The organism is Mesorhizobium sp. M6A.T.Cr.TU.014.01.1.1 (genome assembly GCF_004022765.1).
GTDB lineage: Bacteria > Pseudomonadota > Alphaproteobacteria > Rhizobiales > Rhizobiaceae > Mesorhizobium > Mesorhizobium mediterraneum.
Map to the genome: position 1 here is coordinate 1 of NZ_RZPG01000032.1, position 53,116 is coordinate 53,116.

A 53,116-nucleotide genomic window follows, 5' to 3' on the forward strand; every position below is an offset into this window, starting at 1 on the left:
GGGCGGGCGGGGGTGGGTGTGCCCGGATCGTAGGAAATCCTACGCGCGCCGGCTGCGTCGCGTCTACCAACCGGCGGTTGGAAGGGTTAACTCGGTTAGCTTGCTTTACCCGGGCCTACCGCCCCAGCGCTTGTTTCGAAGCCGACAAAAGTTCTTCCTCGTCCACCACTCCGGCCATGTAATTGGCAATAATTCGGGACGCGAGCGATTCGCGCTGTTGTTCCGATTGGCCGTCAATCTTCAAACGATTGAACACGCGGCCAAGTAGCGCCAGCTCGGAAGGGTTGAAAACACCCGAATCCTCTGCTCTTCCATGAAGCGGCATGACAAACCCCCTTCGCCCAGAGATTTTGTTCGTGCAACATTATTATACACTAAGAAACCGCGCCCCGTTGCAGAATCGCAGACGCGAGAGATGAGCCCTCGCGGAAGATCTACGACCGGTGAGGGCGACCTCACATCAGATCTTCAGCAACCCCGTCGAATTTCTTGAGGCCTTCGCTTGGCGGCTTCTGCTTGTGAAGTCCCTGTTCAGTTGCAGCCGCCTCGAAGGCGGCGAACGCAGCTTGGTGACTGCAATGTCCGGCCAGGCATTCCTCTATCATTCGGATTGCTTCAAGTCGGGACGGCTTGTCCATGGATGGCCAGGGTTGCTGAAGAGCCTTGGCAGCGTCGGCTATCGACGCGACCATCATCGGCCTGCGATTCAGGTAGATTGTAATCGGAATGAACGCCGTCATTTTTGTCGCTCACCAGGATTGAAGGCGGTTAAACGCGAAGAGATGGCGGTGGTTGCATCATCGTGAATTCAGAGCGCCGATGCCCGATGCCATCGAGGCTGAACACGCCTAGCTCGGTGCCAACACGCAGGGGCTGGTCGTCCGAAGAGCCTTGGTCGTTTCGGTTCCATGAACGAAGAAGCCCGCGCCCCACGGAGGGGAAGGACGCGGGCTGATCGGAGGGGACAATCCGATCTCGCAGCATTTCTATGCGCACAGGAAATATTGCTGCAGGAGGCGAACGTCTTGCCCGTGCCAGTGTTCCATACGGAGACAAAAAAGCCCGCCGCGCCTTTCGCCAAGGCGGTCGATGAAGGCCTGGATATCAATCCCTATTGGGCCGCACCTAAATTCCAGATGTCCCGATGCAGGCGCCATGTCCCGTCGTCGCCCTTTTTCCAGACGACGATGTACTTGCCCGCTACGGTGGAGAGGGCGCCGTCTTTGCTCGGCACATCAAGCGTAAATGCGCCAACTTCGTAGGCGAGGTTCGCGCTCTCTTCCACTTCCAGCGCCTTCAGGGTGAGATTCTTCATCCCGCCTTTGATCGCGCCCTGCCAGAATTCTTCCACGCCCTTGCGGCCATCGACGCGCTTGCCGTCGGGCGGCAGCACGGCAGCATCCTCGGTATACATTTGACCCACCGCCGCCGCGTTTCCGCTGTTGAAGGCGTCCGTGAATTTCGTCAGCGCCGCTTCGATGTCCTCGCGAGCCGACTGGGCGGCCACAGACAGTGCTGACGAAAGAAGCAGCACAGCAGCAAATGCAAATGACTTAACCAGTCTCATCTCGTCCTCCCTTTGCGTGATATCCACCGGATGAATAGTGCCCATCCCGAGTGCGCCGCCGCGCCCGCGCAATGGCCAGATCATGACTTACATTAGACTTGTCTGATATGATGGCGCAAGCGCCAGACGTTCTCGACAACAGGCCAGAAAGCGACTGCCGTGGAACCTTTCAAAGCCAAATGCCTTGGATCACGTCGCGCGTGCCGTAGACAGCGCCGACCTCTTGCCGGATTTCAATCGATACGACCGGCCGAGATTGGCGATCTCCTGATCGCGTGCACGGTTGCGCTCGCTCCTGCGCGTGACTGTGCCGCGCGCAGATCAGCAATAGCAGCGTGGGTTCGATGCCGTCATTGGAGCGGAACCCATGAGGAAGAAAATCTGTGAACGGCCCTGTAAACGGATCGGAATGCCATTCTCCCGAAGTCGGGAATATGGCACTATGTCTTTGAAAATACTGGCGATCCCGACAGGATTCGAACCTGTGACCATCGGCTTAGAAGGCCGGTGCTCTATCCAGCTGAGCTACGGGACCGCTGGGCCGACGCCAAGGCCGGCTGAATTATGCGATGGGCGTTTGCCGGTCAATGCGTCCAGGGCGTCCTGCGGTCATAGCGGAAATTCTCCGCATAGGAAATCTGGCGGCGCTTGGTTTCCTTCGGCTCCTCGACACGGAAGGCCAGCCCCTCTTTCTCGGCATAGGCCACCGCCTCTTCCCTCGTGTCGAAGGTGAGCCTGATCTGGCTGCGCATGTCGCCCGACGTGGTGTAGCCCATCAGCGGATCGATTTTCTTGCGCATCTCGGGATCGAATTCCAGCACCCAGTGGCCGGTCTTGGCCTTGCCGGACTGCATCGCGGTTTTGGCTGGGCTGAAAATGCGCGCGGACATGGTCACCTCGTTGCTACGTGCAAGCGGCACCTGCCGCTGTATTCCCGTCATTACTTCGCAATGCAGCCGGCGGCAAGGCCGATGGTTTTTGCGCTCCTGTCGCGGACCTGAACCAAGCAGAATGAGGACTACGCAATCTGCTGTGACGGCGTCGGCTGCAAGGCAGCTTGCCAAGCCCGTTGCACCGTCTTGGCGCGTTCAGCCGCACGGGGGCATGCCGCGACCGAACTAAGCCATTGCTATATTTGACAGCTGACGCTATTATCGGTCAAACGAATGAATTCGAGGGAAAAAGTTGGCATGGTCGATGTCGGTGTGTGGTTGCGCGATCGGATAAGCCGACGTTCCGTCCTTACAGGAAGTCTTGCTGCCGTGGGCGGCACGGCGATTGCTGCCCGCAGCGCGCTCGGTCAGTCCGCCCAGCATAGCGGTCATGACATAGCGGCGGTGGCCGCCACCGATCCGGCACCTCATCATATGAATGCTCATGGCGCGATGGTCACCGTCGGGGAGGTGGACAACGCCGCCAACGGTTTTGATCCGATCCCGATGCTGACGGACTGGGAGCGAGGGACGGTCTCAGTTCTGCCCGATGGGCGCACGTTCAGGACGTTCGAGGTGACGGCCGTGGACAAGACGATCGAGATCGCACCGGGCGTGTTCTTCCCGGCATGGACGTATAACGGCCGCGTGCCCGGTCCGGCGCTGCGCGCCAAGGAAGGCGAGCGCATTCGCATCGTCTTCAAGAACAACGGCTCGCATCCGCACTCGATGCATTTCCACGGCATCCATGCCGCCCGCATGGATGGAATTCCCGGCGCCGGGCTGGTCGATCCGGGTGGCGAGTTCGTCTACGAATTCGACGCCAAGCCCTTTGGCTGCCATCTGTATCATTGCCACGCCTTGCCGCTGAAGAGGCACATCCACAAGGGCATGTATGGGGCCTTTGTCATCGACCCGGACCCGGATCGCCATCCCGACCATGCCGAGATCGCCCGGTCGCGGCTTCTCGACACGCCCGAGAATGCCGGCTGGCAAGAGCTGGTGATGGTCATGAACGGATTCGACACCAATTTCGACGAGGAGAACGAATTCTACGCCGCCAACACCATCGCCCACGCCTATGCGAAGACGCCGATCCGCATCGTGCGAGGCAAGCCGGTGCGCATCTATCTGGTCAATGTGGTGGAATTCGATCCCATCAACTCGTTTCATCTGCATGGAAATTTCTTCGACTATTTCGATCAGGGCACGACGCTGACGCCGACCTTGAAAACGGTCGACCTCATCATCCAGTGCCAGGCCCAGCGCGGCATCCTGGAATTCACCTTCGCCGAGCACGAACCGGGCCTCTACATGTTCCACGCGCATCAAAGCGAGTTCACGGAGCTCGGCTGGATGGGCATGTTCGACGTCGTCGAGGCGCTGGCATGAACAAGGTCGTCACCATCGATTCACCGGCAAGGCCGCGCAGCCGTTGGTTGTGGATCGGCCTGCCCCTTGCCGCGCTCGCCATTGCGGTGGCGTGGATCATCGCCGTCAATCCGCTGCAAGGATTGTCAAACGGCGCGCCCGCCGTCGAGAAACTGACTTTCGAGCGTGTCGTCCTCGATACATCAGGCCTTCATCTTCTGGTCAGGGCCGGCGGCTCCGAGCCGATGACCATCGCCCAGGTCCAGGTCGACGGCGCCTACTGGCAATTCACCCAGGACCCGCCGGGCACCATCGCGCGTGCTTCCACGGCGTGGATCAATCTGCCTTTCCCGTGGGTTCTGGGTGAAACGCACACGGTCAATCTGGTAACCAACTCAGGCGTCACCTTCGAACATTTGATCGAAGTTGCCGTGCCGACGCCTACCGCCACTGCGGGACAGCTCAAGCTGCAGGGACTGGTCGGCATCATCGTCGGCGTGCTGCCTGTCGCCATTGGCCTCATGTTCTATCCGGCGCTGCGCGGTGTCGGACAGAGCGGCATGAACTTCCTGTTGGCGCTGACCATCGGGTTGCTCGCCTTTCTGCTGGTCGACACGATCGAAGAATCCTTCGAGCTTGTCGGAACCGCAGCCGCTGTGTTCCAGGGGCCGGTCATGGTGGTGCTGGCGGGTCTGGCTAGCTTTCTCGTCCTGATGGCGATCGGGCGGCGGCGCGGCACGCCGACAGGGCTGGCGTTGGCCACCTATATCGCGCTCGGCATCGGCCTTCACAATCTCGGCGAAGGCCTTGCCATCGGCGCTGCCTTCGTGGCCGGCTCGGCAAGCCTCGGAACCTTCCTGGTGCTCGGCTTCGCCCTGCATAATATTACCGAAGGCATCGGCATCGCCGCTCCGATGCTGAAGGAGCGGCCGCCGCTGTGGACGTTCGCCGGCCTGACCTTGCTCGCCGGTGGGCCTGCGGTTATCGGCATGTGGCTCGGCAGCCTGGCCTATGCGCCGCAATGGTCGGCGCTGGCGCTTGCCATCGGCGCCGGCGCGATCCTGCAGGTCATCGTCGAGGTCGGCGCCTATCTGATGCGCCGCAACCAGAAGGGCATCGATGCCTTCTTCACGCCACCGGTCATGGGCGGCCTGGCGGCCGGCGTCGCCTTCATGTACGCGACGGCCGCTTTCATAAAGGTCTGACCGGACAGGAGCCTGGGTCCTGAGGCAGCGCTGCTGTAAAGCCGTAGCGCGCGACTTGGCTGGCTGCAATTCCGGCCCCGATCGCCGCACGGGCCTGCCGTTTGTTCCGTTTTCGTCTTTTAGGGGTTGCGCAGCCAAGCCCGGAACCCTATAGCCCGCAAGGACTCGGAGTGTAGCGCAGCCTGGTAGCGCATCTGGTTTGGGACCAGAGGGTCGGGAGTTCGAATCTCTCCACTCCGACCATTCATTCACAGCAAATCATCGGCCATGCTGCCGGCGCACCTGCGCCGGGCAGCATCTGCGACTGGCGAAGCACGGAAGCGACCGACGGGCAGCCCGGGTTTTCGAGCGTGCCCGCCCTGAGCTCCGAAGCGTCAGCCCTGGATGAACGCCAGGAGATCCGGATTGATGATCTCCGGGTGGGTGGTGCACATTCCGTGCGGCAGGCCCTTGTAGACCTTGAGCGTGCCGTGCTTCACCAGCTTGGCTGCAAGCAGAGCGGAGTCGGCAATCGGCACGATCTGGTCGTCATCGCCGTGCATGATCAGGACAGGCACGTCGATCTTCCTAAGGTCCTCGGTGAAGTCGGTTTCGGAAAAAGCCTCGATACAGTCGTAATGGGCCTTGGCTCCGCCCATCATGCCCTGGCGCCACCAATTGTCGACAGCTCCTTGCGAGACCTTGGCGCCCTCGCGATTAAAGCCGTAGAACGGGCCGGCCGGCACGTCCCTGTAGAACTGGGCGCGGTTGGCCACGAGCGCGGCACGGAAGCCGTCGAATACCTCGATCGGCAGGCCGCCGGGGTTATTGTCGGTCTTGACCATGATCGGCGGCACCGCGCCGATCAGCACCGCCTTGGCGACGCGTCCTTCGCCACCGTAGCGGGCAACGTAACGCGCCACCTCGCCGCCGCCGGTCGAGTGACCGATATGGACGGCGTTCTTGAGATCAAGATGGGCAACCAGGGCCGCGACATCGGCGGCATAGGTGTCCATCTCGTTGCCGGTCGCCGTCTGTGTCGAGCGGCCATGTCCGCGCCGGTCATGCGCGATCACGCGATAGCCCTTGTCGAGGAAGAACAGCATCTGGTTGTCCCAGTCATCGGCGCTGAGCGGCCAGCCGTGATGGAACACGATTGGTTGGCCTGTGCCCCAATCCTTGTAGAAAATCTCGGTGCCGTCCTTGGTGGTGAATGTGCTCATCGTCGTACTCCTTGATGTGGTTGGCCGAATTGGTTGGGCGAAGGTCCGTTCCTCCTGTGGACAAGCTACTGCAATGGGGTCATGGTGAGAATTGGCAAAACAGACATTGGACATGGCAAAACTGACAGATGGTTGCGGCGCGTGATCCGGTCGAAATCGGCCTCGTTGTGTATCCCGGCGTTCAGGAAGCGGCTGTTCTTGGCCTGACCGATCTCTTCCAGCTGGCCAACCGGCTGGCCGCCGAACGGTCGCCGGACGCGCAGAGGCTTCGTGTCAGCCATTGGCAGTGGCAGGAGGCGAGCCAAACGGTCATCCGCACCTTCGACAGCGAGCCCGGCCCCGGCAATGGACCTGCCATGGTCATCTTGCCTCCGACCCTAGGCGATCCGATCGCTCGCGGGGCGGCCGCGCCCTACGCCGACTGGCTCAGGGCCCGCCATGCGGCAGGCGCGACGCTCGGCTCGGTCTGCGCCGGCGCCTTCGTGCTTGCCGAGGCCGGCCTGCTGTCTGGCCGTGCTGCGACGACGCATTGGGCCTATCGCGACGCGCTGGCGATGCGCTTTCCCGACATCGCACTGGATGCCGACAAGCTGGTCATCGATGATGGCGACATCATCACCGCCGGCGGTTACATGGCTTGGACCGATCTCGGCCTAAAACTCGTCGACCGGGTGCTCGGGCCGACCGTCATGATGGACACTGCCCGTTTCATGCTGGTGGATCCGCCGGGACGAGAGCAGCGCTTCTACAGCCCCTTTGCTCCCAGGCTGAACCATGGCGACGAGGCCATCCTCAAAGTGCAGCACTGGCTCCAGGCGAGAGGCGCGCGCGATGTGACGCTTGCCACTATGGCGGAGCATGCGGCCTTGGAGGAGCGGACTTTTTTGCGCCGCTTTCGCAACGCCACCGGCCTCAAGCCGACCGAGTATTGCCAGCACCTGCGCGTCGGCAAGGCGCGTGAGATGCTGGAAGCGACGATCCGATCAATCGACCAGATCGCCTGGGATGTCGGCTATGACGATCCCGGCTCCTTCCGCAAAGTGTTCGCCAGGATAACCGGCCTGGTGCCGGGCGATTACCGCAGGCGTTTTGGCGTGGAACGAGCGGCGCTTGTGGCCGGCGAGCGCTGAGCGGTGGCCCAGCCGTGCTTGCCCCGCGTCGACTGCCGCTGGAAGATGCGTGTGTTTGATGAGGTCTATGATGCCACGACCAACCGCACGATGATGCAGAGGAAGCCCAAGCCGCTGTGGCTGTTGCGGTGGCCGCGCCAGGCGATCGGGCTGAAGCGGAAGTGCGAGGTGAGCCAATGACTGACCGATCAATCACGAGTTGCGACGAATACGGCAGCATATATTTCGTCGAAAGCAGTGCAATGGCCAGCCTTTGTGCTGAATGCGCGTTTCATCTCTATGGGTACCCCGCCTGCGAACATCAGTTCAAAAACGGCCGATGCACAGCCTGCGGGTGGGACGGCTCTCGGTCAAAATATATCGCCGGCATTATTTCAAGGGAAAGCTCATAGGTGGGAGCGTCGACCCTGTCGCCTTGTCGCGCGCATGTGGCGCAGACAACCCATGCTTAGAGAGCGCTTTCGATATCGGTCCTCGAAAAATCGTCGCCGATATAAAGCAGGCGGCAGGCATGTTCCTTGGCCACCTCATAGGCGAAGCAGTCACCGAAATTGAGCGCGGCCGGGTGAACGCCCTTACCCCACTTTGCGTAGGCTTCGGCGATGCGACGCGCAGAGGCCGGCGTTACTGCCGCAATTTCGAAACCAAGCCCGTCGATCAGGCCGGACAGCTCTTCGCCGACATTGCGCCGCGCCGCGACGATCAGCGCTTCGGCCACGGTGCCGGCGGAAATCAGAATGTCGTCTTCAGCCTCGAGCGCCGCGATGCAGACATCAGCCTCCGGCTCGTCAAGAACGATCGCCATCAGCGCCGAGGTATCGACCACGATCATTCAGGCAGGCCATCATCACCGTAGAGGAAATCCTGGCTTCGCGCGGCGGATGGCCCGGCCTTCGCCCTCGCGGCGCCGGATGCGCGCATCGCCTCCAGCAGTGCCCGACGGCTTTTCCTGTCCGGCACTGCCTTGACGGGAACCAGGCGCACGGCCGCATGACCGTGACGGGTCAGAATGATTTCGTCGCCTGCCTCGGCACGACGCACCAATTCGGTCAGCTGTCCCTTGGCGTCTGTAACGGATACCTGCATCGCCACTCCTCTATGGGCCATCCTCTGGTCCATATTTGCAGTGAAAATAGACCATTCAACGGTCCATTACAACAGCCAAAGGCAAGCTCGCCGGGAGGAGAACCCCAACCGCCCCGTCTCCCGGCGAGCCTACAACCTGATTTGATACGCAATCAGGACCGGGGTTAGCCGGCAAGGCTGACGTTGCAAGATGGATGCCAGTACTGGTTTCCCGAAATGGGACACCGGCTAGCCTGTCGTATCAGATCTCGAACTCGCCCTGCCCCTCATCCATGGCGCTGACGGTTTCGGCGGCGAGCGCCCTCGTGATCGGCGTCTTGCGCTCCAGTGCCGTGCGATCGAGCCGCTCCACCACCCGCATCGCGGTGGCCAGCGAGCGTTCGATGCGGCGCACCAGATATTGCACGACATGTGGCTCGACCTCGACCTGGCGGTCGGCGAACAGTTTGGTGATGACGCCGGCCAGCAAGAGATCGTCGGGCTCGTGGATCTCGACCGTCGCCGCCGCTTTCAGCCGCGAAGCGAGGTCCGGAAGCCTAACGCCCCAGGCGGACGGAAAGCGCCGCGCGGTCAAGAGCAAGGTCGAGCCGGCCCCGCGCACCGCATTGATCAGATGGAACAGCCCCTCTTCATCGACCGCGCCGGCATCGACGTCGTCGATCAGGGCAGGCCGCGCGCCGAGGCCCGCCATGCAGTCGCCGATGCGCCTGACATCGACTGTCACGGCCCCGGCGCGGGCGCGCCAGATCGAGGCCAGGTGGGTTTTTCCAGAGCCCGCCGGACCGGCGAGCACGACCACCGGCGACGGCCAGTCCGGCCAGCGATCGACCAGCGCCACCGCTTGGCTGTTGGTGCCGGAGACGACGAGCTCGTCGCGCGAGTAACCGGTGCCGTGGCCGAGATCGAGCGGCAACTGGCGCGGCGGATCGATCTTGTTGTCCGGCATCTGGCTCAACTGCGCGGCCCACCGCTCCCGCGGCGACGCGCCGGCAGCGGCGGTACAGGTTCGGTGCTGTGGCCCTTGTAGAGCGGCGATTCCAGATAACGGGCGATGGCAAAACGCACCAGAACGGCAACGGCGGCCGAGGCCGGCACGGCGATCAGCAGGCCGACGAAGCCGAACAGCGCGCCGAAGGCAAACAGCGAAAACATCAGCCACACCGGATGCAGGCCGACGCTTTTTCCCACCAGCCTCGGCTGCAGGATGTTGCCCTCGATGAACTGGCCGACGAAGAACACGCCGGCCACCGCCGCGATCATGGTCCAGTCGGGCCAGAACTGAACGAAGGCAACGCCGACGGCCAGGACCAACCCGGTCAGCGAGCCGACATAGGGGATGAAGGAGATCAGCCCGGCGAACAGGCCGATCAGGATGCCGAAATTCAGGCCGGTCAACGTCAGGCCGGTGGCGTACATGGCGCCCAGCACCAGGCACAGCGTGCCCTGGCCGCGCACAAAACCGGCGGTAGCGGTGTTGATGTCGTTGGCGATGGCCCTGACGGTCTTGACATAGTCGCGCGGCACCCAGCTGTCGACGATCGCCACCATGCGGTCCCAGTCGAGCAGCATGTAGAAGGCAACGACTGGTGTCACCACGAACAGGCTGACCACCGACACTAGCGCCACGCCGGAGCTCCAGATCGATGTGAACACCGTGGTCAGGAGGCCGAAGCCGGAGGTCAGCAGCGAATTCAAGCCTTCGCGCAGGCCATTGGCGTCGACGCCGAATTTCTCTTCCAGCCATCTCGGATCGAAGCTGGTGATCAGGGTCTGCAGCCGGGTCAGGTATTCCGGCAGCTTGCTGGCGAAATCGGCCATCTGCGAGGCCAGCACCGGAACGAGGATGACGAAAGCCAGCACCAGAACGACGATGAAGGCGAACAGGATGACAACCGTCGCCATCAGCCGCGACAGGCCGAGCCGCTGCAGCCGGTCGGCGACCGGGTCGAGAAAGTAGGCGAGGACCATGCCGGCGACGAACGGCAAAAGGATGCCGCTAAAGACATAGAGGAAGACCGCGAGGATGATGGCGCTGATTAGCCAGAAGCGGATTTGGCGGCGAAACACGCCAGACGCGGCGGCATCGGCGGCCGCAGCCTCGGCTGCCGCGTCGATGTCCTGGTCAGGTGTCCGGTGTGGAGCCTTCGCCATAGCCGCTCATATGCCTCAGCCAAGCCACGAGATAGGCCGCGGCCGAAGCCACGGTCAAGACCCCGGACAGCAATATGAGCACCGGCCTGAGCGGATCGAGGTCGAGGGCGAGAGCCAGTTCGCCCAGCACCACCGCCGCCAGCACGATCTGGATGGCGGTGTTGGCCTTGGACACGAACAGCGGCTTCATCTCGACCGGGTGGGCCATGACGGTGGACAAAAGCACGGCGCAGACGATCAGCGCATCGCGCGACACCATGGTGACGACCAGCCACAGCGGCAATTCACCGATGAAGCCCAGCACCACGAACACCGAAACCAGCAGCAATTTGTCGGCCATCGGATCGAGATAGGCGCCAAGTTGCGAAAACTGGTTGAAATGGCGGGCGATGAAGCCGTCGACACCGTCGGAAATGCCGGCGATGAGGAAGCCGGCGAAAGCCCAGTCCCAGTGCGCCTGCAGCATGGCCAGCACCACGCCCGGCACCAGCACGAAACGCATGATCGTGATCATGTTGGGGATGGTCAAACGCATGTCCCGTCGTTTCTGTTTTAATGATACAATGATGGAGATGGGACGCTACGGCAAGTGGCGACGCTCTCTCCTCGCTCACCTGCTCCACCCCAGACCGAAAAAACGAACCTGGCGAATGACGATGGCACAGAGATTTACAATCGCCCTGCGTGTCACACTTTGCTATTTGGCCGGAGTAACAGAAAGCTTCCTAGGTTTCGCATCTTTTACAACTCCACACCGCGACGCGTCGATGCATGACCTTTTGATCAGTTTCGTTCTTGCCTTGGTGGTCGGCCTTCTGGCGTCTTGGCCTCTCTGGCTGGTGGCTGCCGCCGTGGCGTTCGTTTTCGGGCGGTCAGTCGCCGTAAACCCGGGTGTCTGGACTGTGGCGGCAAGTTTGATCGCCGCCGGTTTCTCCTACGGGGTCCTCCCGAGCGACGAGGTCAGGTCCTTAGCGACCGTCGGCGCCCTCGCCGCTGCGCTGGCGGGCGTTTCTTTCTACTGCTGGAGCGTAGGGAGCCCGGTTCGGCCGATCTCCAATTGAACATCGCCATCGCTCGCTTGCCTTGCGAGGCAAAAGCGTTCATGCGAAGAGCCCTCAAGCAAGTGGAAACAGAGATGAGCAGGCGCCAGAAATGAGCAAGCGCAAGAACGGGCTCACTTATGCCGAGGCGGGTGTCGACATCGATGCCGGCAATCTCATGGTCGAGAAGATCAAGCCGCTGGTGCGCGCGACGCGCCGGCCGGGCGCCGATGGCGAGATCGGCGGCTTCGGCGGCCTGTTCGACCTCAAGGCCGCCGGCTTCACGGACCCGGTGCTGGTCGCCGCCAATGACGGCGTCGGCACCAAGCTGAAGATCGCCATCGATGCGGGCAAGCACGACACGATCGGCATCGATCTCGTCGCCATGTGCGTCAACGACATCGTCGTGCAAGGCGCCGAGCCATTGTTCTTCCTCGACTATTTCGCCACCGGCAAGCTCGACCCCGACCAGGGTGCTTCGATTGTCGGCGGCATCGCCGAGGGCTGCCGACAGGCCGGATGCGCGCTGATCGGCGGCGAGACGGCGGAAATGCCCGGCATGTATCACGGCAAGGACTACGACCTTGCCGGCTTTGCTGTGGGCGCGGCCGAACGTGGCCAGCTACTGCCGACAGACGACATCGTCGAGGGCGACGTGCTGTTGGGACTGGCCTCGTCAGGCCTGCATTCGAACGGCTTTTCGCTGGTCCGCCGCATCGTCGCGACAAGCGGCCTTGCGTGGTCCGGTCCGGCGCCCTTCAATGATGAAGCCACGCTGGCCGAGGCGCTGCTCGAGCCGACACGCATCTACGTCAAGTCGATCCTCAAGGCGATCCGCGGCACGCATGGCATCAAGGCGCTGGCGCACATCACCGGCGGCGGCTTTCCTGAAAACATCCCGCGCGTCCTGCCGAAGGATTTTTCGGCCGAGCTCGACCTCGACGCCATCGAGGTGCCACCGGTATTCTCATGGCTGGCGAAAACCGGTGGCGTGGCGCCCGAAGAGATGATGCGCACCTTCAACTGCGGCGTCGGCATGATCCTCGCCGTCGCCTCAGGCCAGGCCGCACAGGTCGCTGCCGTGCTGCAGGAGGCCGGCGAGACTGTGGCGCCGATCGGCCGCATCGTGCCGCGCCGCAACGCCGGCGTCATCTATCGGGGCTCGATCGGCCTATGAGCACGCGCAAACGCACCGTGGTGCTGATTTCGGGACGCGGCTCCAACATGACGGCGCTGATCGCCGCGGCCAGCAACCCGGACTATCCGGCCGAGATCGTCGGCGTCATTTCCGACCGGGCCAATGCCGCCGGTCTAGGCATCGCCGCGGCGCGCGGCATCCCTACCAAGGTGATTTCGCGGGCCGACCATACCAGCAAGGAAGCGCATGACGGAGCGATCGACGCGGCACTTGTCTCGTTCGGCGCCGAGATCGTGACGCTGGCCGGTTACATGCGCATCCTCGGCGCGCGCTTCGTCGAGAAGTGGCTGGGACGGATGATCAACATCCACCCTGCCCTGTTGCCTGCTTTCAAGGGGCTGGATACGCATGCGCGAGCTATCCGCGCGGGCATTCGCATCCATGGTTGCACGGTGCATTTCGTCACGCTCGATATGGATGACGGCCCGATCATCGCCCAGGCTGCCGTGCCGGTGATGGTCGGCGACAATGAGGATACGCTTGCCGCCCGCGTGCTGAAGGCCGAGCACCGGCTTTATCCGCTGGCGCTCGGGCTGGTCGCCGAAGGCAAGGCGCGGATGGAAGGCGGCCGTACCGTGCTTGCCCATTTCGCCGACGATGCCGACAACAGCACCTCGATGGTGATGGCGCCCGATCCGCTGCGCGAGGAGACCGATCTCGAGCATCTGGCGCGCATCACGCCATGAGAGCCATCCTTGAAGGTGGTGGCAAATATTGCTACCATCTTCACAAGGAGACAGTTTGATGGCGCCAGTCGAAAAAGTCAGCGTGGCGCTTTCCCCCGAACTGCTGGACATGGTCAAGGGCGCAGTGGCCAGCGGGCAATACGGTTCGGCAAGCGAAGTAATCCGCGAAGCGCTCCGCGAATGGCGCCTTCGCCAGCCCTTGCGCGAGGCGGAAGCGGAGCGGCTGCGGAAAGCCTGGACGGAAGGGCTGGAGAGCGGCCCGTTCGCGCCTTTCGACATCGAGGACATCAAGCTGAAGGCGCACAGCCGGTTCAGCGACGCTGCCAAAAAAACACAGCGGAATGGCTGACATCCTCATTGTCCGCAGCCCGGCCGCCGAAAACGATCTGATCGAAATCTGGTTTGGCATTGCGACGGACATCCCGCTTGCCGCGGATCGCTTTCTGGACGCCATAGCGGCGCGCATCTTGCAATTGGCCAGCTTCCCTGAGTCCGGCCCCAAGAGACCGGACATCGGCGCCGAGGTGAGAGCGCTGACGATCGGCAATTATCTCGTGCTTTATCGCTTGGCAGAACAACGCGTCGAGGTCGTTCGCGTCGTGCATGGCGCGCGCGACGTCTCGGCGCTATTTTGAAAGATCATGGCAACTGCAATTGGCAGCAGCTGGCGGACATCACGCCCTGAGCAGAGGCTGGCATGGCGACAATGAAACAACTCCTTCTTCTGCGTCATGCCAAGTCGAGTTGGGACGATCCTGACCTCATCGACTTCGACCGGCCGCTTTCCGGGCGCGGGCTGAAGGCGGCCCCGCTGATCGGGCGCGAACTGGCCAGGCAGGGCTGGCTGCCCGATGTGGCGCTGGTATCTCCAGCGCTGCGCAGCCGCGACACATGGCGGCTGGTCTCGGCGGAATTGCCGGCGAAAACGCCGGCCAAATTTGTTCAGGCGCTCTACGAGGCCAGTGCGGCAGACGTTCTCGCCAAGGTACGGCAGGCAAATGCTGTAACAAGCACCCTTCTGGTGATTGGCCACAATCCCGGTCTGGAGGAATTCGCGCGCCGGCTTGCCGGCGCCGGATCGGATGCCGCGGCACTCAAAAGGCTTGAAGAAAAATTTCCGACGGCGGCGCTTGCCCGCTTCGTTTTTGACGGCGACTGGGCACGGCTGGCCCTCGACGAGGCGCGGCTGACACACTGCGTTTGGCCGAAGGATCTGCGCTAAACGGGCGGTGCTGCCGGCTATGACTTAATATGCAAAAGCAAGAGCGGCGGGCCAAACCCGCCGCTCTTTGAGTTCCGGAGCTTGAGGACTTAGCGGCGGCCCCAGTTGCCCCGGCCAGATTGAGGCGCGACGGACTGATCCGAGCCGGACTGGCGCGTCGCATCGGTGTTGACGGCATTATGCTCGGTCGGGAGCAGCTTGCGGATCGAACCCGTGAGCGTGTTGTCGACATTTCCAACAGGCTCATTGCCAACCGGCGCAGCCGGCTGGTTGACGCCGTCCGAACCATAGTGGTCGCTGCCGGCAAAGGCGCTGCCTGTAGCAATGAGGACGGCAGCGGCGGTAAGAGCAATCTTGGTCATTTTTTCAGGTACTCCAGTATTTCCATGTTTTCAGTGTTGTTGTCCGTCTAGTGGCGTGCCTTGGGAGGATTTCGCGTCGTTCGGACCATCCCGAAGTGGGTTGGCCATGCGGCGGTTTCCAATCACAAAGATTTTTCAGCTACGCCTGAATCGGGTGCTTGAAATCTGCCAAAAGGCTTCCTTCGCCACAATCTTTTGCATTCTTTTCAATTTGTTATGCGAATTTGCCTGCCGCGAGGCGCAGGCATTTGCTGAGCCGACGTTCACCCGGTCCTGCACGATGCGTCAACAGAAACGAACCGATCGGTTCGATTCCTCCACTGATGCGCAAATGAAATTTCGCAGAGCTACCGGCTTTGCGTTGCCGCCTTAGACGTGCACGTCACCAAAGGAGAGTTCGCCATCGTCGCCAGCAGCCAGGAAGGCAGTGACTAGCAGGCCGGCATAGAGGGCGGCGACCAGCACGACGATGACCAGGCCGGGAATGGGCCCCAGGGCAGCGCCGGTGACGGCCTCGCACACCGAACCGACGAAGCCGATGCGGACACCCTCGGTTAGAAGACTGGGTGTCGACAGTTTGAGGATCCAGGCCATCAGCAGGATCAGCAGCATGTGGATGTAGTTTCGACGCAGACGACGCGCCAACGCCGCTCGTTGCGAAATGAGGAATTTTGGAGCGCGCAGGCTTTCGCCGACGATCAATAGCCAATCGGACGCAAAGTCCGGCTGCGGCGAGAATATCTGCGCGAAATAGTGCCGTTCGAACTGGCGCACGCGGGCCCGGTAAACGTCGAAGAAGCGATATCGCCGCGCTTCTATCCACAGCAGCAACAGGACAAGCAGCATGGCAAAAAGCAGCACGCCGTGATGCGCGCTAGCCGTCGAAAGCGAGACGGACAGCATCGCCGCGACGACCGTTATCGCCCAATTGCTCGTCCGGTCCAGGCGGTCGCGCCACCCCGTCATGCGTAGAATTTCGGCGCGATGAAAGTGTGACATCGTGGTTACGAGTTCGCCGGGCGAAAGCGTTCTTCCAATGGGGTCCGGCGCTGCCGACACATCTGCCATCTCCATGCCTCCGACCGCCACGCAAAAACGGCTGGAGGGATATATCGTTCCGACGCTTCAATTGGCCGAGCGCAGCCAGACCTTGTTGTCGTGAAAAGCCGCACCGCCATAGGGCGCTGGCGCGTCGGCGCCGGTTAGCACGTTGATGCCCTCGCCCCGCTCATGGGCGCTGTTCGGCCATATGCCCTCGGCCACTACGACGCCGCGCTTGAGGCCATCGAACAATCTTGCGTGCAGCACGACTTCGCCGCGCGCATTGCCGATCTCGACGCGATCGCCGTTGGCCAGCCCATAAGCTGCCGCATCGTCCGGATGCAAAAGCAGTTCCGGCCGGCCCTCCTTGGCCTTCGACACCGGCGTCTCCGAAAACGTCGAGTTGAGGAAATTGCGCGCCGGCGAGGTGGTCAGCCGGAACGGATGCGCCGCATCCGCCACCTCGATCAGGTCGATATGGTCGGGAAATTCCGGCAGGCTTGCCACCGGCCCGAACAGGCCCATGCTTTTCGGCGGCCGGTTGGGCGCCGCCTGACCGGTCCAGTCGGCGCGGAAGCGGAATTTTCCGTCCGCGTGGCCGAAGCCGTTGATGAAATGCGCCGCCTCGAAATCCGGCTGCAAATCGACCCATTTTTCGTCCCTGAGGCTCGAAAAACTGCCCAGGCCCCGCTTGCCCAGGATGATGTCGATATGCTGTTGCTCGGTCATGCCGAAGCCAGGCTTTTCGCCAACGCCCAGCCTTTTACCGAGCTCCTCGATGACGAAATGGTTGGTGCGCGGCCCTTCCGGCGGGTCGATCAGCTTCGGACCGAGCGTGATATGCTGGTTACCGCCGCCCTTGTAGACGTCATCATGCTCGAGGAACATCGTCGCCGGCAGCACGACATCGGCAAGTTTTGCGGTGTCAGTCATGAATTGCTCGTGCACGCAGGAAAATAGGTCGTCGCGCAGAAAACCCTGCTTCACCAGCCGCTGCTCCGGCGCGACATTGACCGGATTGGTGTTCTGGATCAGCAGCGCCGTCACCGGCGGGCCGCCATAGAGCGCATCCTCAGCGCCGGTCAGCACGGGGCCGATGCGCGAATGGTCGAGATGGCGGATCGCGGGATCGCGCATCCGCGTGCCTTCCAGCAGTTCCTGGTTCAGCTTGAAGATGCCCGAATTGGAATGGAACGCGCCGCCGCCCTCATACTGCCAGCAGCCGGTGACCGCGGCGATCGAGGCCGCGGCATGCATGTTGACCGAGCCGTTGCGCTGGCGCGAGAAGCCGTAGCCGAGGCGGAAATAGGTTTTCTTCGTCGTGCCGACGAGATGGGCGAATGCCTCGATCTCGTCGACGGAAAGCCCGGTGATACCAGCCGCCCATTGCGGCGTCCTCGTCTGAAGATGCGCTTCCAGACCGTGCGGGTCGTCGGTGTATTTTTCCAAATAGGCGCGGTCGGCCATGCCGTCACGAAACAGCACATGCATCACTGCGCAGGCCAGTGCGCCGTCGGTGCCGGGCTTCAGCACCAGGCCGAGATCGGCCTGTTTCATCGTCGCGTTCTCGTAGACGTCGATGACGACGATTTTCGCGCCGCGTTCCTTGCGCGCCTTGATCGCGTGGGTCATGACGTTGACCTGGGTGACCACTGCATTGGTGCCCCAGATCACCACGCAGTCGGACTTGGCCATCTCGCGCGGGTCGGGACCGCGCAACGCGCCGGCGCCCATCATCCAGCCGGTCCAGGCCAGGTTGGTGCAGATCGAACCGAAGAAGCCGGAATATTTCTTGGCGTGCCTGAGCCGCTCGATGCCGTCGCGCTGCACCAACCCCATCGTGCCGGCATAGTAATAGGGCCAGACCGTCTCCGAGCCGTATTTTGCCTCGGCCGCGATGAACTTTTCGGCGACGAGGTCGAGTGCCGCCTCCCAGCTCGCTTCCTTCCAAAGGCCCTCACCCTTGGCGCCGGCGCGGATCAGCGGCTTCAGCAGGCGGTCGGGGTGATGGACGCGGTCGGCATAGCGGGCGACCTTGGCGCAGATGACGCCTGATGTGTAGCTGTTGGCCTTGGCGCCATGGACGCGACCAATGCGCCTGCTGTCGAGCAGCTCGACCTCGAGCGCGCAGGTCGACGGGCAATCATGCGGACAGGCCGAATGGCCGATTCTGAGCTTGGCGTGTTGATTCATAGGGCCAAACTAGCCGTATATGGCAGCGGCGTGTAGGGCCAGATGGCGCTACTCCGCCGTGCCTTCCTCGTATTCCGCCGACATCGACAGCCATTTTTCTTCGTGGGCGGCCAACGTCTGGGCAAGCTGCGAGCGCTCCTTGGCCAGCTGTGTCGCCGTCGACGGGTCTTTTTCATAGACCGCCGGATTGGCGAGCTCGTCCTCGATCAAGTCGATGCGCTTGCGGATGCGGTCCATCAGCGCTTCTGTGGCGCGGATCTCCTTGGCCAGCGGCTCGAAGGCCGCGCGGCGTGCCGCCGCGTCGCGGCGACGGTCGGCCTTCGAGGCTTTTTCGGCCTCGCGCTTGCCGCGGCGGTCGCCGGACACGCCGGTGACCAGCGTCTTGTAGTCCTCGAGATCGCCGTCATAGGGATTGACCGCGCCGTCCTTGACCAGCCACAGCCGGTCGGCCGTCGCCTCGAGCAGATGGCGGTCGTGCGAAATCAGGATGACGGCGCCGGGAAATTCGTTCAGCGCATGGATCAGCGATTCACGGCTGTCGATATCAAGATGGTTGGTCGGTTCGTCGAGGATGAACAGGTTTGGTCCTTCGAAGGCCGACAAGCCCATCAAGAGCCGCGCCTTCTCGCCGCCGGACAGGTCCTTGGCGGCGGTGTTCATCTTCTCGGTGGTCAGGCCGAACTGGGCGACACGGCCGCGCACCTTCGATTCCGGTGCTTCCGGCATCAGCCGGCGGACATGCTCATAGGCGTTTTCGTTCGGTCGGAGGTCGTCGAGCTGATGCTGGGCAAAGATCGCCACTTTCAGGCCGGGCGCCACCGTCATGGCGCCGCTCTCCTGCTTCAGCCGGCCCGACAGCAATTTGGCAAAGGTCGACTTGCCGTTGCCGTTGGCGCCGAGCAGCGCGATGCGGTCGTCGGCATCGATGCGCAGCGTCATCTTCTTCAGGATCGGCTCACCCTCGACATAGCCGACATTCACATTGTTCAGCGCAATGATCGGCGAGGCCACGGTCTTCACCGGCTCGGGGAAGGAGAACGGCCGCACGTTGTCGTTCACAATCGCGGCGATCGGCTTCATCTTCTCCAGCGCCTTGATACGCGACTGCGCTTGTCTCGCCTTAGAGGCCTTGGCCCGGAAGCGCTCGACGAAGGACTCCATGTGCTTGCGCGCGGCTTCCTGCTTGACCCTGCCCTTCTCCTGGAGCTCGCGCTGCTCGGTGTATTGGCGCTCGAACTGGTCGTAACCGCCGCGCCAGAAGGTCAGCTTCTTCTGGTCGAGATGGACGATCGAGTTGACGGCGCGGTTAAGCAGGTCGCGGTCGTGCGAGATCAGAAGCACGGTGTGCGGATATTTCGACACGTAGTTTTCCAGCCACAGCGTGCCTTCGAGGTCGAGATAGTTGGTCGGCTCGTCGAGCAGCAGCAGATCGGGCTCGGCAAACAGCACTGCCGCCAGCGCCACCCGCATGCGCCAGCCGCCGGAGAAGGACGAGGCCGGCCGCCGCTGGGCGTCGTCATCAAAGCCGAGGCCGGCGAGGATGGTGGCGGCGCGCGACTCGGCCGAATGCGCGTCGATGTCGGCCAGCCGCATGTGGATGTCGGCGATGCGGTGCGGATCGGTCGCCGTCTTTTCTTCTTCGAGCAATGCGGAGCGTTCAAGGTCGGCCTTGAGCACGATCTCGATCAGCGGCTCCTCGGTGCCGGGCGCTTCCTGCGCCACCTGGCCGATGCGCGTGTTCTTCGGCAGGCTGATCGAGCCGGTCTCGGAGGCGAGATCGCCGGTGATCGCCTTGAACAAGGTGGTCTTGCCGGTGCCGTTACGGCCGACAAGCCCTGCCTTGCTGCCGGCCGGCAAGGTCAGCGAGGCATGATCGAGAAGCAGGCGTCCGGCCATACGGAGCGAAAGGTCGTTAATGATCAGCATGGCCGCGCTTTTGCACGGGACGTCGGCGCTTCGCAAGACCTTGAGCGCCGGTTGGTTGCATAAGGCATGAAAATGGCCGGCGGCGGCAGGTTGCCTGATGCCGCGGGAGGGGAAGACGATCGATCCAATCGCCGGCCTCGCCGGATCAGAGGGCCGACTCTGAATTGGGCCGGGAACCTGCAGCGACGGCGCGTCGCCTGGCGAGCATCGACTACTCGCATCCGAAAATTGCGCATTTGTCAGTTAATTGCCCGTGCAACGCGGTCGTCTTCAGCGATCGCACCATGACGCAAGGGCAAGACTCAGCTATGTCTAGGTGTGCGGCGGACCTGATACCCGCCTGGCCGGCGCCATCTCCTCCCAAGCGGCGCCGGCCATTTTTTCCCACAGCGTTCACTGTGCCGGCGGTGTGCCGGGTTGATCACCGCCTGACATCGATTTGGGTGCAGGGTCGACCTGCGGGTTTTGATCGACGGTGCCGGGGGCCTTCGTCGGCGGGATATTGTTGTCGCAAGCCGCCACAGCCAGGGCTGCGGCTAAAGCCAGCAAGATTGAGAGCTTATTCATCGCAACCTCCTGTCACCGGGCAAACGAGACGGTGCCGATTTGGTTGCACGCTCAGGCAGAGCTCGGGGCGTTTGGAGAACGGGGGAACAAAAAGCCGCCTCTTCGGTTGGTCCACACCAATGGAGAAAATCATGATCCGTCTGCTCATAGCAGGGGCCGCCGTCTACGTGGCCTACCGCATAGTCAGGGAAATCATCGACGAAGTGCCCGACGACTTCGATCCGCTGTTGCTGCCACCTCCCGAAGACGACAAGTCGCTGCGGCGGCAGTCGGCGGCGATGGGCGTAGAGCCAGAGCGCTAGATCGAATTCATCGGCTGGTGCGTCAATAGGGTCGGCGCGTCGATCGCAACTCTCACGTCGAAACCGTTGCGAACAAAGCAGAAACGATGCTTGATGGGCAATGAACCTCGCTGCCCGTGATTCGACCTTCCGGCCTGCCTATCTCGCGAAGCTGAATGCCGAGCAGTGCCTTGCCGTCGAGCATGGCGACGGCAAGGTCGCTGGCCCGTTGCTGGTAATCGCCGGCGCCGGCTCCGGCAAGACCAGCACGCTGGCGCATCGCGTTGCGCATCTGATCGTCAGAGGCGCCGATCCCAGGCGCATCCTTTTGATGACGTTTTCGCGTCGCGCCGCATCGGAACTCGCCAAGCGGGTCGAGCGCATCGCCGGCGAGGTGCTCGGCCGGGACGCTTCAGTTATCACCGATGCTCTCACCTGGGCCGGCACGTTTCACGGCATCGGCGCCAGGCTGCTGCGCGACTACGCGCTGGAGATCGGCCTCGATCCGGCCTTCACCATCCACGACCGCGAGGATTCGGCCGACCTGATGAACCTCGCCCGGCACGAACTCGGCTTCTCGAAGACGGAAGGCCGTTTCCCGACCAAGGGCACGTGCCTGGCGATCTATTCGCGCGCCGTCAACGCGCAGGCGCCGCTTGGCGAGGTTCTGGGTTCGGTGTTTCCCTGGTGCGCGGGGTGGGCAGAACAGCTTAAGGCGCTGTTCGCCCGATATGTCGAGGCCAAGCAGGCGCAGAACGTGCTCGATTACGACGACCTGCTGCTCTACTGGGCGCAGATGGGGGGCGAGCCGGAGATATCGGCGCATCTGGGTGGGCGCTTCGACCATGTTCTGGTCGACGAATACCAGGACACCAACCGGCTGCAGGCCTCGATCCTCACGGCACTCAAGCCGGACGGATCCGGGCTGACGGTGGTCGGCGACGATGCGCAGTCGATCTACTCGTTTCGCGCGGCGGAAGTGCGCAACATCCTCGACTTCCCAAAACAGTTCGCGCGGCCGGCCGAGATCGTCATGCTTGAGCGCAACTACCGCTCGACCGAGACCGTCCTGGCCGCCGCCAATGCGGTGATCGGCGAGGCCTCGGAGCGCTTTACCAAGAACCTATGGACGGAGCGTAAATCGGCCGAAAAGCCGAAGCTGGTCAGCGTTCGCGACGAGGCCGAGCAGGCGAGTTACGTCTGCCAGGCGATCCTGACCGAGCGCGAGGCCGGCACGGCGCTGAAGGCGCAGGCCGTGCTGTTTCGCGCCTCGCACCACAGCGGGCCGCTGGAGATCGAGTTGACGCGCCGCAACATCCCGTTCGTCAAATTCGGCGGGCTGAAATTCCTCGACGCCGCCCATGTCAAGGACGTGCTGGCGGTGCTGCGCTTCGCCGAAAACCCGCGCGACCGCGTCGCCGGTTTTCGCGTGCTGCAGCTCTTGCCCGGCATCGGCCCTTCGGCAGCTTCGCAGATCGTCGACACCATGGCCACGTCGCTCGACGAAGCGATGGGTCTGGCGCGCTACCGGCCGCCGCAACGCGCCGCCGACGACTGGCAGGGTTTCGTCACGCTGTTCTCGCAGCTTCGCACCGGGTCGGGAAAATGGCCTGTTGATCTCGAACAGGTCAGGCTCTGGTATGAGCCGCATCTCGACCGCATCCACGAGGACGCAACGACGCGCCGGGCCGATATTCTGCAGCTCGAGCAGATCGCCTCGGGCTATGCCTCGCGCGAGCGTTTCCTCACCGAGCTGACGCTCGATCCGCCGGATGCAACCAGCGACGAGGCCGGACCGCCGCATCGCGACGAGGACTATTTGATCCTGTCGACCATCCATTCGGCCAAGGGCCAGGAATGGAAGAACGTCTTCGTGCTCAACACCGTAGACGGCTGCATCCCGATCGACCTCGCCGTCGGCTCGAAGGAGGATATCGACGAGGAGCGCCGCCTGCTCTACGTGGCGATGACGCGGGCCAAGGACGGCCTGCATCTGGTCATGCCGCAGCGCTTCTTCGTCCACGGCCAGGCGGCGCGTGGCGATCGCCACGTTTACGCCTCGCGCACCCGCTTCATCCCAGCCTCGATCCTCGGTGCCTTCGAACAGACATCATGGGCGAGCGTCCAGGCCAAGGACGATCCGCGTCGCCAGCCGCAAGTGCGCGTCGACCTCGGCGCCCGCATGCGTGACATGTGGAAGTAGGCCGCCTCTTCGGCACGGCGCTCATGCCACTGAGCTTGGTGGCGAAAATCAAATCTCGGCAACATGGAACCTGATGCCGCAATCCGCGTTTCTGGGCGTCCGACCCAGATCGGAGAGCGGCGTCCGCCGTCACCTCCGCCCAATACGAGAGGCCAGAATGCACGACACGATGCCCTTCACCCCGGTCGCCGTTACCGTCGGCGCCGGCCATAAGCGCATGATCGCTTCGCTCTTCGACATGCATGAGTTCCTGACCGAGTTCCCGCCATCGCGACGACGCCTGAGCTATGGCGCGGCGGTGAAGGCCTGCGAGGCAGCACGCGCCGGCGAGATCTCGCCGGAAGCGGCACGCGATGCCTTGATCACCCTCGCGGTGACGGCAGGCATTCTCTGGCCTTCGGCGCAGCCGGCGGTCTCAGTCAAGCCGGTCGCCCGAGGCCAGGGCGGATACGCCGCCTGACGCCTGGCTAGGCCTCCTTTGCGAGCGTGACCCGTCGAGATGCTGCACATCTTCGACGGGTTTTACTTTCAATCGATCATGATCGATCCGGATGATCCCAAATCAGGCGTAGGCGCGCCCCTCGTCGCTACGCTGGAACAGCGTCAGGTCGAGTGACACCGAAGGCCGGCCCAGAACGGTTAGGATCGTGTGCGCCTGGCCGCGGTGATGGGTCTGGTGGTTGAAGAAATGATCGAGCGCCGGCGCCAATCTCTGCGACACGGTGCGCATGTCAGAGACGGTCATGTAGGAGAAGCGGCCGGACAAAGCCTTGTCGCTCAACGCCCCGACCCAGTCGATGATCCTCTTGTCTTCGGCCTCGCGCGCCAGCCGCAAGCCCGGCAAGGCGCGGTGCAGGATCGTGTCGAGCCTGGCCGGCGCGTCGCCCTCGCCGGTAAACCGCCTCATCCAGATGCGGTCGGCGGTCAGAACATGGTTGAGCGTGCCCATTATCGAGCCGAAGAAAGCACCGACATTGCGGTGGAATTCTTCGTCGTCGAGATCGGCCGCGGCATCGTAGATGCGGCTATTGGCCCACTGATTGTAGGCCGCAAACATCATGAAGTGCTGTCTCATCTTTTTCTCCCGACCCGCAAGACCCCGTTCCGGGTGCCTACCGCATCGGCCCAAAAATCGGTACCGTTTTTCGGAAAAAACACGATGCGTAGATTCAAAAACGCTAGAGCATACTTTGTGCATCCAAGTGGACGCACCTCGTTCTAGTAGACCGCAAGGAAGCCGCCGCCAATGACCATTCTGCTCTATGACCTCGTCGGACGCGATGCTGCCCGTCCGTTCAGCCCGCATTGCTGGAAGGCGGCGATGGCGCTCGCCCACAAAGGGCTCGACGTCTCAACCGTGCCGACACGCTTTCTCGAAGTGCCCACTGTCGAAGGCGGCGTTTCAAAGCTCGTTCCGGTGATCCGCGACGGCCAGAAGGTGGTCGCCGATTCCTTCGCCATCGCGCTCTATCTCGACGAGGCCTATCCTGAGCGGCCGACATTGTTTTCCGGCGACGGCGGCAAGGCGATGGCGCGGTTCATCGAACGCTGGTCGCAACTGACCATCCACCCCTATGTCACCACTGCGGCGATCATGGACCTCCACGCCATGCAGGACGAGGCGAACGCCGCCTATTTCCGCCAGAGCCGCGAGCAGCGCTTCGGCAAGAGGCTGGAAGAGGTGATGGCGGCGCGAGACACCGGCCTAGACGCCTTCCGCGCCTCGCTGGAGCCGTTGCGCTCGACGCTCGCCTATCAGCCGTTCATCGGCGGCCAATCACCGCTGTTTGCCGACTACATCGTCTTCGGCGCGCTGCAATGGGCGCGCATCGCCTCGCCCTACCGGTTGCTCGACGACAGCGATGCGGTGGCGCAGTGGTTCGAGCGCTGCCTCGATCTGCATGACGGCCTCGGCCGCAAGGTGGCGGCGGCTGTATAGGGGAATAGGGGAATAGGGGAATAGGGGAGTAGGGCAGTAAGGCAGTAAGGCAGTAGGGCAGTAGGTATGCGCGTCGCCGTGACTTCCCTTACTACCTTACTACCTTACTGCCTTACTGCCCTATTCCCCTACTCCCTCCCAAAGGCAACACGACACCATGACGTCAGGCCCGCAATTCCCGGAAGATTTTCGCGCCCAGCTGGTCGACCTCTTCCGGTGGCGGCGGGACGTCAGGCGATTCAAGCCGACGCCGCTTCCCGAAGGCGCGCTGGAGCGGCTGCTTGATGTTGCCAGCATTGCGCCCTCGGTCGGGCTGAGCCAGCCCTGGCGTTTCGTCATGGTCGAGAGTGCGGAATGCCGTGCCGCCGTCAGGGCCTGCTTTGAGCACTCCAATGCGGAGGCGCTCGCATCGTTCGGCGGCGAACGCGCCGCGCTCTATGCGCGCCTGAAGCTCGCCGGGCTGAACGAGGCGCCTTGTCAATTCGCGGTTTTCGCCGATCGCGCGACAGAACAGGGGCATGGCCTCGGCCGCCTGACCATGCCCGCGACCATCGAGTATTCGGCGGTGATGGCGATCCATACCTTTTGGCTGGCGGCGCGCGCCGAAGGAATAGGCATGGGATGGGTCTCGATCCTCGATCCGGCCGAGATGGCGACGATCCTCGACGCGCCGCCCGAGTGGACGCTGATCGGCTACTTCTGCGTCGGCTACCCCTGCGAGAACCACAGCGTGCCGGAGCTGGAACGGGAGGGCTGGGAGGTCCGGCGCGCTTCGACCATCATAACGCGCTGACTGAGCACCTCCCCTGTCGAGCACCTCCCCTTGGCAACAAGCCGGGCGGCTTGTATAGAGCCCGCCACCCTCAATTCCATTCTCCATCACAAGGACGACCCCATGGCGCTCGAACGCACATTTTCCATGATCAAGCCGGACGCGACCCGGCGCAATCTCACCGGCGCCATCACCCAGATGCTCGAAGAAGCTGGCCTGCGCGTCGTCGCCTCGCGCCGGGTGTGGATGAGCCGCCGCGAGGCGGAAGGTTTTTATGCCGTCCACAAGGATCGTCCGTTCTTCGGCGAGCTGGTCGAGTCCATGTCGTCGGGCCCGACCGTCGTGCAGGTGCTGGAAGGCGAGAACGCCATTGCCAAAAACCGCGACGTGATGGGCGCCACCAACCCGGCCAACGCCGCCGAAGGCACCATCCGCAAGGTGCACGCGCTGTCGATCGGCGAGAATTCGGTACACGGCTCCGACGCGCCGGAGACCGCCGCGCAGGAAATCAAATACTGGTTCTCGGACACCGAGATCGTCGGCTGAGCTGATAGTCCAGATCAACATGTCATATGAAAAAAGGCCAGCGCAATGCTGGCCTTTTTTCGTGCGGCGATCCAGCACCGGAGGCCGGGGCCGACACCTCCAACTGCGCATGATGCTCAAAAACCGAAACCGGTTTTTTGAGCGATCAGGTCGCGGCATTGAAGCGCAGGATGACGCGGTTGTCCTTGTCGACGATGATGAGCTTGCCGGCGTCGACGTGATATGATGCCGCCTTGGCCAGTGCCTCGAACAGCGCCTTTTCCTCAGCCATGACGTCGGACGCGCAGGCCTTAAAGGTCGAACCGATGTCACTGATGGCGATGGTCGAACCATCGACTTTTGCGGTGGCGAAGTAGACGTTGCAAGGGCCGCTGCCGCCGGCCTTGCCGGCCTCGTCGATCCTGAACGTCGCCTGCGGCTCGGCGATCACACCAATGCCGTCGATATATTCGATCAGCCAGCTCTGCCCGAATACCGGGGCCGATGCCGGTTTTTCGCTCACCATCTTCAGCATGATGGTCTGCGGCGCGTTGCTCAGCGGATCGACCTGGTGGCGCGTATCGGAGATGAACAACAGCCTGTCGTCGACGGTGATGCGCGCCTGCAGCGCATAGGTCATGCCAGGCCGGATCACCTGGGGATCAAAGCTGATCTCGAACTTGATCGGCACCTGGCCGGCCGGCGCGACCTTATGCTCGCCGATGACAGTGGCTGGCGCATCGGCCAGCGAGACATCGGCAAGCTGCACGGAAAGCACGGCGTTGGGCGGCAGCGCGATGCGCTCGCGATACATCACCTCGCCCTTCAGGGTCCTCTCGGCAGCAACGGACAACTCAGGCACCACCAGTATACCAACGACCAGCGGCACGACACCGAAGATGAAGAACTCGGCAATCCTGCCCAGCATGATCCTGCTCCCCATAGCGCACCAAACTGGTCGGAAGGTCTCGCAGGATTGCGGTGGTTCCGTGGCGCCAACACGGACTATTCGCACGACGGTGCGTTCCGGCGGCTTGCGGGCTTGTCGTCGGTCTCTTTTGGCGTGACCGGCAAAATTTTGCTCAAGCCAGGCCCAGGCGATCACGAAGTCGTGTTCCCAAAAAGATGTAACACAGCGAGCCTCGGGACCGAACTGACCAATGCGCGCTTGAGGAACGGCGCGCTCAACAACCCAACCGGAGGTGAAATCATGTCAACAAGATCAACCGTGAGCGCGGCATTTCTGGCCGGCGCCGTTGCCACGGCTCTTGCTTCTTTTGCGACAGCCGCGCCGCTGTCCGAGGCACAGGTCAAGGCAGCGATGGATGCCGGCAAGGAGAAGTGCTTTGGCGTCGCCCTGAAGGGGCAGAACGACTGCGCAGCAGGACCTGGCACGACCTGCCAAGGCACCTCGACTGTCGATTACCAGGGCAACGCCTGGAAGTTTGTCGATGGCGGCACCTGCACGACGATGGACCTGCCCGGCGACCGCAAGGGCTCGCCCACGGAGCTGACCCGCGACATCCCGTCGTAAGCAATGCAACCGCCCGGAAAGCGGAGACGAAGATGAACGGTCTGGCCACTCACCCAGCGTCGTGCATGTCGAAAACCTCGCGCTTTCCGGCGCACCGGGTCGCCAGCCTTGCCGGCACCAGCTTCAAGCACGAGCATCTACCCGCGATCCTCGGCGACGACCCAAAAGACGGTTTCTTCGAGGTCCACGCCGAAAACTACATGGGCGCCGGCGGCCCGCCGCACGATGCGCTGACCAAGATCCGCCGCGACTATCCCGTTTCACTGCATGGGGTGTGCATGTCGATTGGCGGACCGCGGCCGCTCGACAAAGCCCATCTCGGTCGTTTCAAGGCGCTCGTCGACCGCTATGAGCCGGCGCTCGTTTCCGAGCATCTCGCCTGGTCGACCCACGACACCACCTATTACAACGACCTGCTTCCCCTGCCCTATACGCCGGCAACGGTTTTGCGCGTGGCGGATCACATCGACGAAGTGCAGGAGGCGATCGGCCGCCCGATCCTGCTCGAGAACCCCTCGACCTACGTCCTTTTCCTGGAAGCGACGATGAGCGAGACGGATTTCATCCGCGAGCTGATGCGGCGTACCGGTTGCGGCTTGCTGCTCGACATCAACAACGTCTTCGTTTCGGCCACCAATCACGGCTACTCAGCCCTTTCCTACCTCGCGGATTTCCCGCTCGATCATGTCGGCGAAATCCATCTGGCCGGGCACGCCGAGCAGGAGGATGACGAGGGCGATCTGCTGCTCATCGACAGCCATGACGGCCCGGTCGCCGACGCGGTCTGGACGCTTTTCGATATCGTTATCGGCCGATGCGGGCCGCTGCCGACGCTGATCGAATGGGACAGCGACATTCCCGATTGGCCGGTGCTCAAGGCGGAAGCCGCCGCCGCCCAAGCGATCCTCGATCGTCATGCCGACAGCCATTGTATATTCGGAAAAGCCCATGCCGCAGGATGAGCTCCAATCGGGCGATCTCGGCCGCCGGTTCGACTATGCCGCGGCATTCACCGCCGGTTTGCTCGATCCTGATTGTGTCCCGCCTGACGCTGTCTCGGGGCCGAACGGGAAGGCTGCGGTCAAGCGATATGCGGTCTACCGCAACAACGTCACGGTCAGCCTGATCGATGCGCTGGCCGCCAGTTTTCCAGCGACGCTGCGCATCACCGGCCCGGACTTCTTTCGCGCGATGGCGCGCTTTCATGTCCGCGAAACGCCACCCACCTCGCCGCTTCTGTTCGAATACGGCCGCGACTTTCCCGATTTCATCGAGCGCTATGAATACGCGCAGTCGATGCCGTGGCTGGCCGATGTGGCGCGCCTGGAGCGGGGTTGGCTCGATGCCTATCATGCCGCTGACGCGGAACCGTTGGCTTCCGGAGCACTGGCGTCGATCCCGCCCGAGCGACTGGCCGATACCGTGTTCGTGCCGCACCCGGCAACGCGCGCCATATGCTCGCGCTATCCGGTCGTGACGATCTTTGCGGCAAACCGGAGCGACGGTCCTGTCGGGCGGATCCAGGCGGGCGGCCCTGAAGACGCGCTGGTCACGCGGCCCGGCCTCGAAGTGTTTGTTCGCCACCTGCCACCGGGCGGCGCTGTTTTTCTGGATCGCCTCGTGGCGGGCGAGCCGCTCGGCGCGGCGGCTGCGGCGGCATTTGCGGAGCGTGCCGAATTCGATCTTTCCGCCAACATTGCCGGCCTGCTGCAAGCGGGCGCCTTCACAGCGGCACACCAGCGAGGATGACCATGACGAACCATGGGCAGAACGCCAGCACCGAGCCGCGAGGGATAGCCGCCCTCGTCGAGAGGGTGAATGCCGCCCTTCGCACGAGTGCCACGCCGTCGCTGACGCAGCTCGTCCTGCGCTGCGCACTCGCCGTCCCGTTCTGGCGGTCCGGTATCAACAAATGGGACGGCTTTTTGCAGTTGAACGATGTTGCCGTGCTGCTTTTCAGTTCGGAGCTCAAGCTGCATCTGCCCGGCGGCCCTTACGATTTCCCCGCACCTGGGCTGGTGGCGTTCGTCTCAGGATCGGCGGAAATCCTGCTGCCAATTCTTCTTGTCCTCGGCCTGGCGACACGACTGGCGGCATTCGGCCTGCTGCTGATGACGCTGGTCATACAGCTCACCGTGCCGGACGGCTGGCCGCTGCACATCACCTGGGCGGCGATGGCGCTTGGCATCATGGCGTGGGGACCCGGCCGGATTGCGCTCGATCACTGGATCGGCGCCGACAAGGGCTGATGGGCTTCCACGCCTCTGGCGGTGACGCGAAGCATCAATTTCGTTTCGGCACGGCCTGCTTCCAGCGGCTTGCGGCCTCGTCGTCGGCCTCCTTGGCGTCGACCCAGCCGCCTTGCGAGCCGTCGGTGTGGTGTTCCTTCTTCCAGAACGGCGCGCGCGATTTCAGGTAATCCATCAGGAAATTCGCCGCCTCGAACGCCGCCTGCCGGTGCGCGGAGGCTGCGACCACCAGCACGATGTTTTCGCCCGGCGCGATCCTGCCATGGCGATGGATGGCGGTGAGGCCCTGCAGCGGCCACCGGGCGACCGCCTCGGCGGCGATGCGGCCGATCTCGGCCTCGGCCATGCCGGGATAGTGCTCGAGCTCGAGTGCCGCGAGCCTGCCCGCCTCATCGCGGCAGAGACCCGAGAAAGTCACCACGGCGCCGATGTCGGCGCGGCCTTGCGTCATCTTGATGATCTCGGCGGCGACATCGAAATTCTCCGCCTGGATGCGCACCGTCGGCACCACCGCGCCGGGCATTTCAGCCACCCGTCATCGGCGGGAACAGCGCGATCTCGCGCGCGCCTGATATCTTCTCGCGGTGCTCGACATGTTCCTGGTTGATGGCGACGCGGATCACATCAGGATATTGCAGCGCGTTCTCGTACTCCTCGCCGCGCGATTTCAGCCAGCGCAGCAGGTCGGCCACGGTCTCGATGCCGACGGGCAATTCGACATCCTCTTCCGGCTTGCCGATCCGCTCGCGCACCCAGGCGAAATAAATGAGCTTCGTCGACATGCTACTCGTCCATGATGTGCTTGAGGCCGGCGCGGAAATAATCGTAGCCGGTGTAGAGCGTGACCAAGGCGGCGATCCACAACAGCACCAGCCCGGTCTGCGTGGTCAGCGGGAAGATCTTGTCGCCGGCAGGTCCCGCCAGCAGGAAGGCGATGGCGACCATCTGGATGGCGGTCTTCCACTTTGCCAGCTGCGTCACCGGCACCGAGACCTTCAGCGCCGCCAGATATTCGCGCAGGCCCGAGACCAGGATCTCGCGGCACAGGATGATGATCGCCGCCCACAGCGACCAGCCGGCGATGCCGGCATGGCGATCGGTGTCGGCCGCCAGCAGCAGCAGGCAAGTAGCGACCAGCAACTTGTCGGCGATCGGGTCGAGCATCTTGCCGATATTCGAGGTCTGCTGCCAGGCGCGCGCCAGATAGCCGTCGAGATAGTCGGTGATCGAGGCGAGCAGGAAAATGATCAGCGCCGACCAGCGGGCGAAGTCGCTCGACTTCAGATGCCCTTCGAGAAAAAAACACAGCACAACCAGCGGCACCGCAAGGATGCGGGCGTAAGTGAGCATGTTGGGCAGGTTGAATGCGCGCTGGGCCATATTTTTGGGAACTCTTTCTGCCTGCGTACTCAAATCAGAAGCGAAGGTGGGGGGTCAACAGGCGATAGTCGATGGACCAACCGAAAATAGCAATCCATCAACTCTCGTGAAAATGGTTGTAGACCAGCTTCGCCACCTGCTCGGATATACCATCGACCTTGACCAAATCCTCGATCGCGGCGCGGCTAACCGCCTTGGCAGTGCCGAAATGCATGAGCAGCGCGCGCTTGCGGCCGGGGCCGATGCCGCTGATCTCGTCGAGCGGACTCTTGACCATCTCCTTCTTGCGGCGGGCGCGGTGCGAGCCGATGGCGAAGCGGTGAACCTCGTCGCGCAGCCGCTGGACGAAGTAGAGCACCGGATCACGAACGGGGAGCGAAAACGAATCCCTGCCCCTGACGAAGAAGCGTTCGCGGCCGGCGTCACGGTCCTGTCCCTTGGCGATGCCGATTGCCACGACACGGTCCTCGATGCCGAGATCGGCGAGCACTTTTCGCACCGCCGTCATCTGGCCCTGGCCGCCGTCGATGAGGATGACGTCGGGCCAGGCCGGGAAACCGCCGGTGTCCTCGATATCGTCCTCATGTTCACTCGGGGCGGCGTCGTCCGCCGGCAGTTCGCTCTGCGGCACATCGCCATGTTCCTTCAGCAGCCGCGAAAAGCGCCGCTCCATCACCTCGCGCATCATGCCGAAATCGTCTCCCGGCGTGATCTCGGTCGAGCGGATGTTGAATTTCCGGTACTGGTTCTTGACGAAGCCTTCCGGCCCGGCGACGACCATGGCGCCGACGGCGTTGGTGCCCATGATGTGCGAGTTGTCGTAGACCTCGATGCGCGCCGGCGGCTTTTTCAGGCCGAAGGTCTCGGCGAAGCCAGTGAGCAGCCGCCCTTGCGTCGAGGTTTCGGCCAGTCGGCGGCCGAGCGCCTCGCGGGCATTCTGCAGTGCGTTGTCAGTCAAATCCTTCTTCTCGCCGCGCTGCGGCACCGAGATCGCCACCTTGCGACCCGCGCGGGTGGAGAGAGCCTCCGCCAGCAATTCCTGGTCCTCGACACCATGCGACAACAGAATGGCACGCGGCGTCGGCTTGTCATCATAGAATTGCGCCAGGAACGAGCCCAGCACTTCCGATCCCTCCAGCGCTGGATCGGCCTTGGGGAAATAGGCGCGGTTGCCCCAGTTCTGGCCGGTGCGGAAGAAGAACACCTGGATGCAGACCTGGCCGCCCTCCTGATGGATGGCGAAGACATCGGCCTCATCGACGGTCTGCGGGTTGATGCCCTGGTGGCTCTGCACATGCGACAGCGCCGCCAGCCGGTCGCGATAGATGGCGGCCCTCTCGAAATCGAGATTCTCCGAGGCCTGCTGCATGGCGGCGGAGATATCGGTCTTCACCTTCTGGCTGCGGCCGGAGAGGAAGTCCTTCGCCTCGGCGACCAGCCTGGCATAGTCGCCATGCGAGATCTCGCCGGTGCACGGGCCGGCGCAGCGCTTGATCTGGAACAGCAGGCAAGGCCGGGTGCGGTTCTCGTAGAAGGAGTTGGTGCAGCTCCTGAGCAGGAAGGCGCGCTGCAGCGAATTGATGGTGCGGCCGACCGCGCCGGCCGAGGCGAAGGGGCCGAAATAGTCGCCCTTGCGCGAACGCGCGCCGCGATGCTTGTAGATGCCGGGCGAGACATGATCGCCGGTCAGCAGGATATAGGGGAACGACTTGTCGTCCCGCATCAGAACATTGAAGCGCGGCCGCAAGCGCTTGATAAGGTTGGCTTCCAACAGCAGCGCTTCGATCTCGGTGCGGGTGACGACGAATTCCATCGTCGACGTCTCGCGCACCATCCGGCCGATGCGGCTGGTGTGGAAACGGCCTTGCGCGTAATTGGTCACCCGCTTCTTCAGGCTGCGCGCCTTGCCGACATAGAGCACGTCGCCTGCGGCATTCATCATGCGGTAGACGCCGGGCGCGTTGGGCAGCCGTTTGACCAGCGTCTGGATGACTTCAGCGCCGACCATGCCGTCGGCATCGCCGGCATGCGGCGTCCAATCGATGGCGGTGAAGGCGACCTCGGGGCCACTGGGACCGGGAGCTGAAGACTCGACGATCTCCTCCGCCGCCTCGTCCTCGATGTCGATATCGGGGGGCAGGTCGTCGGCGGCGCTGCCTCGTTTGTGTTTCTGGTCCATGGGACTCATTCGACAATGCCTGTCACATCCGGCGTCTGCCATGCAAGGTGCTGGCCGCCGTCGAGCGCTATCATCTGGCCGGTGACCGAGCGCGCGCCCCAGAGATAGCGGATGGTGGCGCCGAATTCAGGCAATTCCGGGCCGCGCTTCAGGATCAGGCCGTCGACCTGAGCGGCAAAATCGCTGTCGTCCTGGCGTGCGCTCTTCAGCGTCGGGCCGGGGCCGATGGCGTTGACGCGAATACGAGGTCCCAGCGCCTGCGCCATCATCTGCGTCTGCGTCCACAAAGTCGATTTCGACAGCGCATAGGAGAAATAGCGTGGCGTCGGGCGCCAGACGCGCTGGTCGATCATATTGACGATCAGCCCCTCCTGGCCTTCCGGCAGCGCGCGGGCGAACTTTTGCGCCAAAAGTGCCGGCGCCTTCACATGGATGGCGAAGTGACGGTCCCAGGCAAGCCAGTCGAAGTCCTGAACCGTATCGTCCACGAACAGCGAGGCATTGTTGACCAGCAGTGTAACAGGTCCGAGCGCGGCTTCGGCGCGGCCGACCAGGTCGCCGACCGCGGTCATATCGGTCAGGTCGGCGGCGACCACAGCGGCGCGGCCATCCTGGCCAAAATGGCCGCCATTGATCCGCGCGGCCAGCGCTTCCGCCTCGGCCCGCGAGCGGTTGCAATGGATGGCGACGGCAAAACCGTTCGCGGCAAGATCCTCGACGATAGCCTTGCCGATCCGCTTGCCCCCGCCCGTCACCAGTGCCGTTCCAGCGGCCTTGCTCATCCTGTCAATCCTCAATGGCCTCGATTTCAGCCCGACGGCGAAATATGGCCGGCCAAGCGTTAAATGCCGTTCGTACCTTGGGCAGCATTGTGGCAAAGCGGCCGGATCGGTCTTTCGCAACTGGCCGGGACTTGGCCGCCAGACCGCAATATAGGGTGCTGGACTCCTTGCTCCAAGCCGTGTTCAGCGCAGCATTGCAAAGCCTCCTGACACCATCTGTTGCGCAGATGCAACGTCAAAGTTCGGCCTCATTCGTGCCCGGTAATGACCCAAGTTCAGGTTCGCTTCAGCCGTATTTCGACACGACATTCGGAACCGTTGAGCGCCAGATCCGTTTATCCCCCCGGCGGGTTGAGGGCGCTCGTGAAAAGCAAGCCTGTGCCTGTGGCTTAAGGAGTAAAGAACAATGCAAGCCAATCTTAAATTTGCGCGACCGCTGGCGGTGGCGTTCGGGCTTTTCGCCCTCGGCGGAACCGCCTATGCTGCTGACGTGATCTCGGAAGAGCCGCCGGCACCCGCCCCGATCGCCGAACTTCCCGTCGCGTCCTGGGCTGGTCCCTATGCCGGTGTGAGCGTCGGCTACGGCTTCAGCGGCCATGCCGATGCCACGGATGTCGGCGTCGACGTCGGCACCGATGGATTCGTCGGCGGCGTCTTCGGCGGCTATCAGTGGCAGCAGGAGAACTTCGTGTACGGTGCTGAAGCCGATATCGGCTATAGCGGCATCGAGGGCGACGATGCTGGCATCGAGGCTAAAGGCGGCTTCGAAGGCTCGCTGCGCGCCCGCCTCGGCTACGCCGTCACCCCGGAGATCCTGCTCTACGGCACCGCCGGCGGCGCGCTGAAGAACCAGGAGATCGAAGCCGCTGGCGTCAGCGACGAAAACACCATGCTCGGCTGGACGGCCGGCGTCGGCACCGACATCAAGATCACCGACAATGTGTTCGGCCGTGTCGAGTATCGCTACACCGACTTCGGCGACAAGGACTTTGACGGTGTTGGCAAGGTCAAGTCCAGCGACAACCGCGTCACCTTCGGCGTCGGTATGAAGTTCTAAGTCGTCCAAGCCACGACACGAAAAAGCCGGGCCTCGTGCCCGGCTTTTTTTGTGCCCGGCGCCTGCCTGTCGGCACAGCCTGCGTGATCTCAAGTTCAGCGTCGAGCCAGCACCCTGTCGACCAGAACCAGGGCTTTCGGCTGCTGCGACAAAACCGAGAGCGATCACGACGGCATTTGACATCGCCCCGACCCAGCCATTCGCGGACACATCTATGAACGGGTAAGCGTATTTCCCTTCAGCGGCGCCACGAGCCAGGGCATAGGCTAGATACACCAGGGGATAGAGCGCCCAGAGAAGCGGATCGCGCCACGAGAGCGTCCCCTTTCGCGTGAACAGCAGCCAGAACAATACGACAAGAACAGGGTTGAGCTGATGGAGCAGAAAGTTTGCTTCAGCGGTGGCGCCGGCCAAGGTGCGCAGCCCTTGGAGCAGCAACGCGAAAATCACGCCGACCAAGGCCATGACGGCGGCAACCCCCGCCACCAACCGTGGGTGATCGAAACGCTCCCCGAGGAATGCGGCGGCTCCGAATACAACGGCGACAAGACCGTTGGTCAGGATCGTGAAATATCCCATCAACACCCATAGCGAGCCGAATATCGAGGCGCCACCATTCATCAAGGTGCTGAGTTCAAGCCCAATGCCAGCGCAAGCGGACAGACAAATGATCAGGGCAAGTAAACGACAGATCAAATCGCCACCCATCGGTCGGCAGCCCCGCTTCAGGCACTCACCCCGGAACGCAGGGTTTGAGCTCCGGGAACTTCTCGTCGAAACGCGCTGCCCAGCGGACCAGCCGGCTGCGGCCCTTTTCCCATTTTCCGGCAAAGCGCAGTGAGAGATAGCCAAGGCAGGCGCGCAGCGCCATCTGGCCGGCGGTGATCTTCTTGGGCAGCTTTGGCGGATTGGCGTTGAGCAGATCGAGCGCGCCGGTTATTTTCGCCCACTGGCGGTCGAGCCAGGGCTGGTACACCATGTCTTCGGGGCGCGTGCGCCGCTCATAGACCATCGACAGCGCGCAGTCGCAGATGCCATCGGCCAGCGCTTCAAGCACTTCCGCCTCGAGGCGCTTGTCGGGATTGCGCGGAAACAGCGCGTTCTTCGACACGCGATTGAGATGCTGGGTAATGGCGCGGCTGTCGTGAATCGGACGACCGTCGTCGAGCACCAGCGTTGGAATCTTGCCGAGCGGGTTGGCGCCGATCAGCTCAGCCGGCTTGTCTTCGGTTTTTACCGGCACGAGATCGACGGCAATGCCGGCATAAAGCGCGGCCATGCGCACCTTTGAACTGTAGGGGGACGTGGCAGCGTAGAGCAGTCTGGGCATGATCGGGTTCCTGTTTGCCAGCGGGCACTGTTGACCGATCAGCTTCCGCCGATCAACGGCCAAAAGCGGGAAAACCAGCCGCCAGCAAGCAGCAGTTGTCTCAACATCGATCTAGACGCGATAAGCAGAGCAGACGTGAGCAGATCTGTCCTTCCGGGCGCAAGGAAATGCCCCACCGGACTTCGCCGTAGCGCGAAGTCCTGGGAGCTGCGAAAAGCTGTCTTCCCTCCGCCTCTGTCTGCTCGCCCGAGCACCGAACCAGCGAGCGAGGCGCCTGTCCGGCACCCGCCCTCAACTGTCCTCAGTACTGCCCTCCGCGTGCGAAGAAAGGCGATTTACTTCTTGGCCTTCGCCTTCGCAGGCGCCGCCTTCGGCTTGGCCGCAGGCGCTGCTTTCTTCACGGCTGCGGAAGACTTCGCTGCCGCCGCTTTCTTTGCGGGCGCAGCCTTCTTGGCCGGTGCAGACTTGGCAGGTGCAGCTTTTTTCACTGCCGGCTTTGCCGCGGCCTTTGCAGCTGGCTTCTTGGCCGGAGCTGCTTTTGCCTTGGCCGGCGCAGCCTTGGCCTTGGCAGGTGCCGCTTTGGCCTTGGCAGGCGCTGCTTTCTTCACTGCCGGTTTTGCCGCGGCTTTCGCGGCCGGCTTCTTGGCCGGCGCTGCTTTTGCCTTGGCCGCGGCGGCCTTCGGCTTGGCAGCAGGTGCCGCTTTCTTCACAGCGGTTGCGACTTTCGCCGCCGCTGCTTTTGCCGGTGCTTTCTTTGCTGGTGACTTCTTTGCCGGTGACTTGGATGCCGGCGCTTTGGATGACTGTTTAGCCATGTCATGCCCCTTCCGTTGTGCCGACGGCCATTAGTGACCCGGCGTGCAATGCATATCTGACTCGCGGCTTGCTAGCCAGCGAAGCATCAGCATGAATTTTGCAGTTTAAGTTTTGGTTACAGGCGACACAAGCTCGTGCTGATTTCACAAAATGCCGCTGCTGCTCTTCGACCTTTGCCGAGGGTTTGCGACAGACATTCTGCCCGCTTTACCGGAACCAATCCCGCTACGAAACGCTGAAGGTTAGCAAGCGTTTTTGCTCGTTGATCATCGACCGGCAACACCATGATGCGCTGCTTCATTGATCTCGTCGTCTTGTGCAAACGGACGGTCTACACAAGCGACAAAAGCAAAGCGCGATCCGTTCTGCGCCATGAGCTTGCCTGATCTCTATGAGGGCAACGGCCTTCGCTTGCATCGTTCCTTTTTGCTAGGATTGACAGATTACTCCATCTCACAGAGTATTCTGCAGTATGCGGGAGAAGCGCAATGTCATTCGCGCAAGATCGAGTAGCGCTGGCCGAGATCAGTGAGACGGAACGCCGGACACCACAGCAGGCCCGATGATGGCTGCCGACGAAATCATCCACCAGAGCGTGCGGCTCAGGATCATGGCGACGCTGAATTCTCTGGAAAGGCGCGAAGCGCTGGAATTCACCCGATTGAAGGCCATCGTCGATGCGACTGACGGCAATCTCGGCGCGCATATCGATACGCTTGCCAAGGCGGGATATATCGATGTCGAAAAGCTGTTCGTCGGACGCCGGCCGCAAACGCGCGTCAGGGCGACGTCAATCGGACGACGCGCCTTTCGCGGTCACGTCGCCTTCCTTCGCAAAATTCTCGATGAGGCGGAGCAGCCAGTTAAACGCGTTCAGCGCAGGACGCGGCAGCGACCGTTGTAGACCATCCAGCGGTCGAAGCCCGAGACGCAGAATTCGACGTTGTCGCCGATCGAGGCAAAGCCCTGCCCTTCCTCGATCAGATACCAGATGGTGCGGGCGTGGCCGTCGGAGAGGCTGACGGTGGCGCCGCAATAACGGCGGCCGATCGGCCAGGTGTCGTTGGCCGGGAAATAGCGGTGCTGGTGGATGCGCTGGAAATCGGTGATCTCCACATCGGGCAGATTCGGCACGTGGTGCACCTGGTAGGAGAAGCGGCTGGTGATCTTGTTCAGCACCCAGGCCTCGCCGCAAACGCCGCTGTCTTCGTCGGTATAGACGGCAAGGTCGGCCGCTTTTGCTGCCTGAGTGACAGCGAGGGATGTGCCGAGCGGCGTGCAAAGGGCGATCAGTGCGGCAAGGGCGGATTGGGCGAAGCGAGTCATGGCAGCCTCTTATGGTCGATTTGCGCGCACTGTGCGGATTCGCTTGCGCGCGGTCAAGCGGTTGTAGAGACGATGGTTTCTTAGTTTGAAATTGCCTTCAACCGAGGCAGGCGCGCGAACACCTCTGCCGCCCTATGCCGCCAGCCATTCCAGCGTCCAGTGCGCCGGCTGTTCGACCACGAGAAGCCTATGTAGCGCCGGCAGCAGCGTGCGCAATTCACCTTCCAGCGTGAACGGCGGGTTGACCACCACCATGCCGCTGCCGTCGAGGCTGGGCTCGGCCGATGGCGGCCTGATCTCGAAGCCGATGTCGAGCAGCTTCGGAATGCCCGACTGCACCAGCGCCTTCCGGAAGGCGGCGACCGCCTTGCGATCCTTGACCGGGTACCACAGCGCATAGATGCCGCCCGGCCAGCGCTTGTGCGCTTTCTGCAGCCCGTCGACCAAGCGGGCGAACTCGCCCTCCTCCTCGAACGGCGGATCGACCAGCACGAGGCCGCGCTTTTCCTTCGGCGGCAGATGCGCGCCGAGCGCCAGCCAGCCGTCGAGCTCGATCACCCGGGTCTGGAAATCGCCTTGGAACAGCGCCCTCAGCTTAGCGGCATCCTGGCGATGCAATTCGATCGCCGACAGCCGGTCCTGCTTGCGCATGAGATGACGCGCGATCAGCGGCGAGCCCGGATATTTTTTCACGCCGCCTTCGGGATTGAGCGAACGGACGGCTTCCAGATAAGGCGCCAGGAGTGCTGCCGCCGGCGCATCCAATGCGGCATCGACCAGCCGGCCGATGCCGCCTTGCCATTCGCCGGTCTTTTGCGCTTCGGTCGACGACAGGTCGTAGCGGCCGATGCCGGCATGGGTGTCGATGACGCGAAACGCCTTGTCCTTCTGTTTCAGATATTCGACGAGCCGGCTCAGCACGACATGCTTGACGACATCGGCGAAGTTTCCGGCGTGATAGGCGTGGCGATAATTCACGAGCTAATTCGAGCCCCTGCCCCAGCGCGGCGGTGGCGGCTGCGAATTCGGATTTTGCGGCCGGCCGCCGCCGCCGAAACGCAGCGCCAACAGCAATCCGATCAGGCCGGCCGCCATCAGCGAAAACCCGACCGGCCGCGCCCGGCTGTCGATCTCGCCGACGCCGGAGCGCAGCAAGAGGTCCACCGTCCGCATCTCGATGCCCTCGGCGTCGCCGGGGCCAACGGTGAAGATGTAGGGGCCGGGGCTGACCGTCGCGATCAGGCCTGCCTCATCGCGGAAGACCTTGTCCGGCAGTTGCGGGCTGACCTGTCGCGGATTCTCCGAATGGGTGAACTGCAGCGTCGAGGCGAGCACCGTTCTGCCGCCGGTGGCGGCGGTCAGCGTCAGCACCGTGCGCTGTTGCGAGACGACGATGCGTTCGGTCCTAGCGGTGAGATCGACCAGCACCCGCACCGGCGCGTCGCGAGCGGCCAGCGGCACCGTCACCGGCTTGAACCGGCCCTGTTCGTAGACCCGCCAGGTGCCGATCTCATGGCCGGAGAAATTGGTCATCGCCCAGGGATAGACGACGCCGATGCCGGTGCCGGCAAGCAGGATCAGAAGAAACAGAAAGCGCATGCGCTCAACTACCTAGCCCTCTTGTTGTTTGACCATGATCTTATCCGAAAACCGGTTCCCACTTTTCGGGATCATGGTCTAGCGCCGTCGCGGGCGCGTTCCATCTCGTCCAGGAGCCATGTCGAGGCCGAGATCGAATGTCGTATCGAATTCGGCGGTGCCAAGATAGACAATAGCATCGGCCTCAAGGGTGGGAACCGGTTTTGGGAAAATTCGAATGATCTGAAACCGAACGGAGGATCAGCTCTTCCTCTTCTGGAGGCCCGATTCCAATGCGCGCTTTCCAGTCCCATCGAACAAATGCAAATGTTGCGGCGGGAAAGCGACCGTCACCGTCGGACCGGCCGTAAGCGCAGCCCGATCGAGCGTGAAGACATTGAACGGCAGGCTATGCAGGCCAAGGTGCAGAATGATGCCGAAGCCGGTCGGCTCGATCAGGTCGACCGTCGCCCTCAGGCTGCTCTCCGAAGCCGCCGACATCTCGACATGCTCCGGCCGGATGCCGAGCGTCACCGCCGCGCCTTCCTCGAGTTGATAGGCTGACGACAGCGCAATCAGCGTTCCATCAGGCAGTCGTGCGCCGGCCGTGCTCCCAGTGACCTCGTAGCGTGCCGACAGAAAATTCATGGCCGGCGATCCGATGAAGCCGGCGACGAACAGGTTGGCCGGGCGGTCGTAAAGCTCCAGCGGGCTGCCAACCTGCTGCACCACGCCCTCATGCATGGCGACGATCCGGTCGGCCAGTGTCATCGCCTCGATCTGGTCGTGGGTGACATAGATCGAGGTCGCGCCGAGATCGCGGTGCAGCTTCTTGATCTCTGCCCGCATCTGCTCACGCAAGCGCGCGTCGAGATTGGACAGCGGCTCGTCGAACAGGAATGCCTTGGGCTGTCGCACGATCGCGCGTCCCATCGCCACGCGCTGGCGCTGACCGCCCGACAGTGCCTTCGGCCGCCGCGCAAGCAGCGGCTGCAGCTCAAGCTTCCTGGCTGCATTGCTGACAGCAGCTGTGATCTTCTCGCGGGCGGCCTTCCGGATCCGCAGGCCGTAGCTCATGTTCTCGGCAACGTTCATGTGCGGGTAGAGCGCGTAGGACTGAAACACCATAGCGATGTCGCGGTCCTTAGGTGCCCGCTCATTGACGCGCACTCCGTCGATCCGGATCTCGCCTTCGGTCACCTCCTCGAGCCCGGCGATCATCCGCAGCAGCGTGCTCTTGCCGCAGCCAGACGGACCCACGAGCACCACGAACTCGCCGTTCTTTATCGCCAGATCGACGCCGTGCAGCACGGAGACGATGCCGAAATTCTTGCGAACGTTGCGGATGTCGATCGATGCCATGAAACCTCACTCAGCCCTTGACCGCGCCGGCCGTCAGGCCCTGGACCAGATAGCGCTGGATGAACAGGAAGAAGAGGCAGGCCGGGATCAGCGCCAGCACGCCGGCCGCCATCATCTGCCCGAAATCGACCGAAAACTTCGACACGAAGGTGAGCAGACCGACCGGAAACGTGGCGGCGCTGTTGCCCGAAATCAGCATCAACGCGAACAGCAGTTCGCTCCACGCGGCGGTGAACACAAAACCCAGCGTCGCGGCAATGCCCGGCAGCGTCAGCGGCAGGACGATCTGGCGAAATGCCATGAACTGCGTGGCGCCATCGATCTTGGCCGCCTCCTCCAACTCCTTGGGAATGCCGTCGAAGAACGACTGCATCAGGAATGTCGCGAAGGGAATGTTGAAGGCGGTGTAGACGACGACCAGTCCGGTCAGGCTGTTGGTCAGCCCGAGCGGCGAGAGCATCTTGAAGATCGGCGCGACCAGCATCACCAATGGAAACATCTGGGTGAGCAGCATCAGTGCGACCAGCCAGTATTTGCCGCGAAAGGTGAAGCGCGACAGCGCATAGCCAGAGAGGGACGCGAGCAGCGTCACGATCACGGCCGTCGAGCCGGCAACGATCATGCTGTTCCTGAAGAAGATCGGGAATGCGCTGTGGGCCAGCACGAAGCGGAAATGTTCAAAGCTCATCCGCGACGGCCACATCCGCACGCCCTCCGAATAGAGCAGGTCGTTCGGCGTGACCGATACTTTCAACAACCAGAACAGTGGGAACAGCGCAAAGACCACGTAGCAGAGGATCGCCAGGCGGTGCAGCGCGGTGCCGAAGATCGAATACCTGTTCATCTGGTCATCCCCGATCCGTCAGGCCCTGTCCATCAGGACTTGCCGCAGCATGACGATCAGCATCGAATAGGCGAGCAGCAGGACGAGCAGCACCAGCGCAATGGCCGAGGCATAGCCGAAATCAAGGGCCCTGAAGGCTTGCGTGAAGATGTAGCTCGCGACGATCTGCGTGCGGTCGGCCGGCCCGCCGCTGGTCATGACGATGATCAGGTCGGCGAAATTCGAGATCCAGACGGTGCGCAACAGCACGGTGATCGCAATGGTCGGCGCAAGGAACGGCAAGGTGATCGATGTGAACCGCCTGACCGCACCGGCGCCGTCGATCGCCGCCGCTTCGTAGAGGTCGCGCGGGATGGCCTGGAGCGCGGCCAGCAGCATGATGGCGAAGAAGGGAATGCCCCACCAGACGTTGGCAATGATTGGTCCCCACATGGCAAGCTGCGGATTTGAAAGGATGTTGGCTGGCTCGCTCATGAGGCCGAGGGCATAAAGCCAATGCGGCAGCGGTCCGATGACGGGATTGAACAGCCACGCCCAATTGAGCCCGGTCAGGAAGGTCGGCACCGCCCAGGGCAGGAACACCAGCGCCTGCGCGATGGCGCGGCCGGCAAACGGCCGGTCGAGCAACAGCGCCAGGATCAGGCCGAACACGAATTGCAGCAAGACGGATGCGCCGGTCCACCACAGCGTGTTGCGCAGCGCCCGATAGAAATTGTCGTCGTCATAAAGGGTGCGAAAATGATCGAGCCCGACATAGCCTCCAGAGAAGGGATTGAGCAAGTGCACGTCGCGGAAGGCGTAGGACAGGCCAAGCACCAGCGGTGCCAGCATGATGGTGACGATCAGAATCAGCGCCGGGGCGGTGTAAAGATATGGCTCGGCGTGGCGCGTGATCCGGTCGACCAGCGACTGGCGGCGCGATTCCGGGAGGCCGGCAGTGGCGTCAAAAACCATCAGCTAACGCTTTCGTTCCAATTGGCCATCGTTCCAATCGAGCATGAACGAGACCTATCGGAGCCGCGCGAGATGGGCGGCTCCGATGCTCGCGGTCCGCCGTTTATTTCTTGGCCAGGTATTTCTGCTGCGCCTTGGTCAGATAGTCGGCCCACTGATTGGCCATTTCCTCGGGCGTGATATCGCCGAGCAGTGCCTGCTGACTGGTCTTGATGACCATCGAGTCCTTGAAGAAGGCGAACTCCTCGAGATAAGTCGGCATGACCGTCGGCACCGCGTCCTTGTCCTTGAGTTCGGCGAACCAGCCCTTGAACTGCTCGCTTGCGTAGAAGGGATCCTTTTCGGCCGACTTGTGGACCGGCAGCGCTCCGGTGCGCTTGTTCCACTCGACATTGCCCTCGGGCCCTTCGAGTGTTTCGATCAGCTTCCAGGAGAGGTCCTTGTTCTGGCTGGCCGCCATCATCGACCAACCGGCGTAGCCGATGGTCGGAAACGTCTTGCCGGACGGTCCCTTCGGCATGGTCATGACGCCGTAGTCTTCCGGCTTCATCCGCTCGGCGATTGCGATCAGCGCGTCTGGATCCTGATCGAGCATGGCACAGGTGCCGGTGTAGAAACCGGCGACGATTTCGTTGAAGCCCCAGTTGACGCTGTCCTTCGGTGCCAATCCTTTCTTGTAGAGGTCGACGACCCAGGTCAGCCCCTTGACCCAGCCTTCGCTGTTCATCGTCGAGGTGCCGTCTTCATTGAAGAATTTGTTGGAGCCGGCCATGGTTGCGCCGAACATCATCCAGCCGTTGAGACCACCCGGCCCGCCGCGCAGGCAGTAGCCATATTTGCCCGGAAGCTTGGAGACTTTCTCCGACGCCGCCACGAACTCGTCCATCGTCTTGGGCGGCTCGGCGACACCAGCCTCCTGGAACAGCTTCTTGTTGTAGAACATCGCCCGGAGATAGAAACCATAGGGCAGCATGTAGGCGGTGTTGTTCACGTCGCGGCCAAGCTCTAGCGCGCGATCGGTGAGACCCGAGGTGTGCTCCCATTTGGCAAGATAGGGTTCTAGGCTTTCGAGAAGGCCGTTGTTGGCATAGAGCGAGAGCCACGTGTCCGGCATCTCCATGACGTCGGGAATTTCACCGGCGGACACCATGGTCGCGAATTTCTGGAACGCCTCGCCCCAAGGTAGCGAGATGACCTCGACCTTTGTGCCCGGGTTGGCAGCCTCGAATTTGGAGACGATCGATTTCAGGGTTTCGGTGCGCTCGGGGCTGGTGATCACCTCCACGAGCTTCAGCGTCGTGTCGGCGAGTGCAGCACCCGACATCAGCACGGTGGCGAATGCCGCGATAAGAAGCTTCTTCATTTTCCGTTCCCTTCTTGTCTGGTTGCTTCAGGTCTTTTCTTCGGAAGCGGCTGTGATCGCCGTTTCCAGGTCACTCCACAGCGCCTCGGTTCCCTCGAGGCCGACATGGAGACGCACGGACCGCGGATGGACGCCGAACGCCATCGCGGAATTGGGTTGGGCCTTCTGCTGCAGCACGACCTCGCCGGGCACGATGAGGCTTTCGTGGCCGCCCCACGACACGCCCAGTTTGAACAGCTTGAGGCGGTCGGCAAACGTCCGGATGTCGATGCCGTCGCGGAAGACAAATGAGAACAGGCCCGACGTGCCGGTGAGCCCGGCGGGAAGCAGGTTGGCCAACCCCGGATGGCAGACCTTCTCGACGATCGGATGATCCTGCAGGCGCCGTGCGATTTCGAGGCCGGAGGCCTGATGCGCGCGCATGCGGATCGGCAGCGTGCGCAAGCCACGGATCAAGAGCCAGGCATCGAATGGCGACAGCTTGCCGCCGAGATATGGATAGGCTTCGCCGCGGATGCGGCCGATCAAGTCCTTCGAGCCCGCGACCACGCCGGCCACGACATCGCTGTGGCCGCCCAGATATTTGGACGCGGAGTGGACCACGACGTCGACGCCGAGCGACAGCGGCCGCTGGAAGACCGGGCTGGCCCAGCTGTTGTCGATGATGGTCGGGATGCCACGGGACTTCGCCAGCGCAGCGAGCGCAGCGATGTCATGCGTTTCCATGACCCAGCTGGTCGGGCTTTCCATATAGAACAGCTTGGCGCCAGGCAGGACGCTTGCGACGGCAGCTTCGTCGCGCCCGTCGACATAGGTCACCTCGATGCGCATGCGCGCGAGCAGCGTCCCGAACAGCCGGAACGCGTCCGGGTAGATGTGCCTGACCGCGACGATGCGGTCGCCCGGCTCGACGAAGCTCAGGACTGCCGACGAGATGGCGGACATTCCGCTTGCAAAACCGATAGCGTCCTCGGCGCCTTCCAGTTTTGCGAGCATTTCCTCGAACATGCGCACGGTCGGGTTCAGCCCGCGCGTGTAGGTCGGTCGCACTTTTTCGCCGCGGTATGTCTCGAGCATCTCGTCATAGTTCGGGAAGGTGAAGAGCGAGGTCTGCACGATCGGCGGCACGACGGCATCGAAGGCGTTGCCCTCGTCATGCGCGGCGATCAGCGATGCCTGGTCGAAAAAATCGGGACCGTTCATTTCGACATTTCCTCGATATCCTCTTCCACGATCTCGAGGATCTTCAGCGTTTTTCCGCGCGCCAGCTCCGCGTCCATGGCGACGATGGCATCGAACAGCTCGCGGTGATGCGGGAACGATCGCCGCGCGAAATCCTGGCGATCGAAAGGGTGGTCCCAGAAGCGCTCGAACGCTTCGCGCATCTGCCCCAGGAGCTGCCGGAAAAGCGGGTTGTGCGTGGCGTCGTAGACGGCCAGGTGAAAGGCCAAATCTTCCGGACCCGACGTGCCGGTGGCAAGATGGACGCGCTCCATCTCGATGAGCTTTTCCTCGATCGTCCGCAGATCGTCGGTTGTGCGCCGCCGCGCCGCGATCATGCTCGCCTCGGCCTCGATGCCGCGGCGCACCTCAAGGGTGTGCAAGAGGCCGTCGCGCAGCTCTGCCGTATTGAGCGACAGCGGCAAATGGATCGTGCCGGCGGATATCGGCTTGAGCAGATAGGTGCCGCTGCCTTTGCGGGTCTCGGTGACGCCGAGCGCTTCGAAACGCCCCATCGCCTCGCGTATCGTCGAACGTCCGACGGAAAGCGCGGCCATCAATTCGCGCTCGGTCGGAAGCCGGTCACCGCTCTTCAGCGCGGCGCGCTCGACATAGTCAGCCAGCGCTTCCATGACCTGCTTGCCGCGATCCAGCGGTGGGAGCGTGGCGATTGCCACACGCGTGGCCCCGGGCAGTTCGCCGCGCGCCATGGCCACCTACATCCAAAATTGGTCTGACATCTTAGCAGTTTTGCGCGCGGTCGACCTTTCGTCAAGTGGGCTGGGGTTGTTGTCTCAGTTGAATTTCGGCTCACGACCCCTTCTCGGACATTCCTTCGGAGAAGTGAGACGTGACCCTAGTCGGTTATTCCTCTGCCGAGATGACATCTCGAAAGCCGACGTTCGAGGCAACTGGCACTCGTGGGTCGGAGTTCGCATTCGCTAAGGCGAATCGTCGGGTAGGACAGATCTCTAAAGCCCTTTCTCGCCTTTAATCGCTATGAGGCCGCAATAGTCCGGTGTCAGCGCTGTGGCATACCAGGCCGTTTTCTGCGATGCGCCGCACAATGCGGGCTGGAGGTCGGGCGAGCCTTATACCAACGCTCATCAGGCGCACGGCATCCTCGGCGGCTCGCGTCAGCAGCTTGCCGGCATTTTCGATCGCTTCCTCCAGTGAGCACGGCCGTTTGAGAATGCTGGCGAAGGCATCAATGCCGTGCTCGAAGTTGAGCGTCACACCTTTGCCAATCGTTCCGGCGAGTGCAATGACGGGCAGCCCGCGCAGCTTGGCGCGGCGCGCCACCTCGGATGGCACCTTGCCATAGGGCGTTTGGCCATCCAGGCTTCCCTCGGCGGTGATCACCAGGTTCGCGCGATCGATCAACGCGTCGAGGTCGAGATACTGCATCACGATCTCGTAGCGCGGATGGAGCCGGCCCAGAAGAAGGCCGAGCACGGCTGCTCCTAGTCCGCCCGATGCGCCGGCACCCGGGGCGGTGCCAACCTGAATGCCGGTCGCACGCTCGATCGCCTTGGCATGGACTTCCATCGCAGCAGCAAGCTCCTCGACCTGCGCCGGCGTTGCTCCTTTCTGGGGACCGAACACACGGGCAACACCTTTGGGCCCGAGCAGCACATTGTGCCAGTTGACGGCCGCATCGATCCGCACCTTCGCGAGGCGGGGATCGATGCCCGTCATGTCGATAGAAGCGAGATGCCGGAGCGCGGCCCCGCCTCTCGCGAGCGGGCGGCCGCTATCGTCGAGAAACCGCGCGCCGAGCGCCTCGGCCATGCCGGCACCACCATCATTGACGCCGCTGTCGCCGCAGCCAAGCAGGATACGCTCGGCACCGGCATCGAGGGCGGCGCCGATGAGCTCGCCGACGCCGAAGCTTGTCGTCAGGCACGGATCGCGGCGATCCCGTGGAACGAGACGCAGGCCCGCCGCTGCGGCCATTTCTATCACGGCGGTGCGGACTGGCTGACCACCCATGAATCCGATGAAGGAGTCTACCGGGTCCCCCACCGGGCCAGTGACGGATAACCGGTGCAGCGTGCCACCGGTCAGATTGACCAGCGTGTTGGTGAAGCCCTCCCCGCCATCGACCATCGGCGCCTTGAGGATGGTCGCGTCCGGCATCGCCCGTAGAATTCCGGCAGCGATGCACGCCGTCGCTTCATCAGCAGTCAGGCTCTCCTTGAAACCGGAAGGCGCAATCAGGATCGTCATCGACATTTTGGTTTCCTTTCTAAAATAACAGGCGAAAGTCATGCCTTGGCGGGCATTGCGGAAAGTGTTTCGATCGGCAGGCCAAGGAGCGGCCAGACGAACAAGGAGAAGGCGACGAGCAGAGCGACGAAGAGCGGCAAGAGGAACAGAGCCAGCCGGAGGAGGTCTGCCTGTGTGAAGGTCAGGGCCTCCGCAGAACCGAACAGGAGAACCGGCTTTGCCGAGACCATCAGCGTCTGACAGAAGCCACTGCCGATCGTCGTCACGAAGATCAGGACCGATGGATCGACGCCGAACGCCGAAAACGGCAAGGCAACCGCTGGGATGAGGACGCTCGCGCGCGCAGTGCGAGACATAATCACGATATGTGCCAGGCTTGAGATCACGGCAGCGATGGCGATGACCATCCATGGGGCCAATGACAGGTGGCCGCCGAGCGCCGCAAGCGTCTGGTCGACGAGGTAGCGTGCGGTGCCAGAGGTGAGCAGCGCCTCGCCGATCAAAAGCGTGGCCGCGAGGAACAGAAGCAGGTTCCACTCGACACCCTTAAGCGCCTCTTTAAGCGAAATCCCCGACACCGGCTTGGAAGCGGCAAGCAAGGCACCGACGAGCGCGATGACGGCAATATTCTGTCCATGCAGCGCGTTCGTCGCCCAAAGCAGGACGGTCGCGCCCATGATTGTCAGCACGGTAGCATCGCTGCATGAATTTGAACGGTGCCTGACCGGTAGCGTGCCGATCGCGGCCCTGCGGTCTTCGGCGGACAGAAACAGAAGTTGGATCAGGCCGCAGGCAAGCAGACTCGTGACGAACCCGAACGGCCCGCCGAGAAGCGCCCAGTGGGCGAAGCCGATGTCTGTGTCGCTGACACGCCTCATGAAATCGGCGGCAATCAGATGTGCGCCAGCTCCGGTCAGCGAAGCACAGGCTGAGAGCAAGATGACGGAGGGAAACAGAAGCGCGAGCCCTCTGGTCACGGATGGTCTGCCGATCGCACTCGAAAGACCGAAGAAGACGGCATGAGGATCGCCGCGCGGGCTGAGGTAGAAGGAATCACGAAGGCGGTCAGCGCAATGACCAGCGTCGCGCCCCAGAACATTCGGGAAACCGTCCTGCAGCGCGTCAGCGCGACGGCTGCCAGGCGTTCGGCGGTACCGCTGCTGCGCATGACCGACGCCATGACGAAAGCGGCAATCAGGAGCCAGATGATTTCGCTGCCGAGCGTGGCAAAGAGGGCCTCTTCGTCGACCGCACCCGAAACAACAAGGGCAAGCGCGCCGGCGAGCGCCACAGGCATGTCGGGCAGGCCGAGCACTACCCAGGCGATCAGGACTCCGGCGAAGACCGAGAGCGACAGCCGCCCTTCGATCGGCAGTCCGTCCAATCCGTAAAGAATGACAAAGGTGCAAGCTTGCAGGGAAAGCAAGCCGATGACCAATCTGGGTGATAGTGGCCGGAACAACCATGCCTGCCGTCCTTCGGCATCGGCGAATGCACCGACTGTCGCTGTCGTCGTGGGAACGCTATGCAGCATGGAAGCACCTTCCATCTCCGGTTGAGATGGCGGGTTAACGGGCCAAGCCAAGGCCTATTCCAGCTCACCTGACACTTTTTTGACAGGCAGATGACGGCGATGAGGTCGAGAACACGGAACCGGTGCTGCCAGAAGATCGACGGCCGGTTAATCCATGAAGGGCAAGCTGAGTTGGCGAACCAGCCCGTTTCCGACCGGGGACCGTGCGGTCGACTCCTCAGGCCGATCCATGCCAAGACGCAGTGTGCGGATCAAGGAGCCGAATGTGATGCCATTGGATGGTGCACGTGCCTTGGTATTCGACGTGTTCGGCACTGTCGTCGATTGGCGCAGCGGCGTGGCGCGCGAAGCTGAACCGTTCCTGAAGCGGCATGGAGCCGGAACGGCCATTCCTACCGCTTTCGCGGATGCGTGGCGCCGCCGTTACTCCCCAGCGATGGAGGAGGTGCGCAGCGGCCGGCGGCCCTTTACACGGCTCGACGTGCTGCATCGGGAGAATCTGGAAGCTGTTTTGCCAGAATTCGGGATCGACCCGGCTTCGGTGCCGGCGTCCGAGATGGACGAACTGAACCTGGCATGGCACCGATTGGAGCCATGGCCGGACGCGGTGGCCGGCCTCACACGGCTGAAGGCCCGCTATATCATCGCGCCACTCTCGAACGGTAACATCGCCCTCATGCTCAACATGGCGAAGCGCAGTCGCATTCCCTGGGATGCGATCCTCGGCGCCGAAGTCGTCCAAGCGTACAAGCCGATGCCGGAAGCCTATCTTCGCACCGCCGACGTCCTGGCAATGAAGCCAGATGAGATCTGTCTTGTGGCCGCTCACAATGGCGACCTTGCTGCGGCTCGGGCATGCGGATTGCGAACAGCCTTTGTCCCGCGTCCGACCGAGCACGGGTTAGCGCAGACCACGGACTTGTACCCCGATCAGGCCTGGGATCTGGTGGCCAACGACTTCATTGAATTGGCTGAACGGCTTCAGCTGTAGCGCGTCTCAACGATCAGCAAACCACCCTTTCAGGGTTCTTCCACTTTTGGTCCGATGCTCTTTATTCGGCATCGCGACCCGATTGCTCGGCTATCTGGTCCCAGGTTGACGATAGCCAAGGCGGCAGCTTTACGCCTTGCGTTCCCAGCGCCGATCTGAAGTCTGCTGCCAGTAGGTAACCGCGTGGCCGGCTTCCCTCATCGTCTTCCAGTGCATGCGCGCCGCCTCGACCTGGGCCGCATCGTGGCCGTCGAACAGGAACACGGCGCGCTCATAACTACCAAGCTCCGGCGGCGCCGCGCCGTCGACCAGGAAGCGTATCTGCGCCTCGTTCGGATTGTCCTGGCCGGTGGTCAAAAGGATCGGCTGCTCGGCCAGATGGGATTCGCGGTCCGTCGCGTGCGCCAGGAACGAATCGTCTCTGAATATCCACAGATGCTGGTCCAGCGCGTCGCGCCGCTCCTCGGTGCCGGCCTGCACCACGGCGCGCCAACCGCGATCGACGCTGCGCTCGAGCAGGCCGGGCAGTGCATCCTCCAGCGTCGATTCGGTCAGGTGATAGAATAGGACGTCAGCCATGATTGCGCCTTGAAAGGCCTCACCCCTCGTAATTGTCGCGCATCAGTCGGTCGAGCAGCCTGACGCCGAAGCCGGAGGCCCATGACTGGTTGATCTCGCTGGACGGCGCGCCCATCGCGGTGCCGGCGATGTCGAGATGCGCCCAGGGCGTATCCTTGACGAAGCGCTGCAAGAACTGCGCCGCGATGATGGCGCCGCCGTAGCGGCCGCCGATGTTCTTCATGTCGGCATTTTTCGAATCGATCAGCTTGTCGTATTCGGCGCCGAGCGGCATCCGCCACACTCGTTCCTGCGTCGCCTGCCCGGCGCTCGTCAGCCTGTTCGCCAATTCGTCATCGTTGGAGAACAGCCCGGCATAGTGCTGGCCGAGCGCGACCATGGTGGCGCCGGTCAGCGTCGCCAGATTGACCATGAATTTCGGCTGGAAGCGATCGTTGCAATACCACAGCGCGTCGGCCAGAACGAGGCGGCCTTCGGCGTCGGTGTTGAGCACCTCGATGGTCTGACCCGACATCGAGGTGACGATGTCACCGGGACGCTGCGCGTGGCCGTCGACGGCATTTTCCACTAGCCCGATGATGCCGACGACGTTGGCCTTGGCCTTGCGCGCGGCCAGCGCGTGCATCAGCCCTGTCACGGCGGCCGCGCCGCCCATGTCGCCCTTCATGTCCTCCATGCCGGAGGCCGTCTTTATCGAATTGCCGCCGGTGTCGAAAGTGACACCCTTGCCGACGAAGGCAACCAGGCTGTCCTTGGCCTTGCCGCCGTTCCATCGCATGACGGCTATGCGGGCGCCACGCGGCGAGCCTTGCGCAACGCCGAGCAGCGCGCCCATGCCGAGCTTCTTCATATCCTTCTCGACCAGGATCTCGACCGTGACGCCGAGCGCTTCCAGTTCGCTGACGCGGGCGGCGAATTCCACCGGCCCGAGTATATTGGCCGGTTCGTTGACCAGGTCGCGCGCCAGGAGCACCCCGTCGATCACCGCCACCTCGTCGGCGAAGGCCCTTTTCGCCGCCGCCGGATCGGTGGTGTGGATGGTCACCTTGACCGGCTTTTTGGGCTCGGCCTTCTTGCCATCGCGCTGGCCGTCGCCATTGTCCTTTTTCGTCTTGTACTTGTCGAAGGTATAGCTGCGCAGAAGGATGCCCGCGGCAAGCTGTGCCGCTTGCCTGCCGCCGACGTCAGCATCCGGCAGATCGAGCACGA

At 62.7% G+C, this 53,116-nt stretch carries 61 protein-coding genes and 2 tRNA genes (1 of these 63 cut by a window edge); 24 read left to right on the forward strand and 39 right to left on the reverse strand.

Annotated features, from left to right (window positions below):
• Window positions 1–115: 115 nt before the first annotated feature.
• From EN885_RS27940 to EN885_RS27960, 5 genes are all read right to left on the reverse strand, one after another.
• Window positions 116–325 carry a hypothetical protein gene (locus EN885_RS27940; RefSeq protein ID WP_095489318.1) on the reverse strand — a complete coding sequence of 70 codons (210 nt, stop codon included), beginning with the start codon at window positions 323–325 and terminating at the stop codon, window positions 116–118.
• 130 nt (window positions 326–455) lie between these two features.
• The gene (locus EN885_RS27945; RefSeq protein WP_128243691.1) at window positions 456–740 is read right to left on the reverse strand and encodes a DUF982 domain-containing protein; all 285 of its coding nucleotides are present in this window, start codon (window positions 738–740) and stop codon (window positions 456–458) included.
• A 371-nt stretch (window positions 741–1,111) separates the two neighbouring features.
• A complete protein-coding gene (locus EN885_RS27950) occupies window positions 1,112–1,651 on the reverse strand; it encodes an SgcJ/EcaC family oxidoreductase (RefSeq protein ID WP_095489320.1) in 540 nt (179 codons plus the stop codon).
• A 374-nt stretch (window positions 1,652–2,025) separates the two neighbouring features.
• Window positions 2,026–2,102, reverse strand: a tRNA-Arg gene (locus tag EN885_RS27955).
• Window positions 2,103–2,151: 49 nt separating this feature from the next.
• On the reverse strand, window positions 2,152–2,457 hold the full coding sequence (locus EN885_RS27960; protein ID WP_015318428.1) for an ETC complex I subunit: 306 nt from the start codon (window positions 2,455–2,457) through the stop codon (window positions 2,152–2,154).
• Window positions 2,458–2,757: 300 nt separating this feature from the next.
• Here EN885_RS27960 and EN885_RS27965 point away from each other — a divergent pair, with 300 nt between their 5' ends.
• The 3 genes from EN885_RS27965 to EN885_RS27975 all read left to right on the forward strand — a co-directional run bounded on the left by EN885_RS27965 (window position 2,758) and on the right by EN885_RS27975 (window position 5,318).
• Entirely contained in the window at window positions 2,758–3,891 is a 1,134-nt protein-coding gene (locus tag EN885_RS27965) for a multicopper oxidase domain-containing protein (RefSeq protein ID WP_127295469.1), read from the forward strand.
• Complete coding sequence (locus tag EN885_RS27970) at window positions 3,888–5,075, forward strand: metal transporter (protein ID WP_095489322.1); 1,188 nt, start codon at window positions 3,888–3,890, stop codon at window positions 5,073–5,075. The genes EN885_RS27965 and EN885_RS27970 overlap by 4 nt, the downstream gene beginning before the upstream one ends.
• A gap of 166 nt (window positions 5,076–5,241) precedes the next feature.
• Window positions 5,242–5,318 (forward strand) — tRNA-Pro (locus EN885_RS27975).
• A gap of 131 nt (window positions 5,319–5,449) precedes the next feature.
• On the opposite strand, the gene EN885_RS27980 is transcribed toward EN885_RS27975, so the two are convergent.
• Window positions 5,450–6,277, reverse strand: a complete 828-nt coding sequence (locus EN885_RS27980; RefSeq protein WP_127206505.1) for an alpha/beta hydrolase — start codon at window positions 6,275–6,277, stop codon at window positions 5,450–5,452.
• 128 nt (window positions 6,278–6,405) lie between these two features.
• Here EN885_RS27980 and EN885_RS27985 point away from each other — a divergent pair, with 128 nt between their 5' ends.
• Window positions 6,406–7,407: a GlxA family transcriptional regulator gene (locus EN885_RS27985; protein ID WP_128243690.1), complete on the forward strand. Its 1,002-nt coding sequence runs from the start codon at window positions 6,406–6,408 to the stop codon at window positions 7,405–7,407.
• Between the two features lie 448 nt (window positions 7,408–7,855).
• Here the strand turns inward: EN885_RS27985 and EN885_RS27995 are convergent, their stop codons facing one another.
• The 5 genes from EN885_RS27995 to EN885_RS28015 form a co-directional block, all read right to left on the reverse strand.
• Window positions 7,856–8,239, reverse strand: coding sequence for a type II toxin-antitoxin system VapC family toxin (locus tag EN885_RS27995; protein ID WP_095483250.1), 384 nt, complete (start codon window positions 8,237–8,239; stop codon window positions 7,856–7,858).
• A complete protein-coding gene (locus EN885_RS28000; protein WP_095483249.1) occupies window positions 8,236–8,493 on the reverse strand; it encodes a type II toxin-antitoxin system prevent-host-death family antitoxin in 258 nt (85 codons plus the stop codon). Before EN885_RS28000 ends, EN885_RS27995 begins: the two co-directional genes overlap by 4 nt.
• A 241-nt stretch (window positions 8,494–8,734) precedes the next feature.
• Complete coding sequence (gene hdaA / locus EN885_RS28005; protein ID WP_128243698.1) at window positions 8,735–9,439, reverse strand: DnaA regulatory inactivator HdaA; 705 nt, start codon at window positions 9,437–9,439, stop codon at window positions 8,735–8,737.
• A 5-nt stretch (window positions 9,440–9,444) separates the two neighbouring features.
• On the reverse strand, window positions 9,445–10,644 hold the full coding sequence (locus tag EN885_RS28010; RefSeq protein ID WP_095483246.1) for an AI-2E family transporter: 1,200 nt from the start codon (window positions 10,642–10,644) through the stop codon (window positions 9,445–9,447).
• Window positions 10,616–11,173 carry a CDP-alcohol phosphatidyltransferase family protein gene (locus EN885_RS28015; RefSeq protein WP_095483311.1) on the reverse strand — a complete coding sequence of 186 codons (558 nt, stop codon included), beginning with the start codon at window positions 11,171–11,173 and terminating at the stop codon, window positions 10,616–10,618. Before EN885_RS28015 ends, EN885_RS28010 begins: the two co-directional genes overlap by 29 nt.
• A gap of 623 nt (window positions 11,174–11,796) precedes the next feature.
• On the opposite strand from EN885_RS28015, the gene purM reads away from it, so the two are divergent.
• The 5 genes from purM to EN885_RS28040 all read left to right on the forward strand — a co-directional run bounded on the left by purM (window position 11,797) and on the right by EN885_RS28040 (window position 14,790).
• On the forward strand, window positions 11,797–12,861 hold the full coding sequence (gene purM, locus EN885_RS28020) for a phosphoribosylformylglycinamidine cyclo-ligase (RefSeq protein WP_127206491.1): 1,065 nt from the start codon (window positions 11,797–11,799) through the stop codon (window positions 12,859–12,861).
• On the forward strand, window positions 12,858–13,568 hold the full coding sequence (gene purN / locus EN885_RS28025; RefSeq protein WP_128243689.1) for a phosphoribosylglycinamide formyltransferase: 711 nt from the start codon (window positions 12,858–12,860) through the stop codon (window positions 13,566–13,568). The genes purM and purN overlap by 4 nt, the downstream gene beginning before the upstream one ends.
• Window positions 13,569–13,626: 58 nt before the next feature.
• On the forward strand, window positions 13,627–13,917 hold the full coding sequence (locus EN885_RS28030) for a type II toxin-antitoxin system ParD family antitoxin (protein WP_127206490.1): 291 nt from the start codon (window positions 13,627–13,629) through the stop codon (window positions 13,915–13,917).
• The gene (locus EN885_RS28035) at window positions 13,910–14,203 is read left to right on the forward strand and encodes a type II toxin-antitoxin system RelE/ParE family toxin (RefSeq protein WP_127206489.1); all 294 of its coding nucleotides are present in this window, start codon (window positions 13,910–13,912) and stop codon (window positions 14,201–14,203) included. The genes EN885_RS28030 and EN885_RS28035 overlap by 8 nt, the downstream gene beginning before the upstream one ends.
• A gap of 71 nt (window positions 14,204–14,274) precedes the next feature.
• Window positions 14,275–14,790 carry a histidine phosphatase family protein gene (locus EN885_RS28040; protein WP_126107539.1) on the forward strand — a complete coding sequence of 172 codons (516 nt, stop codon included), beginning with the start codon at window positions 14,275–14,277 and terminating at the stop codon, window positions 14,788–14,790.
• An 89-nt stretch (window positions 14,791–14,879) separates the two neighbouring features.
• Here EN885_RS28040 and EN885_RS28045 read toward each other — a convergent pair whose 3' ends face one another.
• The 5 genes from EN885_RS28045 to EN885_RS33695 all read right to left on the reverse strand — a co-directional run bounded on the left by EN885_RS28045 (window position 14,880) and on the right by EN885_RS33695 (window position 20,879).
• On the reverse strand, window positions 14,880–15,152 hold the full coding sequence (locus EN885_RS28045) for a DUF680 domain-containing protein (RefSeq protein ID WP_127206488.1): 273 nt from the start codon (window positions 15,150–15,152) through the stop codon (window positions 14,880–14,882).
• Between the two features lie 369 nt (window positions 15,153–15,521).
• Window positions 15,522–16,220 (reverse strand): DUF2270 domain-containing protein, encoded by a 699-nt coding sequence (locus tag EN885_RS28050; protein WP_127206487.1) that lies wholly within the window; start codon window positions 16,218–16,220, stop codon window positions 15,522–15,524.
• 57 nt (window positions 16,221–16,277) lie between these two features.
• Entirely contained in the window at window positions 16,278–18,386 is a 2,109-nt protein-coding gene (locus EN885_RS28055; RefSeq protein ID WP_127206486.1) for a molybdopterin oxidoreductase family protein, read from the reverse strand.
• A 48-nt stretch (window positions 18,387–18,434) separates the two neighbouring features.
• Entirely contained in the window at window positions 18,435–20,312 is a 1,878-nt protein-coding gene (locus tag EN885_RS28060; RefSeq protein WP_128243688.1) for an ABC-F family ATP-binding cassette domain-containing protein, read from the reverse strand.
• A 393-nt stretch (window positions 20,313–20,705) separates the two neighbouring features.
• Window positions 20,706–20,879 carry a hypothetical protein gene (locus tag EN885_RS33695; protein WP_164547240.1) on the reverse strand — a complete coding sequence of 58 codons (174 nt, stop codon included), beginning with the start codon at window positions 20,877–20,879 and terminating at the stop codon, window positions 20,706–20,708.
• Between the two features lie 131 nt (window positions 20,880–21,010).
• Between EN885_RS33695 and EN885_RS33700 the strand changes: the two genes are divergently transcribed.
• The 3 genes from EN885_RS33700 to EN885_RS28070 all read left to right on the forward strand — a co-directional run bounded on the left by EN885_RS33700 (window position 21,011) and on the right by EN885_RS28070 (window position 23,823).
• Window positions 21,011–21,181, forward strand: a complete 171-nt coding sequence (locus EN885_RS33700) for a hypothetical protein (protein ID WP_164547241.1) — start codon at window positions 21,011–21,013, stop codon at window positions 21,179–21,181.
• 100 nt (window positions 21,182–21,281) lie between these two features.
• Window positions 21,282–23,363 carry an ATP-dependent helicase gene (locus EN885_RS28065; protein WP_127206627.1) on the forward strand — a complete coding sequence of 694 codons (2,082 nt, stop codon included), beginning with the start codon at window positions 21,282–21,284 and terminating at the stop codon, window positions 23,361–23,363.
• A 157-nt stretch (window positions 23,364–23,520) separates the two neighbouring features.
• Window positions 23,521–23,823, forward strand: coding sequence for a DUF982 domain-containing protein (locus EN885_RS28070; protein ID WP_127206626.1), 303 nt, complete (start codon window positions 23,521–23,523; stop codon window positions 23,821–23,823).
• Window positions 23,824–23,925: 102 nt separating this feature from the next.
• Here EN885_RS28070 and EN885_RS28075 read toward each other — a convergent pair whose 3' ends face one another.
• A complete protein-coding gene (locus EN885_RS28075) occupies window positions 23,926–24,438 on the reverse strand; it encodes a DinB family protein (RefSeq protein ID WP_095483231.1) in 513 nt (170 codons plus the stop codon).
• 171 nt (window positions 24,439–24,609) lie between these two features.
• On the opposite strand from EN885_RS28075, the gene EN885_RS28080 reads away from it, so the two are divergent.
• From EN885_RS28080 to ndk, 3 genes are all read left to right on the forward strand, one after another.
• The gene (locus EN885_RS28080) at window positions 24,610–25,302 is read left to right on the forward strand and encodes a glutathione S-transferase family protein (RefSeq protein WP_128243687.1); all 693 of its coding nucleotides are present in this window, start codon (window positions 24,610–24,612) and stop codon (window positions 25,300–25,302) included.
• Window positions 25,303–25,459: 157 nt separating this feature from the next.
• Window positions 25,460–26,095, forward strand: a complete 636-nt coding sequence (bluB, locus tag EN885_RS28085) for a 5,6-dimethylbenzimidazole synthase (RefSeq protein WP_128243686.1) — start codon at window positions 25,460–25,462, stop codon at window positions 26,093–26,095.
• A gap of 102 nt (window positions 26,096–26,197) precedes the next feature.
• The gene (gene ndk, locus EN885_RS28090; RefSeq protein WP_023800663.1) at window positions 26,198–26,620 is read left to right on the forward strand and encodes a nucleoside-diphosphate kinase; all 423 of its coding nucleotides are present in this window, start codon (window positions 26,198–26,200) and stop codon (window positions 26,618–26,620) included.
• Between the two features lie 145 nt (window positions 26,621–26,765).
• Here ndk and EN885_RS28095 read toward each other — a convergent pair whose 3' ends face one another.
• A complete protein-coding gene (locus EN885_RS28095; protein ID WP_128243685.1) occupies window positions 26,766–27,527 on the reverse strand; it encodes a YbaY family lipoprotein in 762 nt (253 codons plus the stop codon).
• Window positions 27,528–27,809: 282 nt separating this feature from the next.
• Between EN885_RS28095 and EN885_RS28100 the strand changes: the two genes are divergently transcribed.
• From EN885_RS28100 to EN885_RS28115, 4 genes are read left to right on the forward strand one after another with little or no spacing between them, the layout of a single operon-like run.
• Window positions 27,810–28,133 carry a DUF2282 domain-containing protein gene (locus EN885_RS28100; protein WP_128243684.1) on the forward strand — a complete coding sequence of 108 codons (324 nt, stop codon included), beginning with the start codon at window positions 27,810–27,812 and terminating at the stop codon, window positions 28,131–28,133.
• A 32-nt stretch (window positions 28,134–28,165) separates the two neighbouring features.
• A complete protein-coding gene (locus EN885_RS28105) occupies window positions 28,166–29,095 on the forward strand; it encodes a DUF692 domain-containing protein (protein ID WP_128243683.1) in 930 nt (309 codons plus the stop codon).
• Window positions 29,082–29,882, forward strand: coding sequence for a DNA-binding domain-containing protein (locus EN885_RS28110; protein WP_128243682.1), 801 nt, complete (start codon window positions 29,082–29,084; stop codon window positions 29,880–29,882). The genes EN885_RS28105 and EN885_RS28110 overlap by 14 nt, the downstream gene beginning before the upstream one ends.
• 2 nt (window positions 29,883–29,884) lie before the next feature.
• On the forward strand, window positions 29,885–30,382 hold the full coding sequence (locus tag EN885_RS28115) for a DoxX family protein (protein WP_128243681.1): 498 nt from the start codon (window positions 29,885–29,887) through the stop codon (window positions 30,380–30,382).
• A gap of 34 nt (window positions 30,383–30,416) precedes the next feature.
• On the opposite strand, the gene EN885_RS28120 is transcribed toward EN885_RS28115, so the two are convergent.
• The 5 genes from EN885_RS28120 to EN885_RS28140 form a co-directional block, all read right to left on the reverse strand.
• Complete coding sequence (locus tag EN885_RS28120) at window positions 30,417–30,905, reverse strand: molybdenum cofactor biosynthesis protein MoaE (RefSeq protein WP_128243697.1); 489 nt, start codon at window positions 30,903–30,905, stop codon at window positions 30,417–30,419.
• Between the two features lies 1 nt (window position 30,906).
• Entirely contained in the window at window positions 30,907–31,164 is a 258-nt protein-coding gene (moaD, locus tag EN885_RS28125) for a molybdopterin converting factor subunit 1 (RefSeq protein ID WP_127205908.1), read from the reverse strand.
• 1 nt (window position 31,165) lies between these two features.
• A complete protein-coding gene (gene pgsA, locus EN885_RS28130) occupies window positions 31,166–31,762 on the reverse strand; it encodes a CDP-diacylglycerol--glycerol-3-phosphate 3-phosphatidyltransferase (protein WP_095483221.1) in 597 nt (198 codons plus the stop codon).
• Window positions 31,763–31,859: 97 nt separating this feature from the next.
• Window positions 31,860–33,950 carry an excinuclease ABC subunit UvrC gene (uvrC, locus tag EN885_RS28135; protein WP_128243680.1) on the reverse strand — a complete coding sequence of 697 codons (2,091 nt, stop codon included), beginning with the start codon at window positions 33,948–33,950 and terminating at the stop codon, window positions 31,860–31,862.
• Complete coding sequence (locus tag EN885_RS28140) at window positions 33,947–34,723, reverse strand: SDR family oxidoreductase (RefSeq protein WP_128243679.1); 777 nt, start codon at window positions 34,721–34,723, stop codon at window positions 33,947–33,949. The genes uvrC and EN885_RS28140 overlap by 4 nt, the downstream gene beginning before the upstream one ends.
• 406 nt (window positions 34,724–35,129) lie before the next feature.
• On the opposite strand from EN885_RS28140, the gene EN885_RS28145 reads away from it, so the two are divergent.
• Together EN885_RS28145 and EN885_RS34345 are read left to right on the forward strand one after the other, a co-directional pair.
• Window positions 35,130–35,780: an outer membrane protein gene (locus EN885_RS28145; RefSeq protein WP_128243678.1), complete on the forward strand. Its 651-nt coding sequence runs from the start codon at window positions 35,130–35,132 to the stop codon at window positions 35,778–35,780.
• Window positions 35,781–36,155: 375 nt separating this feature from the next.
• Window positions 36,156–36,371, forward strand: a complete 216-nt coding sequence (locus EN885_RS34345) for a hypothetical protein (protein WP_164897933.1) — start codon at window positions 36,156–36,158, stop codon at window positions 36,369–36,371.
• A gap of 142 nt (window positions 36,372–36,513) precedes the next feature.
• Here EN885_RS34345 and EN885_RS28155 read toward each other — a convergent pair whose 3' ends face one another.
• Window positions 36,514–37,110, reverse strand: coding sequence for a glutathione S-transferase family protein (locus tag EN885_RS28155; RefSeq protein ID WP_128243677.1), 597 nt, complete (start codon window positions 37,108–37,110; stop codon window positions 36,514–36,516).
• A 30-nt stretch (window positions 37,111–37,140) separates the two neighbouring features.
• Here EN885_RS28155 and EN885_RS33910 point away from each other — a divergent pair, with 30 nt between their 5' ends.
• A complete protein-coding gene (locus tag EN885_RS33910; RefSeq protein ID WP_206616858.1) occupies window positions 37,141–37,959 on the forward strand; it encodes a hypothetical protein in 819 nt (272 codons plus the stop codon).
• Between the two features lie 82 nt (window positions 37,960–38,041).
• Here the strand turns inward: EN885_RS33910 and EN885_RS28165 are convergent, their stop codons facing one another.
• Window positions 38,042–38,227 (reverse strand): hypothetical protein, encoded by a 186-nt coding sequence (locus EN885_RS28165; protein ID WP_126107113.1) that lies wholly within the window; start codon window positions 38,225–38,227, stop codon window positions 38,042–38,044.
• Window positions 38,228–38,488: 261 nt separating this feature from the next.
• Here EN885_RS28165 and EN885_RS28170 point away from each other — a divergent pair, with 261 nt between their 5' ends.
• Window positions 38,489–38,830 (forward strand): transcriptional regulator, encoded by a 342-nt coding sequence (locus EN885_RS28170; protein ID WP_164759264.1) that lies wholly within the window; start codon window positions 38,489–38,491, stop codon window positions 38,828–38,830.
• Here EN885_RS28170 and EN885_RS28175 read toward each other — a convergent pair.
• The 12 genes from EN885_RS28175 to EN885_RS34755 form a co-directional block, all read right to left on the reverse strand.
• The gene (locus EN885_RS28175) at window positions 38,800–39,252 is read right to left on the reverse strand and encodes a hypothetical protein (RefSeq protein ID WP_095483215.1); all 453 of its coding nucleotides are present in this window, start codon (window positions 39,250–39,252) and stop codon (window positions 38,800–38,802) included. The two genes, EN885_RS28170 and EN885_RS28175, sit on opposite strands and share 31 nt — an antisense overlap.
• 132 nt (window positions 39,253–39,384) lie before the next feature.
• Window positions 39,385–40,230, reverse strand: a complete 846-nt coding sequence (locus tag EN885_RS28180; RefSeq protein ID WP_128243675.1) for a 23S rRNA (adenine(2030)-N(6))-methyltransferase RlmJ — start codon at window positions 40,228–40,230, stop codon at window positions 39,385–39,387.
• Window positions 40,231–40,233: 3 nt separating this feature from the next.
• Entirely contained in the window at window positions 40,234–40,851 is a 618-nt protein-coding gene (locus tag EN885_RS28185; RefSeq protein ID WP_128243674.1) for a hypothetical protein, read from the reverse strand.
• Window positions 40,852–41,091: 240 nt separating this feature from the next.
• Window positions 41,092–42,192, reverse strand: a complete 1,101-nt coding sequence (ugpC, locus tag EN885_RS28190) for a sn-glycerol-3-phosphate ABC transporter ATP-binding protein UgpC (protein ID WP_128243673.1) — start codon at window positions 42,190–42,192, stop codon at window positions 41,092–41,094.
• Between the two features lie 10 nt (window positions 42,193–42,202).
• Window positions 42,203–43,036 (reverse strand): carbohydrate ABC transporter permease, encoded by an 834-nt coding sequence (locus EN885_RS28195; RefSeq protein WP_126107118.1) that lies wholly within the window; start codon window positions 43,034–43,036, stop codon window positions 42,203–42,205.
• Window positions 43,037–43,054: 18 nt separating this feature from the next.
• Window positions 43,055–43,990, reverse strand: a complete 936-nt coding sequence (locus tag EN885_RS28200; RefSeq protein ID WP_128243672.1) for a sugar ABC transporter permease — start codon at window positions 43,988–43,990, stop codon at window positions 43,055–43,057.
• Window positions 43,991–44,093: 103 nt separating this feature from the next.
• On the reverse strand, window positions 44,094–45,353 hold the full coding sequence (locus EN885_RS28205) for a sugar ABC transporter substrate-binding protein (RefSeq protein WP_128243671.1): 1,260 nt from the start codon (window positions 45,351–45,353) through the stop codon (window positions 44,094–44,096).
• A gap of 27 nt (window positions 45,354–45,380) precedes the next feature.
• Window positions 45,381–46,556, reverse strand: a complete 1,176-nt coding sequence (locus tag EN885_RS28210; protein WP_128243670.1) for a PLP-dependent transferase — start codon at window positions 46,554–46,556, stop codon at window positions 45,381–45,383.
• A complete protein-coding gene (locus EN885_RS28215; RefSeq protein WP_128243669.1) occupies window positions 46,553–47,284 on the reverse strand; it encodes a FadR/GntR family transcriptional regulator in 732 nt (243 codons plus the stop codon). Before EN885_RS28215 ends, EN885_RS28210 begins: the two co-directional genes overlap by 4 nt.
• Before the next feature lie 280 nt (window positions 47,285–47,564).
• A complete protein-coding gene (locus EN885_RS28220; protein WP_128243668.1) occupies window positions 47,565–48,809 on the reverse strand; it encodes a glycerate kinase in 1,245 nt (414 codons plus the stop codon).
• A gap of 32 nt (window positions 48,810–48,841) precedes the next feature.
• Window positions 48,842–49,780, reverse strand: a complete 939-nt coding sequence (locus tag EN885_RS34750; protein WP_164897934.1) for an SLC13 family permease — start codon at window positions 49,778–49,780, stop codon at window positions 48,842–48,844.
• Window positions 49,777–50,241 carry an SLC13 family permease gene (locus tag EN885_RS34755; RefSeq protein WP_164897935.1) on the reverse strand — a complete coding sequence of 155 codons (465 nt, stop codon included), beginning with the start codon at window positions 50,239–50,241 and terminating at the stop codon, window positions 49,777–49,779. The genes EN885_RS34750 and EN885_RS34755 overlap by 4 nt, the downstream gene beginning before the upstream one ends.
• Window positions 50,242–50,491: 250 nt before the next feature.
• Between EN885_RS34755 and EN885_RS28230 the strand changes: the two genes are divergently transcribed.
• Window positions 50,492–51,328: a haloacid dehalogenase type II gene (locus tag EN885_RS28230; RefSeq protein WP_348631654.1), complete on the forward strand. Its 837-nt coding sequence runs from the start codon at window positions 50,492–50,494 to the stop codon at window positions 51,326–51,328.
• 129 nt (window positions 51,329–51,457) lie between these two features.
• Here the strand turns inward: EN885_RS28230 and EN885_RS28235 are convergent, their stop codons facing one another.
• Together EN885_RS28235 and EN885_RS28240 are read right to left on the reverse strand one after the other, a co-directional pair.
• The gene (locus EN885_RS28235) at window positions 51,458–51,907 is read right to left on the reverse strand and encodes a DNA polymerase III subunit chi (protein ID WP_128243666.1); all 450 of its coding nucleotides are present in this window, start codon (window positions 51,905–51,907) and stop codon (window positions 51,458–51,460) included.
• 19 nt (window positions 51,908–51,926) lie between these two features.
• Window positions 51,927–53,116: the 3' portion of a leucyl aminopeptidase gene (locus tag EN885_RS28240; RefSeq protein ID WP_128243665.1), read on the reverse strand. It continues 322 nt past the right edge of the window; 1,190 of the gene's 1,512 nt are visible here — the last part of the coding sequence; its start codon lies off the right edge, out of view; its stop codon occupies window positions 51,927–51,929.

What these genes read in the sequence shown, in the direction of transcription:
- moaD (WP_127205908.1), bottom strand. Translation starts at nt 31,164, where the DNA reads ATGTCGACGAAGCTCATTTATTTCGCCTGGGTGCGCGAGCGGATCGGC.
- EN885_RS28165 (WP_126107113.1), bottom strand. Translation starts at nt 38,227, where the DNA reads ATGAAGCAGCGCATCATGGTGTTGCCGGTCGATGATCAACGAGCAAAA.
- EN885_RS28115 (WP_128243681.1), top strand. Translation starts at nt 29,885, where the DNA reads ATGACGAACCATGGGCAGAACGCCAGCACCGAGCCGCGAGGGATAGCC.
- EN885_RS28065 (WP_127206627.1), top strand. Translation starts at nt 21,282, where the DNA reads ATGAACCTCGCTGCCCGTGATTCGACCTTCCGGCCTGCCTATCTCGCG.
- EN885_RS28075 (WP_095483231.1), bottom strand. Translation starts at nt 24,438, where the DNA reads ATGAGACAGCACTTCATGATGTTTGCGGCCTACAATCAGTGGGCCAAT.
- EN885_RS28035 (WP_127206489.1), top strand. Translation starts at nt 13,910, where the DNA reads ATGGCTGACATCCTCATTGTCCGCAGCCCGGCCGCCGAAAACGATCTG.
- bluB (WP_128243686.1), top strand. Translation starts at nt 25,460, where the DNA reads ATGACGTCAGGCCCGCAATTCCCGGAAGATTTTCGCGCCCAGCTGGTC.
- EN885_RS28000 (WP_095483249.1), bottom strand. Translation starts at nt 8,493, where the DNA reads ATGCAGGTATCCGTTACAGACGCCAAGGGACAGCTGACCGAATTGGTG.
- EN885_RS28105 (WP_128243683.1), top strand. Translation starts at nt 28,166, where the DNA reads ATGAACGGTCTGGCCACTCACCCAGCGTCGTGCATGTCGAAAACCTCG.
- EN885_RS28200 (WP_128243672.1), bottom strand. Translation starts at nt 43,990, where the DNA reads ATGGTTTTTGACGCCACTGCCGGCCTCCCGGAATCGCGCCGCCAGTCG.
- EN885_RS27960 (WP_015318428.1), bottom strand. Translation starts at nt 2,457, where the DNA reads ATGTCCGCGCGCATTTTCAGCCCAGCCAAAACCGCGATGCAGTCCGGC.
- EN885_RS28215 (WP_128243669.1), bottom strand. Translation starts at nt 47,284, where the DNA reads ATGGCGCGCGGCGAACTGCCCGGGGCCACGCGTGTGGCAATCGCCACG.
- EN885_RS27950 (WP_095489320.1), bottom strand. Translation starts at nt 1,651, where the DNA reads ATGATCTGGCCATTGCGCGGGCGCGGCGGCGCACTCGGGATGGGCACT.
- EN885_RS28100 (WP_128243684.1), top strand. Translation starts at nt 27,810, where the DNA reads ATGTCAACAAGATCAACCGTGAGCGCGGCATTTCTGGCCGGCGCCGTT.
- EN885_RS27965 (WP_127295469.1), top strand. Translation starts at nt 2,758, where the DNA reads ATGGTCGATGTCGGTGTGTGGTTGCGCGATCGGATAAGCCGACGTTCC.
- purN (WP_128243689.1), top strand. Translation starts at nt 12,858, where the DNA reads ATGAGCACGCGCAAACGCACCGTGGTGCTGATTTCGGGACGCGGCTCC.
- EN885_RS27940 (WP_095489318.1), bottom strand. Translation starts at nt 325, where the DNA reads ATGCCGCTTCATGGAAGAGCAGAGGATTCGGGTGTTTTCAACCCTTCC.
- EN885_RS28205 (WP_128243671.1), bottom strand. Translation starts at nt 45,353, where the DNA reads ATGAAGAAGCTTCTTATCGCGGCATTCGCCACCGTGCTGATGTCGGGT.
- EN885_RS28055 (WP_127206486.1), bottom strand. Translation starts at nt 18,386, where the DNA reads ATGAATCAACACGCCAAGCTCAGAATCGGCCATTCGGCCTGTCCGCAT.
- EN885_RS27980 (WP_127206505.1), bottom strand. Translation starts at nt 6,277, where the DNA reads ATGAGCACATTCACCACCAAGGACGGCACCGAGATTTTCTACAAGGAT.
- EN885_RS28230 (WP_348631654.1), top strand. Translation starts at nt 50,492, where the DNA reads ATGAAGGGCAAGCTGAGTTGGCGAACCAGCCCGTTTCCGACCGGGGAC.
- EN885_RS27970 (WP_095489322.1), top strand. Translation starts at nt 3,888, where the DNA reads ATGAACAAGGTCGTCACCATCGATTCACCGGCAAGGCCGCGCAGCCGT.
- EN885_RS28045 (WP_127206488.1), bottom strand. Translation starts at nt 15,152, where the DNA reads ATGACCAAGATTGCTCTTACCGCCGCTGCCGTCCTCATTGCTACAGGC.
- EN885_RS28170 (WP_164759264.1), top strand. Translation starts at nt 38,489, where the DNA reads ATGATGGCTGCCGACGAAATCATCCACCAGAGCGTGCGGCTCAGGATC.
- purM (WP_127206491.1), top strand. Translation starts at nt 11,797, where the DNA reads ATGAGCAAGCGCAAGAACGGGCTCACTTATGCCGAGGCGGGTGTCGAC.
- pgsA (WP_095483221.1), bottom strand. Translation starts at nt 31,762, where the DNA reads ATGGCCCAGCGCGCATTCAACCTGCCCAACATGCTCACTTACGCCCGC.
- EN885_RS28110 (WP_128243682.1), top strand. Translation starts at nt 29,082, where the DNA reads ATGCCGCAGGATGAGCTCCAATCGGGCGATCTCGGCCGCCGGTTCGAC.
- EN885_RS28140 (WP_128243679.1), bottom strand. Translation starts at nt 34,723, where the DNA reads ATGAGCAAGGCCGCTGGAACGGCACTGGTGACGGGCGGGGGCAAGCGG.
- EN885_RS28030 (WP_127206490.1), top strand. Translation starts at nt 13,627, where the DNA reads ATGGCGCCAGTCGAAAAAGTCAGCGTGGCGCTTTCCCCCGAACTGCTG.
- EN885_RS28235 (WP_128243666.1), bottom strand. Translation starts at nt 51,907, where the DNA reads ATGGCTGACGTCCTATTCTATCACCTGACCGAATCGACGCTGGAGGAT.
- EN885_RS28010 (WP_095483246.1), bottom strand. Translation starts at nt 10,644, where the DNA reads ATGGCGAAGGCTCCACACCGGACACCTGACCAGGACATCGACGCGGCA.
- EN885_RS28050 (WP_127206487.1), bottom strand. Translation starts at nt 16,220, where the DNA reads ATGGCAGATGTGTCGGCAGCGCCGGACCCCATTGGAAGAACGCTTTCG.
- ndk (WP_023800663.1), top strand. Translation starts at nt 26,198, where the DNA reads ATGGCGCTCGAACGCACATTTTCCATGATCAAGCCGGACGCGACCCGG.
- EN885_RS28040 (WP_126107539.1), top strand. Translation starts at nt 14,275, where the DNA reads ATGAAACAACTCCTTCTTCTGCGTCATGCCAAGTCGAGTTGGGACGAT.
- ugpC (WP_128243673.1), bottom strand. Translation starts at nt 42,192, where the DNA reads ATGGCATCGATCGACATCCGCAACGTTCGCAAGAATTTCGGCATCGTC.
- EN885_RS27995 (WP_095483250.1), bottom strand. Translation starts at nt 8,239, where the DNA reads ATGATCGTGGTCGATACCTCGGCGCTGATGGCGATCGTTCTTGACGAG.
- EN885_RS27945 (WP_128243691.1), bottom strand. Translation starts at nt 740, where the DNA reads ATGACGGCGTTCATTCCGATTACAATCTACCTGAATCGCAGGCCGATG.
- EN885_RS28185 (WP_128243674.1), bottom strand. Translation starts at nt 40,851, where the DNA reads ATGCGCTTTCTGTTTCTTCTGATCCTGCTTGCCGGCACCGGCATCGGC.
- EN885_RS28080 (WP_128243687.1), top strand. Translation starts at nt 24,610, where the DNA reads ATGACCATTCTGCTCTATGACCTCGTCGGACGCGATGCTGCCCGTCCG.
- EN885_RS28060 (WP_128243688.1), bottom strand. Translation starts at nt 20,312, where the DNA reads ATGCTGATCATTAACGACCTTTCGCTCCGTATGGCCGGACGCCTGCTT.
- EN885_RS28195 (WP_126107118.1), bottom strand. Translation starts at nt 43,036, where the DNA reads ATGAACAGGTATTCGATCTTCGGCACCGCGCTGCACCGCCTGGCGATC.
- EN885_RS28155 (WP_128243677.1), bottom strand. Translation starts at nt 37,110, where the DNA reads ATGCCCAGACTGCTCTACGCTGCCACGTCCCCCTACAGTTCAAAGGTG.
- EN885_RS33700 (WP_164547241.1), top strand. Translation starts at nt 21,011, where the DNA reads ATGATCCGTCTGCTCATAGCAGGGGCCGCCGTCTACGTGGCCTACCGC.
- EN885_RS28210 (WP_128243670.1), bottom strand. Translation starts at nt 46,556, where the DNA reads ATGAACGGTCCCGATTTTTTCGACCAGGCATCGCTGATCGCCGCGCAT.
- hdaA (WP_128243698.1), bottom strand. Translation starts at nt 9,439, where the DNA reads ATGCCGGACAACAAGATCGATCCGCCGCGCCAGTTGCCGCTCGATCTC.
- EN885_RS28095 (WP_128243685.1), bottom strand. Translation starts at nt 27,527, where the DNA reads ATGCTGGGCAGGATTGCCGAGTTCTTCATCTTCGGTGTCGTGCCGCTG.
- EN885_RS28120 (WP_128243697.1), bottom strand. Translation starts at nt 30,905, where the DNA reads ATGCCCGGCGCGGTGGTGCCGACGGTGCGCATCCAGGCGGAGAATTTC.
- EN885_RS28220 (WP_128243668.1), bottom strand. Translation starts at nt 48,809, where the DNA reads ATGTCGATGACGATCCTGATTGCGCCTTCCGGTTTCAAGGAGAGCCTG.
- EN885_RS34345 (WP_164897933.1), top strand. Translation starts at nt 36,156, where the DNA reads ATGGAGCAGAAAGTTTGCTTCAGCGGTGGCGCCGGCCAAGGTGCGCAG.
- EN885_RS28070 (WP_127206626.1), top strand. Translation starts at nt 23,521, where the DNA reads ATGCACGACACGATGCCCTTCACCCCGGTCGCCGTTACCGTCGGCGCC.
- uvrC (WP_128243680.1), bottom strand. Translation starts at nt 33,950, where the DNA reads ATGAGTCCCATGGACCAGAAACACAAACGAGGCAGCGCCGCCGACGAC.
- EN885_RS27985 (WP_128243690.1), top strand. Translation starts at nt 6,406, where the DNA reads ATGGTTGCGGCGCGTGATCCGGTCGAAATCGGCCTCGTTGTGTATCCC.
- EN885_RS33695 (WP_164547240.1), bottom strand. Translation starts at nt 20,879, where the DNA reads ATGAATAAGCTCTCAATCTTGCTGGCTTTAGCCGCAGCCCTGGCTGTG.
- EN885_RS28175 (WP_095483215.1), bottom strand. Translation starts at nt 39,252, where the DNA reads ATGACTCGCTTCGCCCAATCCGCCCTTGCCGCACTGATCGCCCTTTGC.
- EN885_RS28145 (WP_128243678.1), top strand. Translation starts at nt 35,130, where the DNA reads ATGCAAGCCAATCTTAAATTTGCGCGACCGCTGGCGGTGGCGTTCGGG.